This is a genomic window from Streptomyces sp. NBC_00078 (genome assembly GCF_026343335.1).
In the GTDB taxonomy this organism is placed as follows: Bacteria; Actinomycetota; Actinomycetes; order Streptomycetales; family Streptomycetaceae; genus Streptomyces.
On the sequence record NZ_JAPELX010000001.1, the window covers coordinates 8,551,648 to 8,607,851 of the forward strand.

The following is a 56,204-nucleotide window of genomic DNA, read 5'->3' on the forward strand; positions in this document are numbered from 1 at the left end:
GCCTCCGTCTTGGACAGCAGGAGTCGGCGCAGGTAGCTGGGCAGCGGTGAGTCATCGGGGAGATGCCGCGCGAACATTTCGCTCAGTGAGCTCGCCCCGGCCCCGGGGTCGAGCAGCTCGGCGCGGCCCTCACCGGTCAGCTCGCCGAGCATGGCCTCGAAGACGTCCAGGACGTACTGGTCGACCTCCTGGCGCAGGCCCTCCTTCGACCCGAAGTGGTGCACGACCAGCCCCGGCGAGACGCCGGCGGCAGCGGCGATCTGCCGCATTGTGACCGCCTCCGGCCCGCTTGCGGCGAACAGGCGCAGGGTCTCGTCACGGATGACCGCGCGGGTGGTCCGGTCGTCGCGGATTGAACGCATGTACAGAATACTAAACGAGCGTTCAAGCGCTGTCCAGAGGTGGACGCCGGGCACCTTCCGCCTTCGGCACACATCACCCGGTTCGGGCCCTCGGCGGGAGCGTGCCGGAGGAGGTCGGCGCGGACGGTGATTCGCTCTCCGTGGGCACGCCGTCCGGTAGTACCTCTTCGGACTGCTGTGAGGTGGCACCTGTGGGCGTGCCGCCGGGGGCACCCGAACGGCTGGACGCATAGGACAGGGCCCCGACGGCCACGAGCAGCACGGCGACCGTTGCGAGGATGCGGCCCGCCCGTCGCAACCGGGCCGGGCCGGCCATGTCCCGCCATGCCGGGCCGGGCAGCGGATCGTCCGGCTGCCACGCCTCGCCCACCGCATCGAATGATGCCGGTGGGGGTTCGACGGACGCGTTTCCTCGCTGCTCCTGCCGCATGCTGTGTGATTCCGCCGGATCGGGACGGCTCCCCACTGCTCGTTCCCGTGCGGAGAGTTCCCTGGGCGCGGAGGCCCGGATGGCCTGTTCGGTGTCGCCGAGAAACCTCCGCCATACGGCGTCCGGGATGGACGGAACACCGCCCCCCTCGTCCGGTGATCCGCCCTGGCCTGGGTCTTCAGCGGCCACGGTCCCTGTCCTCCTCGGCATTCGCCGACCGCGTCCATTCTGCGGACCGCGGCGGACTGCACGGATCGGCGGAGACGAAGTGGAACGCGCGCGTCTCCGAGAACCGAGCGGTGGGAGACCTGTCGGCGGCCGGCGCGTCGCCCCCACTCCCGATAGCGTGCCGATCACTCCTGGGCGCTGGGCGACACCGACCGCCGACTCGGCCCCACGAGTGCAAGTTTTGCACAGTGCAAAATCTGATCGCCAGGGCTTTGGGGCGGTCTTGGTCTGGAGTTGAACCCGCGCAGTGCCGGAGCTTCACTGCAGCCGGTTTCCCGAGCCGGCGTCCAGGCGCACGAAGGGAAGGGCCCTGCCGGCCTCCCGGAACCCGCCGACGGTGCCGTCCGGCAGAAGCCCCATGAACCTGCACAGGCGGCGAGCGGTGCGCGGGTGCCGTCGGGCGTAGCGGGCCATGATCTCGGCGCCGTCGTCCTGGGTGAGGAAGTGGGCCGTGACGGCGTGGCGGCGGTTGCCCACCTCGATGAGAGTCTTCGGCTCGGCGCGCAGATTGCGGTACCAGGCAGCCTTCGGACCGAAGCCGGACGCGATGATCCAGCTGCCGTCGGCCGGCTCGTGCTCCACCACCTCAAGAACCACGCGGCGGTCGAGTCCGGTGACGCGGCCGGTGTGATGCAGCAGGAGCAGCCGGCCGCCGAAGATCCATCCCAGCCCGCTGCGGAAGAGGAGTACCGGCAGGCGTGCGGCGAAACGCCGCCAGCCGACGGGGAGTCGGGGCCGGTCCGGTGCGGTCTGTCTGTGGGGCATCTTCGCCTTCCGACGTCGGACATGTCGGCTCTCGGCCTCTATTGGGTAAAGGGCTGGACCGAGAGTCCCTTCCTCACGGGAACCTTTGCATAGTCTAAATGCGGTGAGGGGTGCGGCCGCCGTGGTGCTCGGGGCCTTTCCGGGAGGCGGCGCACGATGAGCCCGACCTGGTGGGGCTGGGGGAGCGGCTGGAGCGCAGCGTGGCCCGGGAGCTGGAGGGGGAGAAGTTCGTCACCGCCGTGCTTGCCGAGATCGGTTCGGATCACGCGGTCGTGTTCCTCAACTACGGTCATCCTGCCCCCATGGTCGTACGCCGGCACGGCGGCGTCGACTTCCCGCAACCGGCCGCGTTCGCTCTTCCCCTGGGGCTGGGGGCCCACGGCGCCGATGGCCCGAAGCCCTATCGGGTGGACTTCGACCCCGGCGAGTGCTGCTGTACACCGACGGAGTCACCGAGGCGAGGGACGCGGACGGCTCCTTCTACCCTCTCGGCGACCGGGCGGACCTGCTCAAGGAGCCCGACGCCGGTCGCGCTTTGGAGGCGCTGCGCGAGGATCTGGTTTGCCACGTCGCAGGGCCGCTCCATGACGATGCCGCGATGCTGCTGCGGTACCACGGTCATGGGGAAGGAAAATCTGTCTGACCGCCCGGGGCTTCGAGGCGCCGTTGACCTGCAAAAACGCGTGGAGAACCAGCTATGTTCTGGAACTGGATCGGACGGTCCCAGGAAGAGATCGAGCAGGCGCGCCAGGACTGGATGGAGGGCTCCCGGTTCGGGAGGTGAAGGGGTATGGCGGTGCTCCTCTGCGGGCCCCGAGCTGCGGGGGGCGGCTCTGAATCCGCGAGGAAGGGTTCGTTGACCTGCAGGGATGCCCACTTTTCGGTGTTTGCTCGGCGGGCGGTGGGCGGTGGGCGGCGGGCGGGGCAGCGTGCCGCTTTTGATCGTTCGCTGTAAATCGGCTGGGACGGTTGCCGGCCGGGGTCGGGATAACTGGCGATTCCGCGGATTCTGACCTGGCGTGTGGTCGAGTCGGCTCGCCGGTGCGCAACGGCGGTTCTTCGTATGCTGCGGACAAGGCGGCTGCTCCGTCTCGGACATCCGCACCGGGCGCTGCTCAGGAGTTGAGGATCCTGCGCTTCTGCTCCTCGAATTCGGCCTCGGAGAGGACATTCTGGTTCTTCAGCTCGCCGAGTTGCTTCAGCTGATCGATCTTGCTGGTCATGTCTTCGACCGGTGTGGTCGGCGGTGGCGCGGCGGAGGGCGCCGGCTCCGGCGGCGCCTGTTGATACTCCTGCTGGGCCCATCGCCCCTGCTGGCGGCGCGACACGCGGTTCGACACGGCGGTCGCCGTTCCGGCCACTACGGCTGTGCGGGCAACCCCGCGGAGGAGACCTGGCACGGCGATTTCCTTTCGTGTACTGAGATATGAGAAACAAACAAACGCTTTCCCGGCCGGGGCGCAATTCTCGGCGCACCGGACCCTTCTATTGGAACACCATGTGAATTCCGTCGCACATCGACCTCGGCGCAGGCAGCGCACCTGTCGATGTTCTGCCGATCGATGATTCTCGTGGCAAGCTGAAAAATGGGCCACTGGCCGGTTGCAGGTCGGTGGCGCGGCCTACGCTGGAGGACCCGAAAATGACTACAGCGGGAATGCACCAACACCGATCCGGCGGCACGGGGGTGTGGGCGTCCGGTTGGACTGCCTTCGCCGGAGTCATGATGATCTTCGGCGGGGCGATGGCGATATTCGAAGGAATCGCCGCGATCGCCGACGACGACGTCTTCGTCACGACTCGCAACTACACCTACAACTTCGATCTGACGAGTTGGGGCTGGATCCATCTCGTCCTCGGCGTCCTCGTCCTGGCCGCGGGCTTCGCCCTGTTCGGTGGAGCGGTCTGGGCGCGCGTGATCGGAATCGCACTCGCGGGCCTGTCGATGATCGCCAATTTCATGTGGCTGCCGTACTACCCCGTGTGGGCCATCGTGCTGATCGCCGTGGACGCCTTCGTCATCTGGGCGCTCTGCTTCGGAATGAGCCGGGAGGCCCGCACCGACTAGTACTACAGCCGGTGGTTTCACGGTGAGTGTGCGCGTGCGGCTCGGGTGCGGTAGTGGCTGGTTCGGGCTCGGGTCTGGTGGCGGGTGCGCCAGCGGTGCCAGTGCATGGCGAGCCAGGTCCGGGCGGTGCGTGCGGGGGCGAGGACGATCCGGTCGTACAGGCGGCGGATCTCGTTCACGGTCGGGGGTCGGGTGTCGTCGGTGGGGCGGGTATGAGCCGGCTCCGGACGGTGACCAGGAAAGCCATGGCGAGCATGCACACGGTGGTGTGCCGGTACCACGAGCACCATTTGCGGACCTCGTGTTCGTCCAGGCCCACCTGTCCCTTCGCGACCTGGAACGACTCCTCCACCATCCAGCGTTGTCCGGCGGCGACCACCAGCTCGGCCACGGTGGCGCCGGGGTGGGTGTGGCACAGGAAGTAGGCGATCTCCCGGACGAGTGCGCCGGTCTTCCTGTCCTTCTTGTTGGGCACGGTCGAGCGGCGGATCAGCAGGTGACGCTCCAGCCCGGTGGAAACGGAGGCGAGTTGGACGGCGGCCCAGTCGTACTCGCGAGGGCCCTTGGCGCCGTCCGCGCACGAGCGGCGCTCGAAGGCATCCTCGGGTACCAGCGCCCACAGCTCGCGGGCCTGCCGGGTGCGGCCGTCGGGCAGGGGCAGCACCTCGTCCTTCGGGATGGCGAGCACGTAGCGGACCTGGTGTTCCTCCAGCCAGGCGCGCAGTGCACGGCACTGCCCGTAGGCCTCGTCGGCCAGGAAGTAGGTGAACGGCACCGAGGCGGCCAGTGCCCGCTCCAGCATCCGCCGGGCCAGCTCCGGCTTGGTGGCCACCGCGCTCGCGCGTTCGGGCGGGACGCCCTGCTCGGCGCAGCGGCGTTCGTGCTCCGCGGTGGCGCCGGCCCAGTGCTTGCCGAGGTAGAGCTCGGCGTCGATCAGAGTGCGACCCCGGCGAGATCCGTAGGACAGGTGCACGCTGACCTGGGCGTTCTCGATTCTGCCCGCAGTTCCGGTGTATTGACGCTGGACACCGGCGGTCTTGGTGCCCTTCTTGATGTCGCCGGTCTCGTCCGCGATCAGCACCGCGTCGTCGGCGGCCAGGGCGGCGACCGCGTGGGCGCGGACCCGGTCGCGCAGTTCGTCCGCATCCCATGCGGCCTTGGCCAGGAAGCCCTGCAACCGGTCCGGGCTGGGGTGGCCGGCAGCCTCCGCGAGCTGCCACAGGTTCTTGCGCGGCACCTCGCTCAGCAGCCCGCGCACCATCGCCCGCAGATTCTCCCGGGAAGCCGGACGCGCAAACACATCGTCCACCGAAGCGCACAATGCCTCCAACTCCCCCTCAAGCTCCCGCACTTGGCCCTCGGTCAGCTCGTCCGTCCGCACCACGCCCAGCGGCAGTCTCAATCCCACGAACGGAGCAACGAGCCAACCACCGTCACGTCACGTGAACCACCGGCTGTAGTACTAGGACTGGTCCCAGCGAGTGGGACTGGTCCCAGCGAGTGGGACAGGTTCCAGCGAGTGGGACAGGCCCCACCTGTCACGCCGTCCCCGGCGACCCGGGGTACGGGCATTGGGCCGTTCGAGCCGGGCCGCCACCCCAGCGGGCTGACAAAAGGCGAGCTGCCGGGCAGCACTGATCCAACAGTGTTTTCGTTGGAATGCGGCTGGATCACGACCGAGGTGGGCCGGCAGCCCTGGATCGTGTACCAGAACATGCGGGTCTCGGAGGCGGTCACGGACACCCGTGCCGCGTCCCTCTGGGCGATGTTCGGCGTCGTCGTGCTGGTGCATGTACTCGTCCTCGGCGCGTTCCTCGGCGTCCTCGTGAAGATGAGCCGCCGGTGGCGGCTGGCCGACGAGGGCGCGCTCGCGGGAGCCGAAGCCGAGGATCTGGAGGGCGACACCCCCTACGGACCACGCCCGTTGGCCACGACCGGCGGCCGGGAAAGGGACCCGGGCAGCGACAGGGGAGACGAATGATCGAGGACGTCGTCGCCTGGGTGCTGCTGGCCGCGGTGGCCGCGTAGGCCTGTGCCGGCGGCACCGACTACGGTGCCGGGTTCTGGGACCTCGTGGCGGGCGGCGCCGCACGCGGCAGACGTCCCAGGTGGCTCATCGACCACGCCATGGAACCCGTCTGGGAGACCAACAACGTCTGGCTCATCTTCGTCCTGGTCATCATGTGGACCGGCTTTCCGATCCTGTTCCAGACCGTCTTCTCGGCCATGTGGCTCCCACTGGCGCTCGCGGCCGTCGGACTCGTCCTGCGCGGCGCCGGGTTCGCCCTGCGCAAGCCCACCCGGAGTCTCGCCCGGCGCAGGGTCTACGGCGCCGTCTTCGCCGTCGCCTCACTCCTGACGCCGTTCTTCCTCGGAGCGGCCGTCGGGGGTCTTGCCACGGGCCGGGTGGCTCCCGGCACGAAGGCGTCCGCCGACGCGTGGTCCAACGGGACGTCCATCCTCGCAGGGCTGCTGACCATCGCCGCGACCGCGTTCCTGGGAGCGGTGTTCCTCACCGCCGACCGGGACACCGCATGGGAGCGGGTGTCCCGGCGCCCCGGTCACATCATGCCCGCCGGGCTGGTCGACTCGCAGTTCGCGACGCTGGAGCCGCTGGAGCCGGACGAGCCGGGCATGACCCTGGACGCCACCGCCGATCTTCCGGCGCGTCTCACCCGGGTACGCGCCGCCGTCGCGCGCTTCGGCGGGCCTACGGGCGGCTGAGGGTTCAGGTGCTCAGGAGCACGGCGACGCCTCCCGGCCCGGGCGTCGGGCCCCCGCCAGGGGGGACGGGAACGAGCCGGCCGTCATCCCGTACCAGGAACAGCATGCGGTGTCCGGTCGGCAGGGGGCCGTCGACGCGATGCGCCACGAGGACACGTCACCGAGCGCTGCCCGGTGACCCGCAGTGGCGGAGTTTCTACGTCGTGGGCGGCCGGCCGGGTTCCGTGGCGTCCAGCGCAGCCACCACGGCCGGCACCGGGATCCGCCCTGAGGCGACCAGCTGTGCACCGCCGCGTCGCAGCGCGGTGGCGAAGGGCGCTGCCCAGAGGTTCTCGTAGATCAGGATTCCGGCGGAGCTGCCGGGCTCGAGGGCGCGGGCCGCCTCCTCGATGTCGTCCTGGCCCAGCAGGCCGGAGGACGCGCCCTCGAAGACGGCCAGGTCCAGAGCCCCGTCGCCGGTGAGGTCGGCGATCTCGAGGCCGACGACCGACCCGTCCTCCTCTTTCCCCACAAACATCAGATCGAGGATCCGGATGAGGCCGCGGTCCACCAGATCGACCAGCAGGGGAAAGCCCTCACCGGTCATTCGATTACCGGGAAACTCGACGACCACGTAGTCGATCGGGCCCATCTCGACGAATTCATCGCTCACGGCTTCACCCCAGGGTGGTCATGGCATCGGGTTGTCCCCCTGGCCCCGGCTTCCATTGCAACATTCGACAGGAGCCGTCGCACTTCGGTGCGGCATTCACCCGCAGGGCAGCTCCCGGTCGCCGGATCCGATCCGAATGGTTCTCCTGGTTCCATGACTGATAGCGCGCCCGACCCGGACTCCGCAGGCCCGTACGGCGACGAGCAGCTCTCGGCGCGCGAACGCCACGAGTTGGACGAGCTTCGGCATCGCGTGAGCGCACTTGAGGGCGGCGGGCCCGCCGGGGCCCCGCGGCACCACTGGCTCCGGTCGACGGGATCGTTCCTGCTGATCCTCCTCGCCTCGCTGCTGTCCCTGCTCGCCGTCGTCTCGGTCTGGGCGAACAGCATCGTGCGGGACACCGACCGCTACGTCGCCACCGTGGGACCTCTGGCGAGCAACCCGGACGTGCAGAAGGCGATCACCAAGCGCGTGACCAACGCGGTCCTGGCACAGGTCGATGTGGACGGACTGGTCAAGGAGCTGCAACAGGCGGCGCAGCAGAAAGGTGTCCCGCCGAAGGCGGCCAAGCTGATCGACAACCTGGACGGCCCGATCGAGAGCGGACTGAAGAGCCTGGTCAGCGGCGCCGTGGAGCGGGTGGTCTCCAGCGATGCCTTCGACAAGGTCTGGGTGAACGCGAACCGCAGGGCCCACAACGCCGTGAACAAGGCCCTCACGGGCGAGTCGGATGGTGCGGTGTCCGTCAAGAACGGTCAGGTCGCCATCGACGTGGGACCGATCGTGGCCCAGGTCAAGGACCAACTGGTCAGCGCCGGATTCCAGCCGGCCGCTCGGATCCCGACCGTTCACACGCAGTTCGTGGTCTTCGAGTCCAAGGACATCGGCAAGATCAAGTGGTATCTGAGGGTGCTGGAGATCATCGGCAGCTGGCTCCCCGTCATCGCCGTACTGATCGCTGCCGCGGGTGTCTATCTGGCTGTCCACCGGCGCAGGGCCCTGATCGGGGCGGCGCTGGGGGTGTTCGCCGCCATGCTGCTGCTCGGCATCACTCTCAGCCTCCTCCGGACGGTCTATCTCAACCATCTGGCCGCCGGGGCGTCCGAGGCCGCTGCCGGCGCGGTGTACGACTCGCTGGTCAAGTTCCTGCGCGCCGGCGTACGGGCGGTCGGCGCGCTCGCTCTCGTGACGGCCATCGGCGCCTTCCTCACCGGTCCGTCCCGGATCGCCGTCTTCACCCGGACGGGCTGTGGCAAGGGCATCGGCGCACTGCGTGACGTCGCCGTGTCGGCGGGCCTCCGGCTGGGCGCGGTAGGCCGGTTCGTGCACCGCTACAAGCAGTGGATCGGCGGGGTGATCCTCGCGATCGCCGCGATCGTGCTGTTCACCTGGAACTACCCGACCATCGCAGTCGTGGTGTGGACGGTGGTGATCGTGCTGGGCGGCTTCGCGATCCGCGAGTTCCTCGACACCGGCGACGACGGTGCCGCTCCTCTTCCGGACTGAGGGATCGCCCTTGGCTGTACTTCGCGCAGGGCCCGGGCGGCTTCGAGGGTTCGCCCGCCGTTGCCGGTGACGGGCTGCAACGTCTTCTACCGAGGCGCCCATCCACCAACGCGGCGGTCCCCCGGGCCCGGCAGCCCGGTGTGCCGGAATCCGGCGCCTGCCGGAGGGTGGAGGTATGCGAACGCCCGACGAGCTGAGCGAGGCCGACTTCCGGTCGCTCTACCGGCACCTGCGCGGCACGGCCCCCGGCGCCGCCACTCGCCGTGGTGCCCTGGACACGATCACCGGCGAACAGGTGCTGGCGGCCGTTCGCGAGGTGCGGTCGGGACGTACGGTGTCGCTCGCGGCTCCGGTGAACACCCGTCCCGGACCTGACGACGCCGATCCGGCCGAGCACCGGCTCACCGCTCCGGCCGGCGCCGAACCGGCAGCGGAGGGCCTGGAGTTCGCGCGGGACCGGTTCGCCATGAACGTCCACGGTGACGTGGACAGTCACCTCGACGCGCTGTGTCACGTCATCTACGACGGCACCCTGCACGGCGGTGTGCCGGCGGCGGGCGTCCTGTCGCCGGACGGAGTGAGCACGCTCTCGGTCGAGCTGGTCCGCGACGGCATCGTCGGACGCGGGGTCCTCCTCGACGTTCCCCGTTTGCACGGCGTCTGCTGGCTGGAGCCCGGATCGAACGTCGGGGCCGAGGACCTCGCCGCAGCCGAGGCACGGCAGGGAGTCCGGGTCGGCCGGGGCGACATCCTCCTCGTCCGGGTCGGACACCGCCGACGCCGTGAGGAGCTCGGCCCCTGGCACGTGGCTGACGCCCGTGCCGGACTCCATCCGACCGCCATGGAGTTCCTGGCCGAGCGGGAGGTGGCCGTACTCGGCAGTGACGGCAACAGCGACACGGCCCCCAGCCTGGTGGCGGGGGTCTCGTTCCCGGTGCATGTGCTCGCCATCCACGCGATGGGACTGCATCTGCTCGACTACCTGCGGTTCGAGGACCTCGCGCAGATCTGCGCCAGGGAGGCCCGATGGTCGTTCCTCTGTGTCGTCGCGCCCCTCCGGCTGCCGTCGGCCACCGGTTCGCCGGTCAACCCCCTCGCGATCCTGTGACGGTCGAAGCAGCCGAGTGATCGTCCACCTCGCCCCGGCGGTCTCCTCACCCGTACGGCACAACGGTTCTCGCGCCCCGGGCACGGTCGGCCGCCGCGGACGGCACTCTGGTGAGGCGGTCACGCTCGCGGGCGTGGCGCCCGGATGCGACCTCGGGAGCAGCATGCGCGCAGGCAGAGAATCCGGCTCGCCCACGGACGGCGCGAGGAGCCGCCGGCGCGGGCGGGCGGCTGATCTGCGGGCCTGGCTGCTGCGGCTGCGCGGCACCGCGGAGGAGCGGTTCCCGGTGATCACCCGCCTCACCTCCCACCTGATCGCGGTGAACCTGCTGGACTCCGCTACGCGGCTGGCGGCCCAGGCGTTCCTGACGGCCGTACCGCTGCTCTTCCTGGTCGCCGCCTTCGCCCCGCAAGGGGTGCGCAACCAGATCATCACGTCGGTGCACGAAGTCCTCGGCATCAGCGGCTCCGCCGACCAGCAGCTGAAGCAGGTCTACGAGGCCGACCCCGGCACTCTGCAGCAGAGCACCGGGTTGGTGAGCGCGCTGATGGTGCTGCTCTCGGCCACCGCATGCAGCCGCGCGATGCAGCGGCTGTGCCAACGGGCCTGGCGGATGCCCAGTGCGGGCGCCCGGGTCGCCGCCTGGAGGTGGCCTGTGTGGATCGCGGTCTGGCTTGTCGTCGTCGTTCTGCAGGGACCGCTGAGGGACGGTTTCGGGGTGGGGATGTGGCTGGGACTGCCGCTGCTGCTGACGGTCGAGGTGGGCGTGTGGTGGTGGACCCAGCACCTGCTGCTGGCCGCGCGCGTCCCCTGGATGCCCCTGCTGCCAGGAGCGGTCCTGACCGGGGTCGCGTTGACCTCACTGACCGTGATCGCGAAGCTGTACGTGCCCGCCGCCCTCAACCGCAGCCTGGACCGGTACGGGTCGCTGGGTGCGGTCTTCACCGTGTTGTCGTGGCTGATCGGACTCTGCGTCGTGGTGGCCCTCTGCATCACCGCCGGTGCCGTCATCGCCCGGGAACCAGCCGTGTCCCACCGTCTCGGATCACCCGATTAGCCGAACTCGCCGGGAATGCCGCCCAGGGATACGTTGGTACTCGGATCTGGAGTTTCTCTTCACCCGGCGGGATCGGAGCATTCTCCGAGGACGGTGGCCGGCATGACCGACGAGCGGCACTACGACGTCATCATCATCGGCACCGGTGCGGGCGGTGGCACCATCGCCCACCGACTGGCCCCCACCGGAAAACGGATCCTCCTTCTCGAACGCGGCGACTATCTGCCCCGCGAACGCGACAACTGGGAATCGGCCGCCGTCTTCGTCAGGGGGAAATACCGCGCTCCCGAGTTCTGGTACGACAAACACGGAAACCAGTTCCCACCCGAGGTCAACTACTACGTGGGCGGCAACACCAAGTTCTACGGCGCCGCACTCTTCCGGATGCGCCCCGAGGACTTCGGTGAACTCCGTCACCACGACGGCATCTCCCCGGCCTGGCCGCTGACTTACGAGGAACTCGAGCCGTACTACACGCAGGCCGAACACCTCTACCTCGTCCACGGCCTGCACGGCGAAGACCCGACCGAGGGCCCCACCAGCGCCCAGTACGCCCACCCACCGGTCCAGCACGAGCCGCGTATCGAGCAGCTCAGCCACGATCTGGAGAAACAGGGGCTGCACCCCTTCCATCTCCCGATCGGGGTGAACCTCACCCAGGACGACCGGGGCCGGGCCACCCATGCCAGCGCCTGCATCCGCTGCGACCGCGTCGACGGCTTCCCGTGTCTGCTCGGCGCCAAGTCCGACGCACAGGTCATCTGCGTCGAACCCGCTCTCGAACACGCCAACGTCGAGATGGTCACCCATGCGGACGTGCGGCGCCTCGACACGGACGCGGCCGGCCGCAGTGTCACCTCGATCGTGGCGACCGTGGGGGACGGAGACACCACCACCGTGGAGTTCACGGCCGACATCGTGGTCGTCGCCTGTGGCGCGGTCAACTCGGCCGTCCTGCTGCTGCGTTCGGCCAACGACCGGCATCCGCAGGGCCTGGCCAACAGCTCGGACGTGGTGGGCCGGCACTACATGCGCCACAACAACCTGGCCCTGATGGCCGTGTCCAGGGAACCCAACGACACCAGGTTCCAGAAGACCCTGGCGCTGCACGACTGGTATCTGGGATCCGACGACTGGGACTTCCCCCTCGGCGGCATCCAGATGCTGGGCAAGTCCGACTCCGAGCAGATCCACGGCGAGGCGCCCCGTTGGGCCGGTGCCGTCGCCCCCGACATGCCCTTCGAGGTGCTCGCCCACCACGCGGTCGACTTCTGGCTGTGCGCAGAGGATCTGCCCGACGCCGACAACCGCATCACCCTGGACCGGGACGGCGGCATCCACCTGGCCCTCGACGAGAAGAACAACATCGCCGGGCTGAAGCGCCTGCGGCACAAACTGCAAAGCATGCTCGGCCACTTGGGCATGCACGAACACCATCTGCTGTCGCACAGCATCTACCTGCACAAGGGCATGCCCATCGGCGCCACCGCGCATCAGGCGGGCACGGTCCGCTTCGGGCGCGACCCCGAAAGCTCCGCGCTCGACGTCAACTGCAAGGCCCACGACCTCGACAACCTCTACGTCGTCGACACGAGCTTCTTCCCCAGCATTGGTGCGGTCAACCCCTCGTTGACCGCCATCGCCAACGCACTGCGCGTCGGCGACCACATCTCGGAGCGACTGCAATGACCTCGAACCACACCGACAACAGCGACATCCGCCACCGCACACCTCAGGAGCGAGCCGAACGCGGCAAGGCCGCCCGGTCGTCCGTGCCCCGGTCCAGCCACGCCGAGTTCGCTCCCACCGTGAAGCGGCCCGACCCGGTGGACATCATCGAGGCGCAGTCGGCGACGCGGGTCCCCGAACTCGTCCCGATCCGCTACGGCCGGATGACCGAGTCGCCGTTCCGCTTCTACCGGGGGGCCGCCGCCATCATGGCCGGCGATCTCGACGACACCCCCCGCTCCGGGATCAGGGCGCAGTTGTGCGGGGACGCGCACCTGCTGAACTTCCGGCTGCTGGCCTCGCCCGAGCGACGCATGATGTTCGACATCAACGACTTCGACGAGACGCTGCCCGGCCCCTGGGAGTGGGACCTCAAGCGGCTGTCCGCGAGCTTCGTCATCGCGGGCCGGGCGAACGGCTTCACCGGCAAGGAACGGGCCGGCATCGTCCGGGCGACGGTGCGCTCCTACCGCGAGTGGATGCGGCGCTTCGCCAAGATGGGCAACCTCGCCGTGTGGTACGCCCAGTTCGACGAAGCGTGGGTGCGGGAACACTTCGGCGGGGAGCTGAGCGCACGGGGCCGCGACCGGTGGGCGCAGGCGGTGACCAAGGCACGCAGCCGGGACAGTCTCCAGGCCTTCGGCAAGCTCACCCACATCGTCGACGGGCAGGCCCGCATCGCCGCGGTTCCGCCGCTGATAACGCCGCTGCAGGACCTGCTCAAGGGCGTCGAACGCAACGCGCTGGAGAAGGAGATCCACCGGCTGATCGAACGGTACGGCCGCTCCGTGCAATCGGATCGACGGTCCCTGCTGGAGCAGTACCGGGTGACCGACGTGGCCCGCAAGGTGGTCGGGGTCGGCAGTGTGGGCACCCGCTGCTGGATCGTGCTCCTGCTCGGCCGGGACGACAGGGATCCCCTTCTCCTGCAAGCCAAGGAGGCCGACCAGTCGGTGCTGGCGCCCTTCGCCGGCGCCAGCGCCTATGCGACACAGGGCGAGCGCGTGGTGTCCGGCCAGCGGCTCATGCAGGCCACCAGCGACATCTTCCTCGGCTGGGAGCGGGTCGACGGGATCGACGGTCGCCGACGCGACTTCTACGTACGGCAGTTGAGGGACTGGAAGGGCATCGCCGAACCCGAGGCGATGGTGCCGGCCGGAATGCGAACCTTCGGTGAGCTGTGCGGCGCCACGCTGGCCCGCGCACACGCGCGGTCCGGCGACCGGATCGCCATCGCCGCGTATCTCGGCGGGGGCGACTCCTTCGACCGGGCGCTGGCGACCTTCGCCGAGCGCTACGCCGACCAGAACGAGAAGGACCACCAGGCACTCGTCGACGCCGTCCGTACGGGCCGGTTGACGGCTGAAGCAGCCTGACGAAGGGACCGACCGGCAAGGGGGAGCAGCAAGGACCCTGATGGATCGCTATCCGCCCATAGCCGGCCATGGCCTCGTCGGGGGATCTGCAGACCGCTGCCCTGGTGTCGTCCCAGGGTGTGATCGACTGGTTCGCGGCACCGCGCTTCGACTCGCCCAGCGTCTTCGCCGCCCTGCTCGACCACGACGGCGGCGGCTACTTCCTCCGCGCGCCCGAGCATCCCGAGGGCACCTGGAAGCAGCTCTACTACCCGGACACCGCCGTCGTGGTGACCCGCTTCATGTCACCCGACGGAGTCGGTGAGATCGTCGATCACATGCCGGTGCTGCCAGGCCCGACGGCAACCGACAGGCACCAACTGGTGCGCGTCGTACGCGCGGTGCGCGGCACCGTACGCTTCAGCCTCGAATGCCGGCCGCGATTCGACTACGCGCGGGCCACCCACGAACTCGAACTGACTGCCGACGCGGCGACGTTCCGGGCTCCGGGTACGACCGCCTACCTCCAGGGCAGCATTCCGTTCGAACGGGACGGGCAGGACGTCCGGGGCAGCATCACCCTCAGCGACGGAGACTCGGCGGCCGTGGTGTTCACGGTGTGCGCGCAGGGCGGCGCGGCGCCACCGCCACCCACCACCGAACAGATCACCGACGAACTCTGGAAGAACGTCGACTTCTGGCAGAAGTGGGTGCGCACCTCGAACTACCACGGCCGCTGGATGGAGATGGTCCACCGCTCGGCGATCACCCTCAAGCTCCTCACCTACGCCCCCAGCGGCGCGCCGGTAGCCGCCGCCACCATGGGGCTGCCCGAGCAGGTCGGCGGCGAGCGCAACTGGGACTACCGCTACACCTGGGTCCGGGACGGCTCCCTCTCGGTGCGGGCTTTGCTCGACCTCGGCTTCGTGGAGGAGGCGAGCCGCTTCACCCACTGGCTCGGCGACCGCCTGGCCGCACGCGAAGGACCGGACGACGAACCGCTCCAGATCATGTACCGGGTCGACGGCGACCCCCGTCTGACCGAGGAGATACTGGACCACTTCGAGGGCTACCGCGGCTCCTACCCGGTCCGGGCCGGCAACGCCGCCTCCGACCAACTGCAGCTCGACATCTACGGCGAGGCCCTCTACGCCCTGGCCGAGGGCCGCGAGGTCGGCGAACAGGCGGGCTACCACGGGTGGAAGGGCCTGACCCGCACCCTCGACTGGCTCGCTCCGGTCCAGTGACCGAAGCCGGTGAAGACGATGGCGCCGACTCCGCTGGAGAGCAGCGCGGGAAGCATCACCGCGAACAACTGCGGGCCGCCCACTCCGGCCACTTCCATCAGCAGCACGGCTGCCACCAGCGGACTGCCGAAGATCGTGGCGATGGCCGCCGCGGCGCCGGCCGCACCGAGCAGCGCCGTGCTCGCCTCGGTCGCGGGAGCGCGTACGAGATCGCGGAACACCAGCGCCAGACCACCGCCGAGCGCGATCAGTGGCGCCTCGGTGGCCTCGGTTCGGTGAGAGCCATCTTTCCTGGCCCCGCGATCTGCAGACGTACGTGCCTGACCACGCGGCTGGTCTCTGAGCAGCCGGTCACCGCGGTCGCACCGGTTCGGGCACGAGGGCGACCGGGCAGTCGGGGTGGTCAGCACCCCATGGGCCACCCGGCGGGAGAGCCGCCGAGGCCGACCATGACGATGACGGCGCGGGGCATGGTCTCAACCTCCTGGATCGGGACCCCTTGGCTGGCGAGCCGCCGTCGGCCCACGGCCCGGAAGAACCCCTTGGCCGGCGAGCCTCCGGCGATCCGGCCCCCGCCGGACGGTGTGGCGTATCCGAAGCGGGTCCGGTCGAGTGAGGCGCACAGGAACAGTTCGCGCGGAAGGCAGGCCGGGCTGAACGGCCCTGTGTCCCAAGGACCCTTGGGGTGCCCACTCGGCCTCGGTCACCCGGAACCCCGCCCCCCTGTCGCAGCCGTGTGCCCGCCAGTGGATCCTGAGATCACAAGGAGAAGGGTGGCTCATGTCCCAGGGCGAAGGCAGACGTGTCCCGTGGTGGCGCAAGTCGTTGCCCGGTGCCGTCGCCCTGCTCGGCTACCGACGCGCATGGCTGAGAGGCGACCTGCTGGCCGGTCTCACCGTGGCCGCGTACCTGGTGCCACAGGTCATGGCCTACGCGGGCGTGGCCGGGCTCCCGCCGGTAGCCGGACTGTGGGCGATCCTGCCCGCGCTCGCCGTGTACGCACTGTTCGGGTCCTCACGCCTGCTCTCGGTGGGGCCCGAATCCACCACCGCGCTCATGACGGCCACGGTCGTCGGCCCGCTCGCGGGCGGTGACCCGGGGCACTACGCGTCGCTTGCGGCAGCCCTCGCGGTTACGGTCGGACTGCTGTGTCTGGTGGCACGGGCGGTGCGGCTGGGCTTCCTCGCGGACCTGCTCTCCCGCCCGGTGCTGATCGGCTACCTTGCGGGCGTGGCGCTGATCATGATGGTGGACCAGCTGCCCAAGCTCACCGGCGTACGGACGACGGGCTCGGAGTTCTTCCCCCAACTGTGGTCCTTCATCACGCACTTGCCCGACATCCACGCGGCCACCGTCATCGTGTCCGCGGCGATCCTGACATTCGTCCTCACGGCGTGGAGGTACGTTCCTGCCGTCCCCGGGCCCCTGCTCGCCGTCATCCTCGGCACGCTCGCCGTGGTGTCCTTCGACCTCGACGGCCGGTACGGCATCAAGGTGATCGGCGAGGTGCCGGCGGGGCTGCCGGGCCTCGCGTTGCCGGACCTCGGTGAGCTGCCACATCTCGTGCTCCCGGCCCTCGGCGTGCTCATCGTCGCGTACACCGACTTCATTCTCACCGCACGGGCGTTCACCGGCCACGACGGCGAAGGCCCCGGCCTGGACGCCAACCAGGAGTTCCTGGCGCTGGGCGCGGCCAACCTCGGCGCGGGCGTCCTGCACGGGTTCCCGGTCAGCAGCAGCGCCAGCCGCACCGCGCTGGCCGCCTCGTCGGGCGCCCGCAGCCAGGCGTACTCCCTGATCGCGGGTGCGGTGGTGCTGGCCGTGCTGCTGTTCCTCAGCCCCCTGCTCGCCCGAACGCCCTCCGCCGTCCTCGGCGCACTGGTCGTGTACGCGGCCGTGCGGATGATCGACCTGGCGGGCTTTCGCCGCCTGGCCTCCTTCCGACGCCGCGAACTCCTGCTCGCCCTCGGCTGCCTGGCCGGCGTACTCGCCCTGGACATCCTGTACGGCGTGATCGTCGCCGTCGGCCTGTCGGTGGCCGAACTGCTGACGCGGGTGGCCCGCCCCCACGACGCCGTCGAGGGCCTGGTCCCCGGCCTGGCCGGCATGCACGACGTGGACGACTACCCGCAGGCCGACACGATCCCCGGCCTGCTGGTGTACCGCTACGACTCCCCGCTCTTCTTCGCCAACGCGGAGAACTTCCGCCTCCGCGCCCTGGCCGCAGTCGACGAACAGACCGACCCCGTGCGCTGGTTCGTCCTCAACACCGAGGCCAACGTGGAGGTCGACATCACCGCCCTCGACGCCGTCGACGAACTGCGCCGCGAACTCACCCACCGCGGCATCGTGTTCGCCCTTGCCCGCGTCAAACAGGACCTTCTGCACGACCTCGGGGCGTACGGCCTCGCGGAGTCCGTCGGACCGAACCTGATCTTCCCGACCCTGCCGACCGCCGTCGCCGCCTATCGGACATGGCGCGGCGACCACTAGACCGAGGTTGAGGTTGGCGTGGAGGAGGCGTCGAAGGCGCGGGCCGGGTAAGCCGGAGGCGTCGAGCGCGGGCCGGAGCCGCGGCTCGCCGGCCGTGACGGTCACTTCGCGGCCGGCGAGGGTGATGCCCGATGGCCATGCCCCGCGGGCGGTCCCTTGCGGTGATCGGATCGGGCAGCGGGTCTGCTCGGCCAGGCTGGCGCTGGAGGTGGTCAAGTGGCAGGAGCAGCAGGGGTGTTGGGGCAGTCTCCGGAGTTCGCGACCGTCGTGGTGATCGGTGCCGGCCCGGCGGGTCTGACCGTCGCCAACCTGCTGCGGCGCAGCGGTGTCGACTGTGTCGTCCTGGAACGCCGAAGCCGCGAGTACGTGGCGCAGCGCCAGCGTGCCGGCATCGTGGAAACCCGCGCCGTCCGTATGTTCGACCGCTGGGGGCTGGCCGAGCGCGTCCTCGGAGGCCCCCCGCACGACGGCATCCTGGAGTTTCGGGTGGACGGCGAGAGCCACCTGGTGTCCGACAGCGACGGCTCCGAAGGTCCCGCGGCCCGCCTGTGCCCCCAGCAGATCCTGGTCCAGAAGCTCACGGCCACCTACCTCGCCGACGGCGGAGACCTCCGCTTCGAGGCCGCCGATGTCTCCGTGCACGACCTGAACGGCGATCGCCCCACCGTTCGATACCGCACCGCCGACGGCACCCCGCACACCCTCACCTGCGCCTTCGTAGCGGGCTGCGACGGCGACCGGGGCTACAGCCGCACCGTCGTCCCCGAAGGCGTCCTGACCGCGCACGCCTTCGACCACGGCATCGGCTGGCTCACGGTCCTCGCCGACGCCCCGCCCCCGGCCCATCCTCTCCTCGCCGTCAGCTCGCAGGGCTTCGCCGCCCACTTCCCGCGCGGCCCGCACAGCAGCCGTTACTACCTCCAGTGCCCACCCGACGACCACCCCGAGGCCTGGCCGGACACCCGGGTCTGGGACGCTCTGCGCGGCCGGCTCGGCGATTCCGCCCTCGCCGCCGGCCCCATCACCGAGCGCGAGATCTTCCAGCTGCGCAGCCTCGTCCACGACCCCATGCAGTACGGACGGCTGTTCCTCGTCGGCGACGCCGCCCACATCGTCTCCCCGATGGGCGGCAAGGGCATGAACCTCGCCCTGTACGACGCCGATCTCTTCGCCGGGGCCGTCCGGGACTTCCTGCGCGACGGTGACGAGTCAGGGCTGCGCAGCTACTCGCAGCGCTGCCTCCGCCGCGTCTGGAACGACCAGGAATTCTCCCACTGGCTGACCCGGACCGTCCACGACGCCGGCGACGACAGCCGCTGCGGTCCCTTCCACCGCAGCCTGGCCCGAGCGCGCCTCGACCGGCTTTTCACCTCACCGCCCGCAGCCCGCGCCTTCGCGGAACTCGTGACGGGGCTGGACCCGGTCGGCTGAGGCCGTTTCCCGATCGTCTTCCGAACGGGCTCAGTAGGCCGGTGGTCGCATTCCGGCGGGCGTTGCCGATCACCGCCCGAGTGGATTGTCAGTGGTGCGTCCTACTCTCGCCACATGACCTACTGCGTCTGGCACAGGGGCCTCGGCATCACGCTCGATCTGACCGAGGCGGATCTCGGACACCCCGAATACCCGCGGCTGCTCGACGAGATCTACGGCAATTACCAGCCGGATCTTCTGTACTGCCTGGAAGCCCATGAGGACGAAGGGCTCATCTGCCCCGGCTTCATGGCGATCCGCAAGGTCAGCGGCCGACCGCACGCCATGCATGTGGCAAAGGGCGAACGCCCCGAGACAAAGGCCGAGAGCGATCTCCACAAAGCGCTCGGGGAGTACACCGCCGACATCGCCTCCGGGGAGGGTTTCCATGTGACGCGAGCGGAGGGGGCCAAGCACGGAAAGCGCGGTACGGATGTGACGGTGGAGGGCGCCGGCAGGCAGCGACTGGCGTACGAGATACAGCTCGCGGCGATAGCCGGCGGTTCCGTGGACGAGCGCACCCGCAGCGCCCACCGGGAGGGCCTCACCCCCCTGTGGCTCGTCAACAACGAAAACGCGATACCCATCGACCGCGCTCCCTGGGCCCGACTGAACGTACAGAGCTGGCGGGACGTGACCGACCGCGCGGCCCTGTCGGTGCGTGGCGGCGTCAAACAACTGCACATGTCGCGCTGCGACTGGAGCAATCCGGTGCCCTGTCCCCGGCAGGGCGCCGGCCGGTGCGGCGGACGGCACGGGCTGTGGGAACCGGTGCGCGGGCTCTACTACGACGACGTCATCCGGCGCACCGGCGCGGGCGAACTCGTCTCGCTCTACATGCCGCGTCCGGCCGGCCGCCGCGGATGGCACATGTGGGTCACCCCGACGGACAAGGAGGAGTTCCTCGAAGGCCGCCCCGAGCCTGTTCCGGCTCCGCGCACCGCGCCCCGGGCGGGACAGCCCCTTCCGCTTCCGGGACCGGCCGATCCACGGGACGGTGACGGCATGGCGACGGGAGTTCGGAGCGAACTCACCCGGGCGCTCGACGACGGGCAGCCCATCGACGCCTCCCTGTGGCACACGGAGCCGGGGCCGTCCGAATTCTCCCGTCCCTTCACGGTGGGCGAGTTCGTCATACCCGGCGATCTGGTCGCCGCGCGGCGCACCTTTACCCGGGCGCTCGAACACTGCGCGGACATCGCCTCGCACCTGCCGAGCGGCGCTGACATCGCGGCGGGACGCGCGGAGATCTCCGGCAACCAGCGTGACCGTCTGGGGGACGCACGGGAGCGGTGCAGGCGACTGGCCGAGGAGATGCACACCCACCCGTGGTGGGAGACGGTCGGTGACCGGCACGCGGCTCGGGAGGCGCTGACACACGCGGCCACCCACGACGGGTGAGGTCCGGCGGACCGTCGTGCATCACTGCCGACGGGCCAGACCGACGGGCACGCCTTGCACACACCCGGCGAGCTGTCGCGCTTCGAGCTTCCGTGGACCGACGTCGAGGCGGTGTGCCGGCCGCGTCGACATGTTGCTCTTCGGATGTGCTGCTCGCCGGGCGGGCGGTGTCCTGCCGTGCCGAGCGGAGTCATCGACTCCGGCGGCATCGCGGATGCGGACCTGTTCGCCCGGCTGCGCGGCCGGGCGACGGCGTCATGACCAGAACTCGTTGCCCGCGTCGAGGTTTTCCACGCACTCGTCGAGGTCGGTGATCTTGTCTCCGACGATCCGGAAGACGATGCCTCCGTCCTCGTCCATGCTCTTGTCGCCACGGCGGGCGGTGGCGTGGTGGAGCGAGACCGCATGGCCGCGGCCGTCCACCAGGATGGTGCGCAGTTCGACCTTGAACGTGCCGCCCGTCTCCTCGAAGAGCCGGCGGTAGTAGTCGAGGATCGCGTCGATCCCCTTGCAGTCTCCGGACAGCGGGTGGCTCCCGGGCACGTGGTGCGTGGCGTCGCTCGTCATCATCGAGCGCAGGGTGTCCATGTCACCGCTTGAGAAGGCTTCGTAGCCCTGGCGGATGAGCAGTGCGTGGGGGTGTTCAGCCACGATGATCGCCACCTTTCTGGTGGATCGGCGATGGCGGCCTCCGCACACCATTCTCCGCCTGTTCGGCCCACTTGTCCGCTTGTTCGCGAAGGTCGCGTCCCCCGGATGGCGCCCCCGGGTGGACGGGTCGACGATGGTGTGGTGGGCGGGGCTCGCAATGGAGGGAGCCGACATGATCGAGATCAAGGCCGTGGACAAGCCCGACGAGCGGCGCGACTTTCCGCGCGGACACCTCGAAGCAGTCCATATGACGGGGCTCGACTTCGCCGTGGCCACCTTCGAACCCGGCTGGCGCTGGTCCGAGTCCGTAGGGCCCATCGCCGGCACGGACACCTGCCAGGTCCATCACAACGGCTACTGCGTCAAAGGGCGCATGCGCATACGCATGGACGAGGGCGGCGAGAGCGAGGTCGCAGAGGGCGACGCCTTTGTGATCCCGCCCGGCCACGACGCCTGGGTGGTCGGGGACGAACCGTGCATGGTCTACGACTTCGCAGGCGGCATGGCAACGGACTACGCGAAGGCGAAGGACTAGGAAGAAGGACTAGAAAGAAGGGCCACGAAGGGCACGGTGCCTGTCTGCGCCGGCCGACGCGGTCAGACCGGCAGCAGCCGTGCGATCAGTGCGCTGAGCTGGCGGGCGGTGCGGCACTCGTGCATGTCGACCAGCTCGGCGTACGCGGGCGCGGCGGAATCGCCCGTTCCCCACAGGGCCTGCGGCTCGGGGTTCAACCAGTAGACGCGCCGAGCCCGTTCGGCGACGCGCCCCACCGCCGCCAGGTTCGGGTCGCTCATGTTCGTACGGGCGTCACCGAGGACGAACACCGTGGTGCGCGGGCCGACCGCGTCGCCGTAGCGCTCCGCGAACTCGCCCAGCGCGACGCCGTAGTCGCTGCTGCCGTGCCAGCCCGTGAGCGTCGCCTCCGCCCGGATGCGGGCGCCCAGCCCCTCCGGGTCGGCCGCGCCGTGCACGAGGAGCGGTGTCACCTCGTCGAGCCGGTTGACGAAGGCGAACACCCGCACCTTGCTGAACTGGTCGTGCAGCGCCTGCACCAGAAGCATCGTGAAGTCCGAGAACCCGGACACCGACCCCGACACGTCGCACAGCAGCACCAGTTCGGGCCGTACCGGACGGCGTCTGCGCAGCACCGGCTTCATCGGCACCCCGCCCGTCGACAGCGATCCGCGCAGGGTGCGGCGCAGGTCGATGCTGCCGCGGGAGGTGCGGCGCCGGCGTGCCGCGAGCCGGGTGGCGAGCTTGCGGGCGAGCGGCTGAACTGTCCTGCGCAGTTCGGCGAGCTGGAGCTTGCCGGCGTACAGGAAGTCGAGCCGGTCGGGCGTCGTGGCCACCGCGCGCCGGGCGAGTTCGTCCCGGTCGCGCCGCTCGGCGATCCGGCGCCGGGCCTCCGCGGCCACCTGCCGCCGGAAGGTCTCGATGCGTCGCCGGATCTCGTCCTCCAGCAGCCGGTCGGTGAACCCGGACGCGCCGCTCTGCGCCCGGACACTGTCGCGGACACGGGCGAACAGCGTCTGCGGGCGGACCCGGTCGAGGGTCTGATGCGACGACCAGCCGTCAGAAGCGGGGGAGGAGCCGTATCCGCCGAAGCCGTCCACCGCCTCGGCGGCCAGTCGCGCCATCAGCATCTCGTCGCCCGCGGCCAGTGCTGCCGCGAGTCGGTCCCGCAGATCGTCCCGGTCCGCCGACTCACCCTCGGGCGCGCCGATGCCGCGCGGGAAGTACAGGTCGAAGACCGGGTCGAACACCTGCCGCTGGGCCGGCCCGTGCAGCAGCGTCGCGGCCAGCCCTTCCCGCAGCAGCTCGCGGTCGGCGAGGCCGAGCGCCGCCACAGCCTGCGCCGCGTCCACGGTCTCGCCGGTGCCGATCCGCATGCCGTGCGCCCGCAGCGCCCCGACCAGGGACGTGAGGCGATCCGCCACGCCGGGGGCGGTCACACGGCGTCCAGGTCGAGCTTGGCGGCCGCCTTGAGGACGTCGTCCTGGTGCTTGAGCAGAACGCCCAGACTGTCGTGTACGACGGTCTCGTCGAGGGTGTCGGCGCCCAGCGCCAGGAGCGTGCGCGCCCAGTCGATCGTCTCGGCGACCGAGGGCACCTTGCGCAGGTCCATCGCGCGCAGGGCACCGACCACCCGGACCACCGAAGTCGCCAGTGCCTGATCAAGACCGGGCACCTTCAACCGTACGATGCGACGCTCCAACTCCTCGTCGGGGAAGCCGATGTGGAGGAAGAGACAACGGCGCCGCAGCGCCTCGGACAGCTCGCGGCTGGCGTTGGAGGTGAGGACGACGAAGGGACGCCGGGTCGCGGTGATCGTGCCCAGTTCGGGGACGGTGACCTGGAAGTCGCTCAGCACCTCCAGGAGCAGGCCCTCCACCTCGACGTCCGCCTTGTCGGTCTCGTCGATCAGCAGCACCTTGGGGTCGTCACCGCGGATGGCGGTGAGCAGAGGCCGTGTGAGCAGGAACTCCTCGCTGAAGATGTCCGTGCGCGCCTCGTCCCACGTCTCGTCGCGGCCCGCGCTGATGCGCAGCAGCTGCTTGGCGTGGTTCCACTCGTACAGCGCCCGGGACTCGTCGACGCCCTCGTAGCACTGCAGCCGGACCAGCCGGGCCTGCGCCACCTCGGCGACGGCCTTGGCCAGCTCGGTCTTGCCGACCCCGGCGGGGCCCTCCACCAGCAGCGGCTTGCCCAGCCGGTCGGCGAGGAAGACGGTCGTGGCGACCGCGGGCGAGGCGAGATATCCGGTGGCGGCGAGACGCGCGGAGACGTCGTCGACGGATGTGAACAGCAACGGGGCCTCCAGCTCGACACAGCTCGGAGCGGATCGGAACGCGGATCGGATCCACTATCCAAGCGCTTGTTCACCCACTCTGTCACGCGAACCAAGGCTCCTCGGAAAGCGAGACCGGAGTGAGACCCGTGAACGGCCCGAGGCGATGTCAGAGGGCCGCTGTACGTTTCGGCCATGGGGATCTATCTGGTCAGTGTCGGTGCGCAGGAGTGGTTCGACGACGACGAGGACGAGGGCGGCCGAGGAGCCCTCGCCTCCGCGCTCGGCGAGGAGTTGAGCCGGCGCGGCCTGCCGCCGTACGAGTCGGTGCCCGAGGCGGCGGACCTGGTACGCGGTTCCGGAATGTCGTTCGAGGAGAAGCTGGTGCCTCCCATGGACGGCTTCAGCGCGCTGTGCCGGACGCATCTGTCACGGGAGGAGGAAGAGGTGCTCTGCGGCTGGTCGGTGCTGGTGCCGCTCTCGCTCGACGAGGAGATCCGGCTGCCCCTCGGCTCCGCGTACACGGACGCCACGATGGTCGCCGGCGCTCCTCAGGTGCTCGGTCTCGTCGAGCGGCTGGCGGCGGCCGTCGAACTGCCGGTGGACGTGATACCGGCGGCCTGTGACAACCTCGATCTGACCATGTGGTTCCTGGAGGGACCGGCGAAGGAGGTGGCGGCCGCCCGGCCCGGACCGTGGAGCGAGGACCTGGACGCCGCGTTCTACGTGGCGCTGTATCTGCGGGCCGCACAGCACTCGCTGCGGCGGGGCTGTCCGATGGTCTACTCCTGATTGTTCCGATCGCGTCCGATCAGGCCGCCGATGGTGCCTGCGATGACGCGTCCGCCACCGAGCCGAACTCCACCTGCCCCGGGACACGCCGAGTGCGCCCACGACCGTCGTCGCAGCGCCTCGTGCAGCTCCGCCGGAGTCAGGAGGCCCGGGGGCGCGCCCCGGCCAGCGCCGCGCCCCACCCGCCGTCGGACCGGTCCCCGCTCGCCCGCTACGAAGTGGCCTCGGCGCCCGGTCGGCCACTCACCAGCACCACCTCCAGGGAGCGCGGACCGTGTACCCCCTCGACCCGGTCCAGCTCGATGTCGCTGGTCGCGGACGGGCCGGAGATCCATGTCAACGGGCGGGCCGGGTCGAGGCGTTCCAGTGCCTGGGGCACGGCGGACACCACCTGCTCCGGCACCCGTACGACACAGATGTGGTGGTCGGGGACGAGCGTGATCCGGCGGCGGCCCTGGTCCGGGCCGCCGTCCAGCACGATCGTCCCGGTCTCGGCGACGGCCACCGCACACGCGGTGACCACGCTGTCGACCCGGTCCAGCTCGTGCGGGGTGCTCTCACCGCGATCCGGGACCCGCTCGGCATCCGTCGCCGCGAACCACTCCTCGTCCAGCCCCGCCGGCACCAGCACCGTCTTCGAGCCCCGCTCGGCGAGCAACCGGCCGATCACCGCCGCCAGTTCGTCCTCCGCGCAGCGGTGCACGATCGCCCGGTATTCCGCCAGGTTCTCGGCCAGCAGATCCACCGTCCGCTCGACACTCCGCTCGCCGTGCTCGCGCAGATAGTCCCGAGGAACCGCCTGCTCGTACGGCGTGTCGTCCTGTCCCACGTCCGCCAGAGCGCGCCGCACCCGGCCCAGGATCCGTTCCCTGCTGCTCACTTCGAGGTCCCCTTCTCGGTCTTCCCGCCGTTCGTGCGCTGCCACCAGTCGCGGAACGGCTCCGCCGGCACCGCCGGAAGGTCCCGGCTGCCGCTCCACGCCTGGCCCGGTCCGGGCAGCGTCCGCGGATGCAGGCGACGCGTTCGCGAAGCGAGCCGCTGGCCCGAGCGCAGGACCCCCGGGTGAGTGAACGCCCAGCGCGCCGCGCGCATGGCCGCCCGCTCGGCGGCATGCCCCTTCGCGGGCTGCAGCACCACCTTGTTGCCCTCGCGGGTCACCGGACCGCCCTCCACGACCCGTTCCCGCAGATGGACGAGGACCTCGGGGATGTCGATGGCGACCGGGCACACCTCGTAGCAGGCGCCGCACAAGGACGAGGCGTACGGCAGGGAGGCGTCGATGTCGCTTGCCGTGCCCCGGAGCTGAGGGCTGAGGATGGCACCGATCGGGCCCGGGTAGACCGAGCCGTAGGCGTGGCCGCCCGCCCGCTCGTACACCGGGCAGACGTTGAGACAGGCCGAGCAGCGGATGCAGCGCAGGGCCTGGCGGCCGACCTCGTCGGCGAGGGTGTCGGTGCGGCCGTTGTCCAGCAGGACGAGATGGAAGTGCCGCGGGCCGTCCCCTGCCTCGGCGCCACCGTCGCTCGTGCCGGTCCACATCGAGGTGTACGGGTTCATGCGCTCGGCCGTGGAGGAGCGGGGGAGGGTCTGCAGGAACACCTCCAGGTCCCGCCAGGTCGGCAGGATCTTCTCGATGCCGACGACCGAGATCAGTGTCTCGGGCAGGGTCAGGCACATCCGCCCGTTGCCCTCGGACTCGACGACCACCAGCGTGCCGGTCTCCGCGATCATGAAGTTGGCGCCCGAGATGCCCACCTTGGCGCGCAGGAACTTCTCGCGCAGGTGCAGACGGGCCGCCTCGGCGAGTTCGGCGGGCGTGTCGGTGAGGCCTTCCGGGGCCGGGCGGCCCCACTCGCTCATCTCCTTGCGGAAGATGTCGCGGATCTCGCCGCGGTTGCGGTGGATGGCGGGGACCAGGATGTGGGAGGGCCGGTCCTTGCCCAACTGCACGATCAGCTCGGCGAGATCGGTCTCGTAGGCGCGGATGCCCTCGGCTTCGAGGGCCTCGTTGAGGCCGATCTCCTGCGTGGCCATCGACTTGACCTTGACGACCTCGGACTCGCCGGTCGCCTTCACCAGGTCGGCCACGATCCGGTTGGCCTCGTCGGCGTCCGCGGCCCAGTGCACGGTGCCGCCCGCGGCCGTGACCGCTTCCTCCAGCTGGACCAGATAGCGGTCGAGGTGACGCAGCGTATGGTCCTTGATCCGCTTGCCCGCCTCCCGCAGCTCCGCCCAGTCGGACAGCTCCGCCACCGCGTTCGCCCGTTTGGCGCGGATGGTGTGGGTGGCGTGCCGGAGATTGCCGCGCAGCGTCTCGTTGTGCACGGCGTCGTGCGCGGCCTTCGGGAAGGCCGGCATCCCCACGAACGTCCCGCTCATGCCGCCGGCTCCTTCTCCGTGCTCGCCAGGATCTCCGCGAGGTGCACCGGCCGCATGTCGCTGCCGGCCCGCGTCATCGTGCCGCCGATGTGCATGAGGCACGAGTTGTCGGCCGCGCACAGCACCTCGGCGCCGGTCGACTCTGCGTTGCGCACCTTGTCCACGCCCATCGCCGTCGAGACGTCCGCGTTCTTCAGCGCGAAGGTGCCGCCGAAGCCGCAGCACTCCTCGGCGCCCGGCAGCTCCACCAGTTCCAGGCCCTTCACGGCCTGGAGCAGACGCCGCGGCCGGTCGCCGAGGCCCAGTCCGCGCAGGCCGTGGCAGGTCGGGTGGTAGGTCACCTGGTGCGGGTAGTACGCGCCGACGTCCGTCACCCCCAGCACGTCCACCAGGAACTCCGTCAGCTCGTACGTCCTTTGGACGACCGGTGCCAGCGTCGCGGCGAGCGTGTCCCCGCGCCCCTCCGCCCGCGCCCGCTCACCCATCCGCGGATACAGCTCGCGCACCATCGCCCCGCACGACCCGGACGGTGTGACGATCGCCTCGTAATCCCCGAAGACATCGGAGAAATGTCTGGCCAGTGGTTCCGCCTCGTGCCGATACCCGGTGTTGTAGTGCGCCTGCCCACAGCAGGTCTGGGCCATCGGGAAATCGACCTCGACGCCCAGCCTGGTCAGCAGTTTCACCACGGCGCGCCCGGTGTCCGGGTAGAGCGTGTCGTTGACACAGGTCAGGAACAGGGCGACACGCATCGCGGCTCCTAGTGGATCGATCATCGGATGAGTGCAGAGTAGTCCGAGTACGAGGGTCTGTGGGAGACCGCTCTCATTCCGAGACGATCCGGGCCTGCGCCGCACGCCATGGCGCGGTCTCGCCGCGCGGCTCGTACCGCGTGAGCGGCTGGGTACGGACGAGCAGGTGCCGCATCCCCGCGAGGTCGCCGACGAGCCCGTGGGCCCGGGCCTGGACCAGCACATTGCCCAGCGCCGCCGCCTCCGCCGGGCCCGCCACCACGGGCAGCCCGCAGGCGTCGGCGGTCAGCTGGCACAGCAGCGCGTTGCGGGTACCGCCACCGACGACGTGCACGACATCCACCGGGTGGCCGGCCAGCCGCTGCGCGTCCTCGACGGCCCTGCGGTGGGCCAGGGCCAGCGAGTCGAGAATGCAGCGCGTCATCTCGGCGGGCGAGACGGGCACCTGCTGCCCCGAGGCGCGGCAGGCCTCGGAGATCCGCTCCGGCATCCGACCCGGCGCCAGGAACGCGGCGTCCCCCGCGTCCACCACCGACCGCAGCGCCGGCACCTCGGCCGCCTCCAGCAGCAGCCCGCCCAACTCCGGCTCGCCCCAGGCCCGTAGGCACTCCTGGAGCAGCCACAACCCCATGATGTTCCGCAGATACCGGACCGTGCCGTCCAGCCCCAGCTCATTGGTGAAGTTGGCAGCCCGGCTCTCCTCGGTCAGTACGGGCGCGCCCAGCTCCAGTCCGGCCAGCGACCAGGTCCCGGTGCAGATGTACGCGAACCGTTCGCCGTCGGCCGGAACGGCGGCCACCGCGGACGCCGTGTCGTGCGAACCGACCGTCGTCACCGGCACCCGGCCCGACAGCCCGGTCACCTCCAGCACCTCGGGCCGCAGCACACCCGCAGGATCGCCGGGCCGGCGCAACGGCGCGAACAGGCCGAGGTCGATGCCCAGCCTGGAGGCGACCTCGTACGACCAGTCCCGCGTCCGGGGATCGATCAGCTGGGTGGTCGAGGCGTTGGTGAGCTCGGTGCCCTGCTCGCCCGTGAGCCAATGCGACAGCAGGTCCGGAATGAGCAACAGTCTTTCCGCGGAACGCAGTTGACGGGACTCCCGGGCTGCGACCAGCTGGTACAGCGTGTTGAAGGGCGCGTACTGCAGTCCGGTCGCCGCGTACAGCTCGTCGGCGGGCAGGGTCGCCCACACCTTCTCCGCGACGCCTTCGGTGCGCGCGTCGCGGTAGTGCACCGGATTGCCGAGCAGTGCCCCGTCCGCGTCCAGCAGCCCGTAGTCCACGGCCCAGCTGTCGATGCCGACCGAGTCGAGCCGTCCACCGCAGTCGCCGCCCGCCGCCCGCAGGCCGTCCAGGACACCCCCGTACAGCGCGAGGATGTCCCATCGCATCCCCTCGGGGACCCGCACGGGCCGGTTGGGGAAGCGGTGCGCCTCCGTCAGCTCCAGGCTGTCGGGGCCGACGCGGCCGACCATGACACGCCCGCTGGACGCGCCGAGGTCGACCGCGGCGTACGACTTCACGTCCGCGCTCATCGCAGGAAGGCGGCCGCGACGCCGGCGTCGACCGGGACGTGCAGCCCGGTGGTGTGCGTCAGCTCCCCGCCGGTCAGCGCGAAGACGGCATTGGCGACGTGCTCCGGCAGCACCTCCCGCTTGAGGATGGTCCGCTGGGCGTAGAACTCGCCCAGCTTCTCCTCCGGCACCCCGTACACGGCCGCCCGCTGTGAGCCCCAGCCGCCCGCGAAGATCCCGGAACCGCGTACGACACCGTCCGGGTTGACCCCGTTGACGCGGATGCCGTGCTCGCCCAACTCGGCGGCCAGCAGCCGTACTTGATGGGCCTGGTCGGCCTTGGTGGCCGAGTAGGCGATGTTGTTGGGCCCGGCGAAAACGGCGTTCTTGGAGGCGATGTAGACGATGTCGCCGCCCAGCTTCTGCGCGATCATCACCCGGGCCGCCTCCCTCGACACGAGGAAGGAGCCACGGGCCATGATGTCGTGCTGCAGGTCCCAGTCCTTGGCCGAAGTCTCCAGCAGGGGCTTGGAGATGGAGATCCCGGCGTTGTTGACCACGAGGTCGACGCCGCCGAAGGCGAGCACGGCCGCCCTGAAGGCCGCGGAGATCTGCTCCTCGTCCGTCACGTCCACGGCCACGGCGACGGCCTTGTCCGGACCGCCCAGCTCTTCGGCGACGGCGGCAGCGTTCTCCGCATTGAGATCGGCGACGACGACACACGCCCCCTCACCGACCAGCCGCTCGGCGATCGCCTTCCCGATCCCGCTGCCCGCGCCGGTGACAAGGGCGACGCGCGTCGCCAGCGGCTTGGGCTTCGGCATCCGCTGGAGCTTGGCCTCCTCCAGCGCCCAGTACTCGATCCGGAACTTCTCCGACTCCTCGATCGGCGCGTACGTCGACACGGCCTCGGCCCCGCGCATCACGTTGATCGCGTTGACGTAGAACTCGCCGGCCACCCGCGCGGTCTGCTTGTCCTTGCCGAAGCTGAACATGCCGACCCCCGGTACCAGCACGATCGCCGGGTCGGCCCCGCGCATCGCGGGGGAGCCGGGCAGGGCGTGCCGCCGGTAGTAGGCGGCGTACTCCTCGCGGTACTCGGCGTGCAACTCCTTCAGCCGCGCGATCGCCTCCTCCAGGGGAGCGGTCGGCGGCAGGTCGAGAACGAGCGGCCGTACCTTCGTACGAAGGAAGTGGTCCGGGCAGGATGTCCCCAGCGCGGCGAGCCGAGGATGCTCGGCACGGGCCAGGAACTCGAGCACGACGTCGGAGTCGTCGAAGTGCCCGACCTGCGGCCTGTCCTGAGAGGCGATGGCCCGCACATACGGCGCCAACGCCGCGGCCCGCTCCCGCCGCTCGCCCTCGGCGGATCCTTCGTACCCCTCGATCACCGGCCCGAAGGGCTCTTCCCTGCCCCGCTCGGCGAGGAACACCTCCGCGGTCCGGATGATGTGCAGCGAGTTCCGCTCGCACTCCTCGGACGTCGCACCCCAGGCAGTGATCCCGTGCCCGCCCAGCACACACCCGATGGCCTGCGGATTGGCCTCCTTGACCGCCGCGATGTCGAGCCCCAGCTGGAACCCGGGCCGTCGCCACGGCACCCACACCACGGTGTCGCCGAAGCACTCGGCGGTCAGCTTCTCCCCGTCGGCGGCACAGGCGAGCGCGATCCCCGAGTCGGGGTGGAGGTGGTCGACGTGCGCGGCCTCCACCAGCCCGTGCATGGCCGTGTCGATGGAGGGAGCCGCACCGCCCTTTCCGTGCAGGCAGTAGTCGAACGCGGCGACCATCTCGTCCTCGCGTTCCACCCCCGGATACACAGCCTTCATGGCCCGCAGCCGGTCCAGCCGCAGGACGGCGAGCCCGGCCTCGGTCAAGGTGCCCAGATCACCCCCCGATCCCTTGACCCACATCAGCTCCACGTCACCACCGGTCACGGGATCGGTGTCGGTGCCCTTCGCGGAGGTGTTCCCCCCGGCGTAGTTCGTGTTGCGGGGATCGGAGCCGAGCCGGTGGGAACGGGCCAGGAGGGCGGCGGCTTCGGGGTGGGGTGCCATGAGCGGGTCTCTTCCTTGCGTCGTCGGAACGGCGTTCGCCGCGAGCACATCACTGTCTGCATATCGTTTGAATCGTTTCAGGAAACGTAGCTTCAGCGTGGTGGCGCCGTCAAGATGCCGGGCATCCGCGTCCGGGACGGTTCGAAAGAAGTGACTTCTTCCACGCCGGAAGCCTTGACGATGCGCCAGGCCCGCCTTCACGATGCCGTGAAACGTTTCACGCCCCTCTCCCGGTCAGTTACACGTGTCGAAATCAAGGAAGCGATCTGATGCGCGTCACCGCTCCCGTTCTGGAACACCACCGCGAGCCCCTCGGCATCGGCGAGTCCCGCCCGCGTCTGAGCTGGCGCACCGAGACGGACACGCCGGACTGGACGCAGAGGGCGTACCGGCTTGAGATCACCGGCCCCGATGGCGCCCTCCTCGTCGATACCGGACGCGTCGAGAGCGCCGACTCCGTGCTGGTTGAGTGGCCGGGCGAGGCGCTCGGCTCCCGGAGCCGGGTCGGGGTGCGCGTCCGGGTATGGGGAGAGGGCCCCGAGCCGTCCGCGTGGTCGCCGCTCACCCGAGCGGAGACGGGACTTCTCAGCCGTAGCGACTGGACCGCCCGGCCCGTCACCCCGGACCGAGAACGCGCCGATGCCCCGCTCCCCGTGGCGTTGCTGCACCGCACCTTCGCTCTCGACAGGGCGGTCGCCTCGGCCCGGCTCTACATCACCGCATACGGCGTGTACGAGGCCGAGATCAACGGCACCCGGGTGGGCGATCACGTCCTCGCGCCCGGCTGGACTTCGTATGACCACCGGCTGCGGTACCAGACCTTCGACGTGACGGGTCTGCTCCGCGCCGGCGACAACGCGATCGGCGCGTTCCTGGGGGAGGGCTGGTACACCGGCCGGCTCGGATTCGACGGCGGCCGGCGCAACCTCTACGGCGAGCGCCGTGCGCTGCTCGCCCAGCTGGAGGTAACCCACCCCGACGGCACCGTCACGACCATCGCCACCGACGGGGCGTGGCGCGCCACCACCGGACCGGTCCTGCGCTCCGAGCTCTACGACGGCGAGGCCTACGACGCCCGGTCGGCCCGCCCCGGCTGGTCCGAACCGGGCCACGACCTCTCCGACTGGTCGACGGTCACGGAACTGGCGCCTCCCGAAGCCGAGTTGGTGGCACCGACGGGCCCGCCCGTGCGCCGCACCCAGACCCTGGCCCCGGCCGACGTCATCACCACACCGTCCGGGAAGACCGTTGTCGACTTCGGCCAGAACCTGGTCGGACGCCTGCGCATCCGTCTCTCGGGCCCGGCCGGCCACACGGTCACCCTGCGGCACGCCGAGGTGCTGGAGCACGGCGAACTCGGCGTGAGGCCCCTGCGCCAGGCCGCCGCCACCGACACGTACACGCTCGCCGGCGCGGGCGTGGAGACGTACGAACCCGGCTTCACCTTCCATGGGTTCCGCTATGCCGAAATCGAGAACTGGCCGGGTGAGTTGGACCCGGCCGCGGTCGAAGCCGTCGTCCTGCACACCGACATGACGCGCACGGGTTGGTTCGAGTCCTCGCACGAGCTCGTGAACCGCCTGCACGAGAACGTCGTGTGGGGCATGCGCGGCAACTTCCTCGACATCCCGACCGACTGCCCCCAGCGCGACGAACGCCTCGGCTGGACCGGCGACATCCAGGTCTTCGCCCCCACCGCCTCCTTCCTCTACGACTGCTCGGGCATGCTCGGCGGCTGGCTGCGCGACCTCGCAGCCGAGCAGTTCGCCCGGCCCGACCGCGTGCCGCCGCTGGTCGTGCCCGACGTCCTGCCGTCCGACGTCTTCGGGAGCACTCCGCACGCGGTGTGGGCCGATGTCGCCGTACTGCTGCCGTGGACGCTGTACCGGCGCTTCGGCGACCTGGAGGTGCTGCGCACCCAGTACCCGGGCATGCGCGCCTGGGTGGAGACCGCCGCCCGCCTCACCGAAGAAGGCGGCGGACTGTGGCGCCAAGACGTCCAGCTCGGTGACTGGCTTGACCCCGCCGCCCCGCCTGAGGACCCGGGAGCCGCCCGCACCGACGGCGACCTCGTCGCCAACGCGTACGTCGCCCGCTCGGCCGACGTGCTCGCCCGGACGGCGCGACTGCTGGGAGAGAAGGACGACGCCGTACGGTACGAGGAGTTCGCGCGGGCGGTACGGGCGGCGTTCGCCGACGAGTTCGTCACCCCGGGCGGGCGCATGTCGAGCGACGCGCAGACCGCGTACGCACTGGCCCTCTGCTTCGCGCTGCTCCCGACGGAGCGTCAACGTCGGGGCGCCGCCGAGCGGTTGGTTCACATCGTGCGCACGTCGGGCTACCGGATCGCCACCGGATTCGCCGGTACGCCGCTCATCTGCGACGCCCTGTGCGCGGGCGGCGAGCCGCAGTCGGCGTACCGGATGCTCCTGGAGACGGGCTGCCCGTCCTGGCTCTACCCGGTGACCATGGGCGCCACGACCGTGTGGGAGCGCTGGGACTCGATGCTGCCCGACGGGAGCATCAACACGGGTGAGATGACCTCGTTCAACCACTACGCGCTCGGTGCCGTCGCCGACTGGCTGCACCGCACGGTCGCCGGTCTGGAGGCAGCCGAACCGGGATGGCGCCGACTGCGCATCGCACCGGTTCCCGGCGGCGATCTCACCTTCGCGAAGGCGGCGCACGACACGCCGTACGGTCGTGCCGAGGCGGGCTGGCGGATCGAGGGCGACACGCTCATGGTCGAGGTCCTCGTACCGCCGGGCACCCGGGCCGAGGTCCAACTCCCGGGGGACGGCGAGCCGTTCGAGGTCGGCTCGGGCCGCCGCACCTTCCGGCGGCCGTACACTGCCCCCGCCTGGCCGCCGGCCGCGATCCGGCATCCGTTCGCCGGCCCGCAGTAGCGGCGCGGAAGAGGTGCGCTGCGCAGGTGCTCAAGCCGGGAAGGCCGGCCTGAGCACCTCCTCGCACCACTGGCGGAAGCCAGTCGGGCCCGGAGACGCGGTGCGGTGCTCTTCCTCGTAGGCGCCCTCGTTCTGAGCCACGGCCATGTCGGCGAGCCCCTGCGCCCACGCCTCGCTCGCCCCGTGCCGCACCATCGTCGCCCGGTACGCGTCGACGGGGATTTCCTGGTAGCGGACCGGCCGCCGCAGGACGTCCGACACTATCTGGGCCATGCCGTCGGGGGAGAGGGCGTCGGGGCTGACCACGGGCACCGCGTCCTGGCCGGTCCACGCATCGTCGAGCAGCAGTTCGACGGCCTTCGCGGCGATGTCGCGGGTGGCGACGATCGCGAAGGTGCGATCCCCGGCGTGCGGCCAGAAGAAGGCGCCCTGGTTCCGGATCGCGTCGAGCTGCCAGAGCAGGTTCTCCATGAAGCCCGGCGGCCGCAGCGCACGGCACCGCACGCCGGTGCCCGCCATCAGCTCTTCAGCGGCCCGAGCCGCCGACAGATGCCCGGCGTTCTTCCCGATCCCACGGCCCATGGTCGACACACTGACGACCCGCTGGACGCGGTGGCCGGTGATCGCCTCGCACGCCGACCGAGTGGGGTCGAGGACGTGGGCGTCGACGCTCTCCGCGCGCGGATCCGGCGGCACCAGCCAGAACACGGCATCCGCACCCGCGAACGCCTCCCCGACCACATCGGGGTCACGATGCGAACCCTGGACGACCTCGACCCGGTCCCGCACCGTGGGCGAGAGCCGGGAGGGATCGCGCACGATCACCCGGATCGGCTCCTGGCGGCCGAGCAGTCCGTCGACGACCTGCCGGCCGATCTGACCGGTCGGAGTGGTGATGACAAGCATGGAAGCTCCAAGAAGGCTCGCGGGAAAGGCGGTTGACACCCTTGGGCCGTCGGCGGACGGACCCGGTAGCCGCCTGCTCCGATCCTGCGATGCGATCTCACGACACGGAAGGATCGAAGCGATCCCGCTTGTTACCCTCTGGGACATACCGAACGGGAGGTGCCAGGCCGTGGAGTCCCGACCCCTGCGCTACTTCGTCGCCGTCGCCGAGGAACTCAACTTCGCCCGAGCCGCCGAACGGCTGGGCATCTCCGCCCCACCCCTCTCTCGCGCCATCCGCAAGCTGGAGACGGACCTGGGCGTCGCCCTCTTGGAGCGCACCACCCACAGTGTCAGCCTGACCCCTGCCGGGACGGTTCTGCTGAGGGAGGCCCGGATCGCCCTCGACGCCCTGCGGGCGGCCGGCGTACGAACCCGGCGCGCGGCAGACCCGGACCCCAAGCTGGTGCTCGCCGTCAAGGCCGACGGCGCCGCGGGACTGCTCGAAGCCATCCTGGGCCGCTACGCCACCGAGCCCGCTGCCCGGCCCGTCGCGGTCCGCCTCTCCGGCTGGGGTGAACAGGCCCGTCTGCTGCGTGCGGGCGAAGCGGACGCAGCCCTGATCTACGAGCCGTTCGACCGCACCGGCCTGGACTCCGAGACGGTGGCCGTCGAGCCCCACGTCGCCGCCCTCCCGGCCACCCACCCTCTGGCGGCCCGGGACGACCTCACCCTCGCCGACCTCACCCTCCCGGACGTCCGACCGGGCGAGCTGCACGGCCTGGCCCGCTACCGCGACCTGATCGTGGACCGGTACGGGGTCGCGGACCTGCCCCAACTGCTCACCCTCGTCGAACTGGGTCAGGTGGTCACGCTGCTCCCCGAATCGGTCACGGTCCGCTACCCGCGCCCGGGCGTCGCCTACCGCAGGATCCCGGACGCCCCGCAGGCGGTCCTGTCCATCGCCTGGCCCCAGCAGTCCTGCTCCAGGGCCACGGCGGCACTCGTCCGCGCGGCGACCTCGGTAGCCGCCTTCCCCGAGGCGGCGGCATGAAGTACATGGTGCTGATGTACGCCGACCCCGCGGCGACCGAGGCGATGACGGCCGCCGAACGCGCGGACGTCTTTTGCCGGCACGAAGCCCTCCACCAGGACCTGGAGGGCACCGGCGAGATGCTCAACGGAGCCGGCCTGGCCCACCCGCGGGACACCACGACCATCCACCACCACGCGGACGGACCGAGGCCGGCGGACGGACCGCTCACGGACACCACCGACCAGCTGACGGCCTACTACGTGATCGACTGCGCGACCCCCGAGCGGGCGAGGGAGATCGCCGAACGCGTCCTCGACTTCCACGTCGTGGCCGTGGAGATACGCCCCGTCCACGATTTCTTCGGCATGACCGAAAGCTGACCCGCAGCCTGCGCATGACCGAACCCGGCAGACGAGCAGGAGCCCTCACGCCCCCCAGCCGGCCTGCTCCCCTCCGACCCGCTCCTCGACGATCTTCTGCGCCCATCCGGAACGGCGGTAGGCGGCGATGGGGTCGGGATCGAGTCCCGTCTCCTCACGCAGGTCGGCCAGCAGCGGTCGTACGTCGGTGTTGTACGCGTCCATGAGCACGGCGTTCGCCGCGAGCACATCACCCTCGCGCTGAGCCACGGCCAGCGCGTCCCGGTCCACGAGCAGGGCCTTCGCCGTCGCCTCCTGGACGTTCATGACGGACCGGATGATCGCCGGGATCTTGGCCTCGATGTTGTGGCACTGGTCCAGCATGAAGGCGACGTCGGAGGTGAGTCCGCCGCCCCTGATCACCTCGTACATGATCCGGAAGAGCTGGAAGGGGTCGGCGGCACCCACCATCAGGTCGTCGTCGGCGTAGAAGCGGGAGTTGAAGTCGAAGCCGCCGAGTTTTCCTTCGCGCAGGAGGGTGGCGACGATGAATTCGATGTTGGTGCCGGGTGCGTGGTGTCCGGTGTCCACGACGACCTGGGCCTTCTCGCCCAGCTTCAGGCAGTGGGCGTACGCGGTGCCCCAGTCGGGGACGTCGGTGGCGTAGAAGGCGGGCTCGAAGAACTTGTACTCCAGGAGCATGCGCTGCCCCTCGCCCAGCCGCTCGTAGACGGCAGCGAGTGCTTCCGCGAGCCGGTCCTGGCGTGCGCGGAGGTCGTCCTGCCCGGGGTAGTTCGTGCCGTCGGCGAACCACAGCTTCAGATCCCGTGAGCCGGTCGCGTCCATGATGTCGACGCATTCCAGCAGGTGGTCGAGGGCCTTGCGGCGGACGGCGGCGTCGGGGTGGCAGATGCTGCCGAGTTTGTAGTCGTCGTCCTGGAAGGTGTTGGAGTTGATCGCTCCCAGTTTCAGACCGTGGTCGTCGGCGTACTTCGCCAGGGCGCCGTAGTCGTCGACCTTGTCCCACGGAATGTGCAGGGCCACGGTCGGGGCGACGCCCGTGAACGCGTGCACCTGCGCGGCGTCGGCCAGTTTCTCCTGCGGCGTGCGGGGGACGCCCTGCTGTGCGAACACCTTGAAACGGGTCCCCGAGTTCCCGTACGCCCACGACGGCGTCTCGACTGCCTGGGTCTTCAGTGCGGCCTTCACCGCGGCGAGCTCGGTCACTTCAGGGCTCCTGTGACGTCGGGCCGGAAACGGCTTGTGGATGAATCGATTCAGAAGGCGAAGCTTAGAGCTCCCCGTGGGGGTGTCAAGCTTTCTGGCAGAGGCTGTTGCCCGTGGCCTGACCGTGACCTTTGGCTCTCGAAGGAATCTCGAAATTTTTTCGAGGTGGACCCATTGACGTGACATGGCCAGCGCGCCTAACGTCCCGGCAACCAAGTTGAAACCTTTCACGACGCCGAGAGCCCCTCGTCGGCGTCGTCGAGGAGCCCCTCATGACCCACCCGTCCGACACGTGTCCGGCCCCGGTGCTGGCGCTCGAGGACATCTCGAAGTCCTTCGGCGCCGTGCGCGCCCTGCGGGACGTCTCTCTGGAGCTGTTCCCCGGCGAGGTGCACGCGCTCGCCGGAGAGAACGGCGCGGGCAAGTCCACCCTGATCAAGACCCTTGCAGGTGTGCACCGACCCGACACCGGCCGGGTACTGCTCGACGGTGAGCCCGTCGTCTTCCACGGGCCCGGCGACGCACGCGACGCCGGCATCGCCGTCATCTACCAGGAGCCCACGCTCTTCCCCGACCTGTCGATCGCCGAGAACATCTTCATGGGCCGCCAGCCCCGGCGCGCCCTCGGCCGTATCGACCACAAGGCCACCCACACGGCGACCCTGGCGCTGATGCAGCGCCTCGGCGTCGAACTCGACCCCGACCGTCCGGCCCGCGGCCTGTCGATCGCCGACCAGCAGATCGTCGAGATCGCCAAGGCCCTCTCCTTCGAGGCTCGCGTCCTGATCATGGACGAGCCGACGGCCGCGCTCACCGGAAGCGAGGTGGCCCGCCTCTTCGGCGTCGTACGCACCCTGCGCGAACAGGGAGCCGCGGTGCTGTTCATCTCGCACCGGCTGGAGGAGATTTTCGAGATCTGCCGGCGGGTCACCACGCTGCGCGACGGCGCCTGGATCTCCAGCGAGCCGATCGACGGCATGACCGAGGACGACCTCGTGCGCCGCATGGTCGGCCGCGACCTCGACGAGCTGTACCCCAAGCAGGACGTCCAGCCCGGTGAAGTCGCCCTGAGAGTGCGGCGGTTGACCCGCGAGGGCGTCTTCACCGACGTCTCCTTCGACGTGCGGCACGGCGAGATCGTCGGTCTCGCTGGACTCGTCGGCGCGGGCCGTACGGAGGTCGCGCGGGCCGTCTTCGGCATCGACCGCTGGGACGGCGGAGAGGTCGAGGTCCAGGGTCGCAGGCTGACCAACGGCGCCCCCTCCGTCGCCATGGCCGCCGGACTCGCCCTCGTCCCCGAGGACCGGCGCGCCCAGGGCCTGGTTATGGACATGTCCATCGAGCGCAACATCGGCCTCACCGGTCTGCGTACGACCGTCCGGGCGGGATTGGTCGACCGCGGCGCCGAACGCAGCCGCTCTCTCGACTGGGCCGCGAAGCTCCAGGTCAAGTACGCCCGGCTCGCCGACACCGTCAACACGCTGTCCGGCGGCAACCAGCAGAAGGTCGTTCTCGCCAAGTGGCTGGCCACCGGCCCCAGGGTGCTGATCGTCGACGAGCCCACGCGCGGCATCGACGTCGGCACCAAGGCCGAAGTGCACCGGCTGCTCAGCGAGCTGGCTGCCGACGGCGTGGCCGTCCTGATGATCTCCTCCGACCTGCCCGAGATCCTCGGCATGGCCGACCGCGTGCTCGTCATGCACGAAGGACGCCTGACCGCCGAGATCCCACGCGCCGACGCCACCGAGGAAACCGTGATGGCCGCAGCCACCGGGAGGGCCGCCGCATGACGGTGACCACTCCCAACGAAACCCCCGTCGCCGAGGTGCCCAAGTCCAGCGGCACCCGGCTCGTCGACCGCGTCTTCAAGATGCGCGAACTCGCCATCCTGGTCGTCTTCCTGGTGATGATCGGCATCACCCAGGCGGGCAACAGCGAGTTCCTGTCGGAGCAGGGCATCAAGGACCTGCTTCTGAACGCGACCATCCTGGTCCTGGTCGCCACCGGGCAGTCCCTGGTGGTGATCACGAGGAACGTCGACCTGTCGGTCGGCTCGACCCTCGGCATCACCGCCTTCGCCGCGGGCGACTATCTGCACGGCGGTGGCAACGCGGTCGTGGCCATCGTCCTGGCCGTGCTGATGGGCATCGGCTTCGGTCTGCTCAACGGCCTGCTCGTCAGCCTCGGCCAGGTGCCCGCGCTCGTCGTCACCCTCGGCACGCTCTACATCATCCGCGGCGTCGACTCCATCTGGGTCGGCTCTCGCCAGATCACGGCGGCCGACCTTCCCGGCGGCTTCGTGGACTTCGGCTCCGGCGGCCTCTCCGCGGTGCCGTGGCTGGCGCTGATCGCACTGGCGGTGCTGGTGGCGACGGCGTACTACCTCAAGCACTTCGGCAGCGGGCGCGAGTTGTACGCGCTCGGCTCCAACCCGGAGGCCGCCAGGCTCGCCGGCATTCCCGTGCGCAAGCGGATCCTTGCCGCGTACACCTTCTGCGGAGGCCTCGCCGGGCTCGCGGGTGCCATGTACCTGGCCCGCTTCGGCAACGTCGACTCCGGCACGGGCACCGGCTACGAACTCACCGTCGTCAGCGCGGTCGTGGTCGGCGGCGTCGTCTTCACCGGCGGCTCCGGAAGTGTCTACGGGGCCGCGCTGGGCGCCCTGCTGCTGACCTCCGTCAACAGCGTGCTGCCCGCCCTCGGCGTCAGCTCCGTCTGGGTGCTCGCCATCAACGGCATCCTGCTCATCCTCGCCATCGCGGTCGACCGGGTCGTCGCGCTGCGCGTCGCCTCGGCCTTGAAGAAGAGGAACGCCCGCCATGCCTGACTCCCTGACGCGCGCGGTCCGCTGGGACACGGTCGTCGGCGCCCTCCTGGTCGTCCTGTTGCTGCTGTCGTTCGGCACCGTCGACGGCTTCGGCAACGCCCTCAACCTGTCCTTCCTGATCGGCAACACCCTGCCCATCGCCCTGATCGCCCTGCCGATGACCCTGCTGGTCGTCGCCGGAGAGATCGACCTGTCCGTCGCCTCCACGGCCGGCCTGTCGGGCGCGGTGATGGGCAAGCTGTGGAACGACGGCATGGCGATCGAGACGATCATCCCGATCTGCCTGCTGCTCGGAGTGGCCTGCGGGCTGGTCAACGGGCTCCTCGTCACCCGGCTCGGACTGCCCTCCCTCGCCGTCACCATCGGCACCCTCGCCGCCTACCGGGGCATCGCACAGATCGTGCTCGGCTCCGACGCGGTGACCGACTTCCCCACGCAGTACCTGGACTTCGCGGCCGGACGGATCGGGAACACCTTCATCCCGCAGGCCTTCCTGCCCTTCCTCGTGCTGCTCGCGATCGCCGTCGTGGTCCTGCACGCCACCCCGTTCGGACGCTCGCTGTTCGCGATCGGCGCCAGTGAGGAGGCGGCGCGGTTCGCGGGCGTCCGCGTCAAGCGGCACAAACTCATCCTGTTCACGGTGACCGGCCTGATGGCCTCCCTCACCGGCATCTTCTGGGCCCTGCACTACGCCAGTGCCCGCTACGACAACGCCACCGGGCTCGAACTCTCCGTCGTCGCGGCCGTGTTGCTCGGCGGCATCGACTTCGACGGCGGCAAGGGCACGCTGGGCGGCGCCATCGCCGGGGTGTTTCTGCTCGGGGCGTTGCAGAACGTGATGAGTTTGCTCAATGTCTCGGCGCAGTCGCAGATCGTCGTCACCGGCGTGCTGCTCGTGATCTCCGTACTCGCCCCTCGGGTCGCGCGGCAGATCGGTGTCGCCAGGGCGGCGGCACGCTCCGCCGGCGCTGGATAGACCGTTCGTCGGCTGCGGGCCGGTTGTGGCTGGTCGCGCGCACGCGGCGGAGCCGCAAACCGAACCCGGCCCCGCGCCCCTGGAAGGGCGCGTCCTGCTCACCTTCGTATCAAAGGACCCCATGCCATGCGCTCATCCTTCCGCCGTACCTGTGCGGCCCTCGCCGCCGTCACCTCACTCGCCCTGGCCACGACCGCCTGCGGTGGTACCACCAAGAGCGACGTCAAGGACGACAGCGGCTCGGCCGCCTCCGCCGGCAAGGCCGACCCGAACGCCGCCCTCAAGAAGGGCCTGACCGTCGGCTTCCTGCCCAAGCAGGTCAACAACCCGTACTTCACCTCCGCCGACAAGGGCGGCGAGAAGGCGCTGACCGAGCTGGGCAACAAGTACAAGGAAGTCGGTCCGTCCAGCGCCACCGACACCGCCGGCCAGGTGAGCTACGTCAACACGCTCACGCAGCAGCAGGTCAACGCCATGGCCGTGTCCGCTCAGGACCCGGGCGCCCTGTGCACCGCGCTCAAGCAGGCCATGAAGAACAACATCAAGGTCGTCACCTACGACTCCGACACCAAGGCCGACTGCCGCAACGCCTTCGTCTCGCAGGCCGGCGCCGAGGACCTCGGCCGCACCGAGGTGCAGTTGCTCGCCAAGCAGATCGGCTACAAGGGCGAGATCGCGATCCTGTCCGCCGCCCAGACGGCCACGAACCAGAACACCTGGATCGGGTTCATGAAGGACGAGCTGAAGGACCCGAAGTACAAGAACATCAAGCTGGTGAAGATCGCGTACGGCAACGACGACGCCCAGGCGTCCTTCCAGCAGACCCAGGGCCTGCTGCAGCAGTACCCGAACCTGAAGGGGATCATCTCCCCGACCACCGTCGGCATCAAGGCGGCCGCCCAGTACCTGTCCGGCTCCAAGTACAAGGGCAAGGTCAAGCTGACCGGCCTCGGCACCCCCAACGACATGCGTAAGTACGTCAAGAACGGCACCGTCGACGCCTTCGAGCTGTGGGACCCGTCGAAGCTTGGCGACCTGGCCGCCCGAACCGCCGTGGCGCTGGCCTCCGGTCAGATCACCGGCAAGGAGGGCGAGACCTTCAAGGCCGGCTCCACGGAGTACACCATCGGCAAGGACGGCGTGATCAGCCTCGGCAAGCCGACCGTGTTCGACGCGAAGAACATCGACCAGTTCAACTTCTAGGCCCCTTCGCCCCCTTGGGAAGCTGGTACTTCATGCAGCGCGTCTGTTTCCTCCTCAAGGTCCGCGAGGACCGGCTCGCCGAGTACCGCGAACGCCATGCAGCCGTGTGGCCGGAGATGCTCGAGGCACTCTCCGCCACCGGCTGGCACAACTACTCGCTCTTCCTGCGCGACGACGGCCTGCTCGTCGGCTACCTGGAGACGGAGGACTTCGAGGCCGCCGTCGCCGGCATGGAGGCCACCGACGTCAACGCCCGCTGGCAGGCCGGGATGGCGCCGTTCTTCGAGTCGCTGGACGGCGCCCGGCCCGACGAGGCCATGAAACCGCTCACCGAGGTGTTCCACCTCGCCTGATCCCCCACAGTTGCCCCCTCCCGCTCTCGTAAGACAATGGAGTCCTCTGAGATGAGACGACGCACCCTGCTCGCCGGCGCCCTCCTCAGCGCCGTGGCGGCCCCCGTCCTCGGTGCCGGCACCGCCCGGGCCGCCGACCCCGGCCCCTCGGTCACCAAGAAGGGCACCACCCAACTCGACGCGACAGCCATCTTCTTCGTTTCCTACGACGGACTGGTCAACAACAACTCGTTCCAGAAGAACGGCCTGTTGACCTACAAGGGCTACCAGTACGCGACCTGGTACACCTCGACCGGCAACGCGGTGGTCGCCCGTCGCGTGCTCGGCGGCAGCAGCTGGTCGACCGTCACGCTGTCCCACGCCCTCAAGGCCAGCGACTCGCACGACGTCATCTCCATGGGTGTCTCCAAGACCGACGGCCGTCTGCACCTCAACATGGACTCGCACAGCAACGGCTACTTCTATGTGAAGTCCGTCGCCGGGCTGATGGACAACCCCGCCACCACGAGCTGGACCTCGTCGGTCTTCGGCGCCGTCCAGACGTCCATGGACGGCCTCGCCCTCACCTCCCAGTTCACCTACCCCCAGTTCGTCTCCACCCCCGAGGGCAAGCTGCAGCTCAGCTACCGGGTCGGGATCTCCGGCAACGGCCGCAACGCCCTTGCCGAGTACGACGGTTCGAGCTGGACGGCACTGGGGGAGTGGTCCAGCTCCACGGGCACGTACACCAGCTCGCACGGTTCCTCGACCGCCCGCAACATGTACCTGCACGGCATCGACTACGACGTCAACGGCCGACTTCACTCCTTCTTCACCTGGCGTGAGCAGAACGCCGCCGTGATGTGCAACGGCGGCGGCATCACCAACCACGACACCGGTTACGTCTACTCGACCGACCGCGGCCGCACCTGGCGCAACGACGCCGGCACCGTCGTAGCCACCACCGGAAGCTCCGACACGGTGGCCGTCACGGACAGCGGGCTCACCGTCGACTCGCTGAACCCGGACCACTCGCTGATGAACCAGGAGAGCCAGACCACCGACTCGTCCGGTCTCCCGCACGCGATCATCAGCTACGTCCCCGGCCGCTTCGGCCAGTGCACCACCAACTACGTCAGCGACCGCACCGCGAACGGCCGCGCCTTCCACCTCCGCAAGAACTCCTCGGGCACCTGGACCAAGACGGAGATCCCGATCGCACTCAACTCCAGCCAGCGCACCAAGCTGGTCCTGGACAAGTACGACAACGCCTACGCGATCTTCCCCTTCGGCCGGATCGCCGGAGCGTCCAAGTCGTCCGGCTACACCGACTGGACGGTGCTGTACGACGGCAGCGATCTGAACGCCTTCGGCGAGGTTGTGATCGACGAACTGCGGGTCAGGGCGGACAACGTGCTGTCGTTCATGTACCAGGAGAAGTCGAGCGGTACGACCCCCTCGGCGCTCCATGTCGTCGACTTCGCACTGCCCGCGTGACCGGGCCGGATGCACCTGATGTTGACGGTAATGTGAGGGCCTTCCGGCCGTTCCACGTCCCCTTGGAGGTCCCTGCCTGATGTCCCAGTCGGTGGGTATCAAGGACGTCGCCCGCGCCGCCGGAGTCTCCGTCGGCACGGTGTCGAACGTGATCAACCGTCCGGACACGGTCGCCACGGAGACCCGGGCGCGCGTGCAGTCCGCGATAGACCGGCTCGGCTACGTCCGCAGCGAGTCCGCGCGCCAGCTGCGCGCGGGCCGCAGCCGGATCATGGGGCTGCTCGTGCTGGACATGGGCAACCCCTTCTTCGTCGACGTGGCACGCGGCGCCGAGCGCGCCGCGCGCGACGCCGGCCTGGGTGTCATGGTCTGCAACAGCGCCCAGAGCGCGGGCGAGGAGGCCGACTATCTGTCGCTCTTCGCCGAACAGCGGGTGCGGGGCGTTCTGCTGACGCCCGCCGACGCGACCGGCCGGAACATCGAGACGTTCCGGCGGCACAACATCCCCTTCGTCCTCGTCGACCGGGTCGCCGAGGGCACCACGGAGTGCTCGGTCTCCGTCGACGACGTGGCGGGCGGCGCGCTGGCCGTGCGCCATCTGGTCGACGCCGGGCACCGCACCATCGCCTACGTCAGCGGACCGCCGGGCTTCAACCAGGTGCGCGACCGCCGCACCGGCGCCCTGAACGCGCTCGCCGAGGCGGGCCTCGGCCCCGGTGCCCTGCGTGAACTGCCCACCGAACGGCTCGACGTGGCCGCCGGCCGCGACGCCGGAGCCCGCCTCCTCGGCCTCGCCGACCGCCCCACAGCCGTCTTCTGCGCCAACGACCTCCTCGCCCTCGGCGTCCTGCAGGCCATGTACGCGGCAGGCATCGGAGTCCCCGACGACCTCGCCATCGTCGGCTACGACGACATCGAGTTCGCGGCCGCCGCGGCCGTACCGCTGACGTCGGTCCGGCAGCCGGCCGTCACCATGGGAGCCCTGGCCGCCGAGCTTCTGCTGGAGGAGACGGAGGCGGAGACCGGGACGAAGCGTCATGAACACCGGCGTGTCGTGCTCCAGCCGGAGCTGGTCGTACGGCGTTCGAGCCTCTCCGCCCGCTGATCGTCGGTTCAGTGGGTTTTCATGATCCCAGGGGTCGGCCACCGGACGAACCTGTGATGAAGTGGGACGCGGCCCGAAACCCGTCCGTCCCTGGAGACCTGTTGACCGCCACGTACCGTCAGCCTGGTGTCGTCCTCACCGACCGTCACTTCATCGTGCCCCTCGACCACGACGACCCGGCGGGGGAGGCGATCGAGCTCTTCGCCCGTGAGGTCGTCGCGAGCGACAGGGCAGACGGGACACAGCAAAATCTGCCGTGGCTGGTCTATCTCCAGGGCGGTCCCGGCTTCGGGGCCAATCGTTTCGTCGGCAGGTCGTCCTGGCTCGACCGCGCCCTCAAGGAGTACCGCGTCCTGCTCCTCGACCAGCGCGGCACCGGCCACTCAACCCCCGCCAACCGCCAGACCCTCCCGCTGCGCGGCGGCCCGACGCAACAGGCCGACTATCTTGCGCACTTCCGCGCCGACGCAATCGTCCGCGACTGCGAGGCGATCCGCCCACAGGTCACCGGCGGGGCCCCCTGGACCGCCCTCGGCCAGAGCTTCGGCGGCTTCTGCACCGTGAACTACCTCTCCAGCGCCCCCGAGGGCCTGACCGCAGCCGTGATCGCCGGCGGCCTGCCCTCCCTCGACGCCCACGCCGACGAGGTCTACCGCGCCGCCTACCCCCGCATCGAGCGCAAGGTCACCGCGCACTACGCCCGCTACCCGCAGGACGTCGAACGAGCCCGCCGTATCGCCGACCACCTCCTCACCCACGAGGTGACCCTGCAAAACGGCTACCGCCTCACCGTCGAGGCCTTCCAGTCCCTCGGCATCGTCCTCGGCGGCAGCGAGGGCAGCCACCGCCTGCACTACCTCCTGGAGGACGCGTTCGTCCGCGCCCCGCACGGCCCGGTCCTGTCCGACGCGTTCCAGGAGGAGGTCCAGGGCCTCCTGTCGTACGCGAGCCATCCGCTGTACGCCCTCGTCCACGAGGCGATCTACGGGCAGGACGAGCGCCCCACCGCCTGGGCGGCCGAACGCGTCCGCGCCGAGTTCCCTCAGTTCGACGCGGCCAAGACGCTCGCGGGTGACAGCCCGCTGCTGTTCACGGGCGAGTCGGTCCACCCCTGGATGTTCGACTGCGACCCGGCCCTGCGCCCCCTGCGCGAAACGGCCGAACTCCTCGCCGCCCGCACCGACTGGCCGCCCCTCTACGACCCCGCGCGCCTCGCCGCCAACGAGGTTCCCGTCGCGGCGGCCGTGTATCACGACGACATGTACGTCGACACGGCCCACGCTCTGGAGACGGCCCGCACCATCCGGGGCCTGCGCACCTGGGTGACCGACGAGTTCGAGCACGACGGGGTACGGGCCGGCGGGCCCCGGGTGCTGGACCGGCTGCTCGCCCTCGCCCGTGACGAGGCGTGACATCACCGTCACGAGTTAGTCTGCGGCCATGACCGAGCCGCGGACCAACCAGCTCCAGCCCATGCCCGCCGACTGGCAGCGCGCCCTCGCCGTCGTCGCGCACCCGGACGACCTGGAGTACGGCTGTTCGGCGGCCGTCGCCACCTGGACCGACGAGGGCCGCGAGGTCGCCTATGTGCTGGCGACGCGCGGCGAGGCGGGCATCGACACACTGGAGCCCGCCAAGTGCGCACCACTGCGCGAGCGGGAACAGCGGGCGAGCGCGGCCGTGGTCGGGGTGTCGGAGGTGGAGTTCCTCGACCACAGGGACGGAGTCGTCGAGTACGGCCCCGCCCTGCGCCGCGACATCGCCGCCGCGATCCGCCGGCACCGGCCCGAGCTGGTCATCACCCTCAACCACCGGGACACCTGGGGCGGCGTCGCATGGAACACGCCGGACCACGTGGCCGTCGGGCGTGCCACGCTCGACGCGGCGGGCGACGCCGGTAACCGGTGGATCTTCCCCGAGCTCGTCGAGCAGGGCCTGGATCCCTGGGACGGTGTGCGCTGGGTCGCCATCGCCGGCTCCTCCTCACCCACACACGCGGCGGACGCGTCGGCCGGCCTTGAGCGCGCGGTGCGCTCGCTGCTCCAACACCGTTCCTACATCGAGGCGTTGACCGACGAGGACCCGGAGACGTACGTCCGCCGATTCCTGACCGCGAACGCCGGGCGGATGGCCGAGCGGTTCGGGGGCAGGCCGGCCGTCGCCTTCGAGGTGTTCAGCCGCTAGTGCCCCGGCAGGCACGACATGCCCCGCGGATTATTCCGGCATAAGGTTCATTTCATTGCCCGGATGCCGCGAAAGGACATGACCCGATGAACACGAGGCCTTCCTGCCGCCCGGGCCGAGCGGTGCGGCCTCGGCCGGCCGTCGCCTCGCTGGCCCTCGTGGCGGCCATGGCGAGCACCCTCACACTTGTGTCGTGCAGCTCGAACGACGGCAGCGGCAGTTCCAGCACACCCTCCACCGAACGGCCCACCGCTCCGGACACGGCGTCCTTCTCGGGTACGGCGCCCTCCGCGCTGGCGTCGGCGGCCGCATCGGCGCGTGCCAGGGCCTCCGCGGCAGCGGCGTCGGCCTCCGCCGCCGCTTCCTCCTTCGAGGCCTCCGTGTCGGCCGAGGTTGAGCGCGCCAACAGGGCCGCCGAGAGCCAACTGAAGAACGTCAAGGGGCAGGGCAACGCGACGTCCGAGGTCTCGATGACCGGCAAGCCGCGCTCCCAGACCGGCGGACTGCTCGCCGTCCTGGTCACCATCACCAACAAGACCGACAAGAAGGCGTCCTACGCCGTCCAGGTCGACTTCAAGGACTCTTCCGGCAAGGTGGTGGAGACCCGGTACGTCGGCGCCGAGGACCTCGCCCCCGGCGAGAAGGCCCAGCCGCTCGCCATCAGCCGCAAGCCGCCCGAGCCCGCACTCACCCCGAACCTCGCCAAGGCGCAACGGTATTGACCCGGCGCGTCTTCCCTCGGGCCCGTGAGCGGGCGGGGGTCAGGCGGCGACGGCCAGCGGGCCCAGGACGCGGTGCGGGTTCACGACGCGACCGTCCGGCAGCAGTTCACCGGAGTCGTCGAACACGATCGTCCCGTTGCAGAGCAGGCTCCAGCCCTGTTCGGGGTGGGCCGACACGATCACTGCCAGATGGTGTTCCGGGCTGTCTGCGGTGGGGCACGAAGGCCGGTGGCTGCACATGATCTCTCTCCTCGATCCGTCCGGGCTCCCGCCTGAGGAGGGGCTTGTCTCTGTGGTACCCGAGCTTGTTTTCCGTTGTATGAGCAGGCCCCCACACGGCCGGAAACTCATCGGTGAGGTCTGGTTCCGTCGCCGTCGATGTCAGACCCGCGTGGGAGCGTGAGGACGGGGACGAACAAAGGGGGGCGGCGGCCTGGGCTACTTCGACGCGCAGTTCCTGCGCGGCCTGTTCGACGAGGAGGGCAGCCTGTACACCCGAGGCCGCACGGCGCTGTACCGGCTGCACGGTCTGGAGGGGCTCCTCTGCGTCGGGATCTCGGTCTCGCCCCTCACACGCGTGCGGGCACTGCGGGAGCAGCCGTGGGGGCCCAGCGTCATCGCGATACGGATCGACTATCCCGATGACCCCGAGGCCGCCGAACGGGAGGCCGTCTTCGCCGAGCGACCCAAGTACAACGTGGTCTTCACCGGCCGCAATCCACCCCCGCCCCCGGACCCCGCCTCCCGGCTCAGGACCGAACTCGCCGTGGAGCGGCGGCGGTTGGAGCAGTTCGAGGCCGCGGTCCCCGTGTCGCCGACCCATCTGCGGCTCATCGAGCGCGGGATCAGGGCGAAGCGGGCCAAGATCGCGAAGCTGACCGAGGAGGTCAGGGCGGTCGAGGCGCCGCCCGCGCGGACGGCTGAGCCGGACCCGGGCCCGCCGCGCCCAGTTCCGCGCCGCTCTCCGTGAGCACCGCTGCCGCGACTCCGCGACCCACCCGCGCAAGGCCGACCACTTCGGCGATGAGGTCGTCCGGATCGGGCAGCGTCATGAGGCAAGGCAAAACCGCCTTGACATGGCAGATTTGCCAACGTGCACTTGCCTCATGAGAGTTGAGGAGAATCCGGCACATGAGGAGGAGCAGCCGCTGTCGGGTGGCAACGTCAGCGCCGGCGTCGTCCGCGTCGGCGACACGGTCCGGCGGCCCGCGGGTCCCTGGACCCCGGCGGTGCACGCGCTGCTCACCCACCTGCACGAGGCCGGCTTCCGTGCGGCGCCCCGCCCCCTGGGGATCGACGAGCAGGGCCGCGAGGTGCTGACGTTCATGCCGGGCGAGGTGATCTGGCCGGACCGGTTCGCCCTGGTGGCACCCCGAAAGCAGCTGGCCCGGGTGGCCCGTCTCGTCCGGGACCTCCACGATGCCGTACAGGACTTCACTCCGCCGTCCGACGCCTGCTGGCAGGTACTCGTTCCCGCGGAGGGAGCCGACATCATCGCCCATCAGGACCTGGCGCCGTGGAACCTCGTGGTCGCGGAGGGGGACGAGTTGTCGCTGATCGACTGGGACACCGCTGCCCCCGGCTCCCGCCTGTGGGACGTCGCCTACGCCATCCGCGGCTTCGTGCCGCTGTCCGCACACCCCCACTGGCAGAGCCCCGACGCCGCCGACCGGCTGCGCGTCTTCGCGGACGCATACGGGCTGGACGAGACCGAGCGCCGTGCACTCGCGCCGATGCTGGGCCGCCGCACCCGCGCCATGCACGACTTCCTGCGTGCCCGGTCCGCCGAGGGCGTTCAGCCCTGGACGACCCTGTGGGACCAGGGCCACGGCGACGCCTGGCGAGGTGACGCCGAGTACATCGAGCAGCGGGAAGACCAGTGGGAGCGGGCCCTGCTCTCCGCCTGAGCAAGCGCCGGGCACCGGCGATCCCCACCAGGCGGGCGGTCTGCCGTACCTCGATAGGCTGGGCCACATGCCAGATCACATAGGCGACCGTGCCGACCTGCGCGGCGACTGCGAGAGCTGCTTCGGGCTGTGCTGTGTCGCTCTGCCCTTCGCCGCCTCCGCCGACTTCGCGATCGACAAGCAGGCCGGCAAGCCCTGCCCGAACCTGCGGGAGGACCACCGCTGCGGCATCCACGCCCGGCTGCGGCACAAGGGCTTCACCGGCTGCACGGTCTACGACTGCTTCGGCGCGGGACAGAAGGTCTCGCAGGTCACCTTCGGCGGGCAGGACTGGCGCACGGGCCCGGCGCAGGACGCCCGGCGCATGTTCGACGTCTTCCCGGTCGTACGGCAGCTGCACGAACTGCTCTGGTATCTGACCGAGGCACTCACCCTGCCCCCGGCCCGTCCGGTCCACGCCGGTCTGCGCCGCGCCCTGGACAAGACCGAGGATCTCACCCGTGGAACTCCTGAGCAGCTGGCCGCGTTGGACGTGCCCGCGCACCGGCAGGAGGTCAACGTGCTGCTGCTGAAGACCAGCGAGCTGGTGCGGGCGGGCACCCGCGGCCGCGGGAAGGACCGCCGTGGCGCCGATCTGATGGGCGCCCGCCTCAAGGGAGCCGACCTGCGTGGTGCGAACCTTCGCGGCGCCTACCTCATAGCCGCCGACCTGACCGGCGCCGATCTGCGCGGCGCGGACATGATCGGTGCGGACCTGCGCGACGCCGATCTCACCGATGCCGACCTGACCGGAGCCTTCTTCCTCACCCAGCCGCAGCTCAACGCAGCCCGCGGCAGTACGGGCACCCGGCTGCCGGACTCAGTCACCCGCCCCGTGCACTGGACAGCTCGGCCCTGAGGGGGCCTCCCGAACGGCCGCCGGGGAGGCGGTCACTGCGTTGGCGCCGGCCGGGACCGGGCGCCGCTCCAGGTGCAGCCGCAGTCCCTCGGGCATCAGCGTGAGCCGCTCGGTGACCCGCAGGCGGTAGTCCGGATCGGGCCGCAGATCGTAGCGGCGCAACAGCAGTCCCAGCACCAGCGTTGCCTCGTGCAGGGCGAACTGCCGCCCGATGCACGCCCGCGCCCCCGTCCCGAACGGCTTGAAGGTGTGCGGAGCGCGGGACCGTACGGCCTTGGGATCGAAGCGGTCCGGGTCGAACTGCTCCGCGTCGCTGCCCCACACCTCGGGGTCGCGGTGCAGCATCATCGTCAGGACCAGCGCCCACGCACCACGCTTCATCGGATGGTCCCCGGCCAGCACGGTGTCCTCGCGGGCCTCCCGCGCGAAGGCCGGCGCCGTCGGCCACAGCCGCAGCGACTCGTCCAGCACCCGGCGCACGAACCGCAGCTTGGCCACCTGGTCGTAGCCGGGCACCGCGGTGTCGCCCCAGACGGCGTCCACCTCGGCCCTGGCGCGGGCGGCCATCCCGGGATGCCGGGAGAGGTAGTGCAGGGCAAAGGAGAGCGCGCCCGAGGTCGTCTCGTGGCCGGCCACCAGGAAGGTGATGACCTGGCGGCGCACGTTCTCGGCCGACAGCCGCTCCCCGGTCCGCGGGTGGGTGGTCTCCAGCATCCTCTCCAGCAGGTCCCCGCTCCCGGCCTCACCCGATGCCCGGCGGACCCGCACCAGGTCGTCGACCGTGCGGTTGAGATGGGCGATGTCGGCCTCGTTGCGGCGGGACGCGCTGCGCAGCAGGTACGGGGCCAGCGGTGACGGCACCGTGTTCAGGCGCTGTGCGTACGACAGGGTGCCCACCATCGCGGACACGAACGGATGCGGCCGGGAGCGCTCGAAGGAGCCGAAGTCGTGCCCGAAACCGGTGCGCGCGATCGTCTCCAGCGTCAGCTTGGTCATGTCGCCGGGCACGTCCACCGCCCGGCCCGCGGTCAGCTCGCGGTCCCAGCGGTCGGTGAGCCGCTCGGCCACCGCCAGCATCATCGGGTGGTAGCCCTCCATGGCCTCCCGGCTGAAACCCGGCGCCAGGATGTCGTGCGCCATCTGCCAGTTGGGCTCGTCGTTGTACGCCGTGAACAGCGCGTCCCCGACGACCGGCCGCAGATTGGCGACCCCGAGTCCGACGTGCTTGGCGAAGCGCGACTCGTCCGCCAGGTCGGCCGCCGGCCCGGCGCCCCACACGAACACGAACTCGTTGCCGAACGCCTTGCGCCGGAAGACCGGCCCCAGCTGCCGGGCGTGGCGCATCGAGTCCTGGACGGGGGTGCGCCGGTCGACGCCGATCACATCGCCGAGCAGGGGGAGCCGGTGCGGCGGATGCGGGATGCGGTGCAGTTCGGGCCAGCCCGGCCCGGCGCCCCTGAAGCCGCTGGGAAGCGCCGCCTCCGTCGCCGTTCCGGCCCCTGACGTCGTCTGCGCCATGACGCGATCTCCCTTGTATCAGCGGCAGATTGAGCTGTCGTCCAGTTGTTGTACGTGGGTTCAATAGCGTTCTCCAGTCTGGTCCCGTCGTTGAACCGACGTCAAGTAAAGTGCTGGGATGGCTGCGAACCAGGGCGGGCGCACGCGGCGTCGGCTCAGCACCGAGGAGCGCAGGGAGCAGTTGCTGTCGGTGGGGGCGCGGCTGTTCTCGGAGAGTCCTTACGACGAGGTGTGGATCGAGCAGGTCGCCGAGATCGCCGGTGTCTCGCGCGGGCTGCTGTACCACTACTTCCCGACCAAGCGGGACTTCTTCGCGGCGGTCGTCGAGCGCGAGAGCGAGCGGATGCTGCGGATGACGGCGGCCGTGCCCGGGGTTGCGGCGCGTGAGCAACTGGCCGCCGGCCTCGACACCTTCCTGGAGTACGTCCACGCCCACGCGCACGGCTTCCGCGCCTTCCACCGCGCGGACGCGGCGGGGGACCAGGCCGTCCGCCGGGTCTACCAGCTGGCGGTGGCCGCGCAGGAGCGGCAGATCCTGGCTACCCTCGCCGCCGATCCCGAGCTGGGCCTTCTCGCACAGCAGCGCCCCGACCTCCGGCTGGCCGTCCGCGGCTGGCTGGCCTTCACCACGGCCGTCTGTCTGGAGTGGCTGCGGGGTTCGGACCTGACCCGGGAACAGGTGCGGGATCTGTGCGCCCGGACGCTGCTGGGTGCCATCGCGCCCTGAAGCGCGCTTGTTTCCGCGACCCCGTGGTTGGCGTACACCCCGATCTTCGATAGGTTAGGCAAGGCTTACCTAAGGAGGTTTGGGATGGGTGACAGTCCCAGCTGGACGGTCGCGCCTGCCGCGGCCGAACGGGCCCGCTCGGTGCTCGCCGCCGCCTGGTCCTGCGCGGTGACCGGGGACGGCGGTCGCGAGGAGTTCGTCGGTGCGCACAGTGTGGACGAGGAGGGCCGGGTCGTGCTGCGCGTGCCCGAGGACAGTGCCCTGCTCGCGGCCGCGATCTGCGCGCCCCGCGGAGAGCCGCACGCCGTGCTGGAGTTCGCCGACGTGGCACCCGTCCCGGTTCGGGGCCGCATCCGGGCCCGGTTGTGGCTGGCGGGGTACTTCATCCCGGAGGAGGACCATCTGGCGTTGCGGGCCACCAGGATCGTGCTGCGGCAGCCGTCCGGCGCGGTGGTCGTCGACCCTGACGAGTTCGCCGCGGCCGGGCCCGACCCGCTGGCCCTCGCCGAGGCCCACCTGCTGACGCACCTCGCCGACTGCCACGCCGAAGCCGTCGAACGGCTCACCCGGCTCGTCGACCGTGCCGGCCTGCACGGTGCGGTCCGCGTCCAGCCCCTCGCCGTCGACCGGCACGGACTGACGCTGCGTATCGAGCGCAACCGCGCCCACGGAGACGTACGACTGCCGTTCCACGCTCCCGTCGACGACATCGGACAGCTCACCGAGCGCATGCACGTCCTGCTCGCGGAGGCCGGCGCAGCCTCCTGCCCGCGCGCCCTACAGCGGCAGCGCGCAGACGGCGACGGGTGAGGCGAACGGATCGCCCGCGAGCCGCAGTTCACCACTCCCGCCGTCCACGTGGAAGACGCTGACGGTGCCGGACTTCTGGTTCGCCGCGAACAGCAGCGTGCCGTCCGGTGAGAAGGCGATCTGGCGCGGGAAGTCGCCGGACACCGGCACCGTGTCGAGCAGCCGCAGTTTCGCGCCGTCCGCCTCGACGGCGTAGCGGGCGAGGCTGTTGTGGCCGCGGTTGGCGAGATAGGCGTAGGAGCCGTTCGCCGTCACGAGGATCTGCGCCGGGTAGTTGGGGCCCGAGCCGGAGCCCGTCGACTGCGGCTCGCCGATCGTCAGACGGCCGGTGGAGGCCTCGTACGCGCAGACCGCGACCGTGTCGTCCACCTCGTTGGCCAGATAGGCGTGCCGGCCGCCGGGGTGGAACGTGAGGTGGCGCGGGCCGGCGCCCGGCCGGGTGTGCGCCTGCGCCACCTCGGTGAGGGTGCCACGGTGCTCGTCGAGCCGGTACGTGTAGACGGTGTCCGTGCCCAGGTCCACGGCGAGTACATGGCCGCCGTCCGGGCTGGTGATGAACTGGTGGGCGTGCGGGCCCTGTTGGCCCGGGCCGGGCGGCGGAGTCGAGTGGGTCACCACGTCCGTGCGCTCGCCCGGCGCGCCCGAGTCGTCGATCGGGTGCACGGCCACACTGCCCGACGTGTAGTTGGCGCTCAGCAGCCAGCGGCCACTCGGATGCACGGAGAGATGGCAGGGACCCGCCCCTCCGGTGCTGCGGGCGCCCAGAATCCTGCGGTCGGCGAGACGTACGGCGGTCACGGCGCCGTCGTCCTGCTCGTTCACCGCGTACACCGTGCGGCCGTTCGGATGGATGGCGAGGTATGACGGATTGGCTATGCCGGTGAGGGTGCCCGTGCCGGTGACACGTCCGGCCGCCGAGTCGTATGTGGCGAGGCCGATGCCCCTGCCGCCGCCCTCGACAGTGGTGTAGGTGCCGAGATAGAGCGGGCGGGGCCCGGAGGAGGGCTTCGCCGACGGGTGAGGTGCGGACCGCTCGGCGGGCGGTTGGCCGGAAACGGCCGCCGCGAGCTCGGGGGCCGTGGGGGTGGACGCGGACTTGGGTGGCGCGGGTGCCGGCAGTGCCGTCACCGCGGCCGCTCCGGCGAGCGTGCCGACGAAGTGGCGTCTGCTCAGGCCGCCGCCCGTCGCTCCTGCCCCACTGCCCATGTCCGCACCTCCGGTAGTCGCTCGCCGCGTTCGTGACAAGCCACCATGACGTGCGCCGCCGTTCCACGCAAGACCGGCAACAGGCGTTGCGCAGGGTGCAATGGGAGCCCGCCCCGCCCACTTGCCGTCGTCGGCCGGTTTCCGGTCGCCCTCCTCGACCGGTTCGCAGGCGTCGTCCTCGCCGGTTACCAGTCGCCGTCCTCGACCGGCTTGCCCGGCGCGTCCTTCAGCGGCTTCACCTGGTGGGGCGCGGGATCCTGCCACGGTTCGTGGTCGTCACCGAGCCAGTCGCCGACCGGCTGTACGCCCTCCAGCGCCTCCGTGGGCGCGAGGTCCCCGGCCTCCTGGT

Annotated in this window: 51 protein-coding genes and 5 pseudogenes (2 of these 56 only partly in view); 34 read left to right on the plus strand and 22 right to left on the minus strand. The window is 70.3% G+C overall.

Annotation, left to right across the window (positions count from 1 at the left end):
- From OOK07_RS39765 to OOK07_RS39775, 3 genes are all read right to left on the minus strand, one after another.
- Nucleotides 1-362 carry the 5' portion of a TetR/AcrR family transcriptional regulator gene (locus tag OOK07_RS39765; RefSeq protein ID WP_266801459.1) on the minus strand. The gene continues 283 nt to the left of window position 1, outside the view, so the window shows 362 of its 645 coding nt (coding positions 1-362); it begins with the start codon at nt 360-362; its stop codon lies beyond the left edge, outside the window.
- Nucleotides 363-435: 73 nt separating this feature from the next.
- Nucleotides 436-981 carry a hypothetical protein gene (locus tag OOK07_RS39770; protein WP_266801460.1) on the minus strand — a complete coding sequence of 182 codons (546 nt, stop codon included), beginning with the start codon at nt 979-981 and terminating at the stop codon, nt 436-438.
- 297 nt (nt 982-1,278) lie between these two features.
- Entirely contained in the window at nt 1,279-1,785 is a 507-nt protein-coding gene (locus OOK07_RS39775) for a nitroreductase family deazaflavin-dependent oxidoreductase (RefSeq protein ID WP_266801461.1), read from the minus strand.
- A 115-nt stretch (nt 1,786-1,900) separates the two neighbouring features.
- On the opposite strand from OOK07_RS39775, the pseudogene OOK07_RS39780 reads away from it, so the two are divergent.
- Both OOK07_RS39780 and OOK07_RS39785 read left to right on the plus strand, forming a co-directional pair.
- Nucleotides 1,901-2,428 (plus strand): annotated as a pseudogene (locus OOK07_RS39780) (PP2C family protein-serine/threonine phosphatase); the annotation flags it as partial.
- Nucleotides 2,429-2,473: 45 nt separating this feature from the next.
- A pseudogene (locus OOK07_RS39785) lies at nt 2,474-2,645 on the plus strand (pirin family protein); the annotation flags it as partial.
- A 255-nt stretch (nt 2,646-2,900) separates the two neighbouring features.
- On the opposite strand, the gene OOK07_RS39790 reads toward OOK07_RS39785, so the two are convergent.
- On the minus strand, nt 2,901-3,185 hold the full coding sequence (locus OOK07_RS39790) for an SHOCT domain-containing protein (protein ID WP_266801462.1): 285 nt from the start codon (nt 3,183-3,185) through the stop codon (nt 2,901-2,903).
- 242 nt (nt 3,186-3,427) lie between these two features.
- On the opposite strand from OOK07_RS39790, the gene OOK07_RS39795 reads away from it, so the two are divergent.
- On the plus strand, nt 3,428-3,853 hold the full coding sequence (locus OOK07_RS39795; RefSeq protein ID WP_266801463.1) for a DUF7144 family membrane protein: 426 nt from the start codon (nt 3,428-3,430) through the stop codon (nt 3,851-3,853).
- Between the two features lie 17 nt (nt 3,854-3,870).
- Here the strand turns inward: OOK07_RS39795 and OOK07_RS39800 are convergent, their stop codons facing one another.
- Both OOK07_RS39800 and OOK07_RS39805 read right to left on the minus strand, forming a co-directional pair.
- On the minus strand, nt 3,871-4,032 hold the full coding sequence (locus tag OOK07_RS39800; RefSeq protein ID WP_266796903.1) for a hypothetical protein: 162 nt from the start codon (nt 4,030-4,032) through the stop codon (nt 3,871-3,873).
- Nucleotides 4,029-5,261 carry an IS701 family transposase gene (locus OOK07_RS39805; RefSeq protein ID WP_266796902.1) on the minus strand — a complete coding sequence of 411 codons (1,233 nt, stop codon included), beginning with the start codon at nt 5,259-5,261 and terminating at the stop codon, nt 4,029-4,031. Before OOK07_RS39805 ends, OOK07_RS39800 begins: the two co-directional genes overlap by 4 nt.
- A 246-nt stretch (nt 5,262-5,507) precedes the next feature.
- On the opposite strand from OOK07_RS39805, the gene OOK07_RS39810 reads away from it, so the two are divergent.
- Both OOK07_RS39810 and OOK07_RS39815 read left to right on the plus strand, forming a co-directional pair.
- Nucleotides 5,508-5,834 (plus strand): cytochrome ubiquinol oxidase subunit I, encoded by a 327-nt coding sequence (locus OOK07_RS39810; protein WP_266801464.1) that lies wholly within the window; start codon nt 5,508-5,510, stop codon nt 5,832-5,834.
- A pseudogene (locus tag OOK07_RS39815) lies at nt 5,831-6,577 on the plus strand (cytochrome d ubiquinol oxidase subunit II). Before OOK07_RS39810 ends, OOK07_RS39815 begins: the two are co-directional and overlap by 4 nt.
- A gap of 196 nt (nt 6,578-6,773) precedes the next feature.
- On the opposite strand, the gene OOK07_RS39820 reads toward OOK07_RS39815, so the two are convergent.
- The gene (locus OOK07_RS39820; RefSeq protein ID WP_266801465.1) at nt 6,774-7,229 is read right to left on the minus strand and encodes a DUF6325 family protein; all 456 of its coding nucleotides are present in this window, start codon (nt 7,227-7,229) and stop codon (nt 6,774-6,776) included.
- 153 nt (nt 7,230-7,382) lie between these two features.
- Between OOK07_RS39820 and OOK07_RS39825 the strand changes: the two genes are divergently transcribed.
- From OOK07_RS39825 to OOK07_RS39850, 6 genes and pseudogenes are all read left to right on the plus strand, one after another.
- Nucleotides 7,383-8,735, plus strand: a complete 1,353-nt coding sequence (locus OOK07_RS39825) for a hypothetical protein (protein ID WP_266801466.1) — start codon at nt 7,383-7,385, stop codon at nt 8,733-8,735.
- Between the two features lie 175 nt (nt 8,736-8,910).
- Complete coding sequence (locus tag OOK07_RS39830) at nt 8,911-9,843, plus strand: cyclase family protein (RefSeq protein ID WP_266801467.1); 933 nt, start codon at nt 8,911-8,913, stop codon at nt 9,841-9,843.
- Nucleotides 9,844-10,006: 163 nt separating this feature from the next.
- Nucleotides 10,007-10,900, plus strand: a complete 894-nt coding sequence (locus tag OOK07_RS39835) for a YhjD/YihY/BrkB family envelope integrity protein (RefSeq protein WP_266801468.1) — start codon at nt 10,007-10,009, stop codon at nt 10,898-10,900.
- A gap of 102 nt (nt 10,901-11,002) precedes the next feature.
- Nucleotides 11,003-12,589, plus strand: a complete 1,587-nt coding sequence (locus OOK07_RS39840) for a GMC oxidoreductase (RefSeq protein WP_266801469.1) — start codon at nt 11,003-11,005, stop codon at nt 12,587-12,589.
- Entirely contained in the window at nt 12,586-14,004 is a 1,419-nt protein-coding gene (locus OOK07_RS39845; protein ID WP_266801470.1) for a DUF2252 domain-containing protein, read from the plus strand. Before OOK07_RS39840 ends, OOK07_RS39845 begins: the two co-directional genes overlap by 4 nt.
- A 40-nt stretch (nt 14,005-14,044) precedes the next feature.
- Nucleotides 14,045-15,218: pseudogene (locus tag OOK07_RS39850) on the plus strand (glycoside hydrolase family 15 protein); the annotation flags it as partial.
- Here the strand turns inward: OOK07_RS39850 and OOK07_RS39855 are convergent.
- Nucleotides 15,194-15,490, minus strand: a pseudogene (locus OOK07_RS39855) (chloride channel protein); the annotation flags it as partial. The pseudogenes OOK07_RS39850 and OOK07_RS39855 overlap by 25 nt on opposite strands.
- Before the next feature lie 520 nt (nt 15,491-16,010).
- Here OOK07_RS39855 and sulP point away from each other — a divergent pair.
- The 3 genes from sulP to OOK07_RS39870 all read left to right on the plus strand — a co-directional run bounded on the left by sulP (nt 16,011) and on the right by OOK07_RS39870 (nt 20,594).
- Complete coding sequence (sulP, locus tag OOK07_RS39860; RefSeq protein WP_266801471.1) at nt 16,011-17,723, plus strand: SulP family inorganic anion transporter; 1,713 nt, start codon at nt 16,011-16,013, stop codon at nt 17,721-17,723.
- A 216-nt stretch (nt 17,724-17,939) separates the two neighbouring features.
- On the plus strand, nt 17,940-19,154 hold the full coding sequence (locus tag OOK07_RS39865; RefSeq protein ID WP_266801472.1) for a 4-hydroxybenzoate 3-monooxygenase: 1,215 nt from the start codon (nt 17,940-17,942) through the stop codon (nt 19,152-19,154).
- A gap of 114 nt (nt 19,155-19,268) precedes the next feature.
- Nucleotides 19,269-20,594 carry a DUF8825 domain-containing protein gene (locus OOK07_RS39870; protein ID WP_266801473.1) on the plus strand — a complete coding sequence of 442 codons (1,326 nt, stop codon included), beginning with the start codon at nt 19,269-19,271 and terminating at the stop codon, nt 20,592-20,594.
- Nucleotides 20,595-20,849: 255 nt separating this feature from the next.
- Here the strand turns inward: OOK07_RS39870 and OOK07_RS39875 are convergent, their stop codons facing one another.
- Nucleotides 20,850-21,245: a nuclear transport factor 2 family protein gene (locus OOK07_RS39875; RefSeq protein WP_266801474.1), complete on the minus strand. Its 396-nt coding sequence runs from the start codon at nt 21,243-21,245 to the stop codon at nt 20,850-20,852.
- Nucleotides 21,246-21,417: 172 nt separating this feature from the next.
- On the opposite strand from OOK07_RS39875, the gene OOK07_RS39880 reads away from it, so the two are divergent.
- Complete coding sequence (locus tag OOK07_RS39880; protein WP_266801475.1) at nt 21,418-21,780, plus strand: cupin domain-containing protein; 363 nt, start codon at nt 21,418-21,420, stop codon at nt 21,778-21,780.
- 62 nt (nt 21,781-21,842) lie between these two features.
- Here OOK07_RS39880 and OOK07_RS39885 read toward each other — a convergent pair whose 3' ends face one another.
- Entirely contained in the window at nt 21,843-23,198 is a 1,356-nt protein-coding gene (locus OOK07_RS39885; protein WP_524540331.1) for a vWA domain-containing protein, read from the minus strand.
- Entirely contained in the window at nt 23,195-24,052 is an 858-nt protein-coding gene (locus OOK07_RS39890) for an AAA family ATPase (RefSeq protein WP_266802265.1), read from the minus strand. Before OOK07_RS39890 ends, OOK07_RS39885 begins: the two co-directional genes overlap by 4 nt.
- Nucleotides 24,053-24,229: 177 nt before the next feature.
- Here OOK07_RS39890 and OOK07_RS39895 point away from each other — a divergent pair, with 177 nt between their 5' ends.
- Complete coding sequence (locus OOK07_RS39895) at nt 24,230-24,826, plus strand: hypothetical protein (protein ID WP_266801476.1); 597 nt, start codon at nt 24,230-24,232, stop codon at nt 24,824-24,826.
- A 211-nt stretch (nt 24,827-25,037) separates the two neighbouring features.
- Here OOK07_RS39895 and OOK07_RS39900 read toward each other — a convergent pair whose 3' ends face one another.
- The 5 genes from OOK07_RS39900 to OOK07_RS39920 all read right to left on the minus strand — a co-directional run bounded on the left by OOK07_RS39900 (nt 25,038) and on the right by OOK07_RS39920 (nt 31,530).
- Nucleotides 25,038-25,706, minus strand: a complete 669-nt coding sequence (locus OOK07_RS39900; RefSeq protein ID WP_266801477.1) for a LutC/YkgG family protein — start codon at nt 25,704-25,706, stop codon at nt 25,038-25,040.
- On the minus strand, nt 25,703-27,205 hold the full coding sequence (locus tag OOK07_RS39905) for a LutB/LldF family L-lactate oxidation iron-sulfur protein (RefSeq protein WP_266801478.1): 1,503 nt from the start codon (nt 27,203-27,205) through the stop codon (nt 25,703-25,705). Before OOK07_RS39905 ends, OOK07_RS39900 begins: the two co-directional genes overlap by 4 nt.
- Nucleotides 27,202-27,957, minus strand: coding sequence for a (Fe-S)-binding protein (locus tag OOK07_RS39910; protein WP_266802267.1), 756 nt, complete (start codon nt 27,955-27,957; stop codon nt 27,202-27,204). Before OOK07_RS39910 ends, OOK07_RS39905 begins: the two co-directional genes overlap by 4 nt.
- 73 nt (nt 27,958-28,030) lie before the next feature.
- Nucleotides 28,031-29,494: a rhamnulokinase gene (locus tag OOK07_RS39915; protein WP_266801479.1), complete on the minus strand. Its 1,464-nt coding sequence runs from the start codon at nt 29,492-29,494 to the stop codon at nt 28,031-28,033.
- The gene (locus OOK07_RS39920; protein WP_266801480.1) at nt 29,491-31,530 is read right to left on the minus strand and encodes a bifunctional aldolase/short-chain dehydrogenase; all 2,040 of its coding nucleotides are present in this window, start codon (nt 31,528-31,530) and stop codon (nt 29,491-29,493) included. The genes OOK07_RS39915 and OOK07_RS39920 overlap by 4 nt, the downstream gene beginning before the upstream one ends.
- 269 nt (nt 31,531-31,799) lie before the next feature.
- Here OOK07_RS39920 and OOK07_RS39925 point away from each other — a divergent pair, with 269 nt between their 5' ends.
- Nucleotides 31,800-34,436: a family 78 glycoside hydrolase catalytic domain gene (locus OOK07_RS39925; protein WP_266801481.1), complete on the plus strand. Its 2,637-nt coding sequence runs from the start codon at nt 31,800-31,802 to the stop codon at nt 34,434-34,436.
- Between the two features lie 30 nt (nt 34,437-34,466).
- Here the strand turns inward: OOK07_RS39925 and OOK07_RS39930 are convergent, their stop codons facing one another.
- Nucleotides 34,467-35,342 carry an NAD(P)H-binding protein gene (locus tag OOK07_RS39930; RefSeq protein WP_266801482.1) on the minus strand — a complete coding sequence of 292 codons (876 nt, stop codon included), beginning with the start codon at nt 35,340-35,342 and terminating at the stop codon, nt 34,467-34,469.
- A 169-nt stretch (nt 35,343-35,511) separates the two neighbouring features.
- Between OOK07_RS39930 and OOK07_RS39935 the strand changes: the two genes are divergently transcribed.
- A complete protein-coding gene (locus OOK07_RS39935) occupies nt 35,512-36,375 on the plus strand; it encodes a LysR family transcriptional regulator (RefSeq protein ID WP_266801483.1) in 864 nt (287 codons plus the stop codon).
- Nucleotides 36,372-36,737 (plus strand): YciI family protein, encoded by a 366-nt coding sequence (locus OOK07_RS39940; RefSeq protein WP_266801484.1) that lies wholly within the window; start codon nt 36,372-36,374, stop codon nt 36,735-36,737. Before OOK07_RS39935 ends, OOK07_RS39940 begins: the two co-directional genes overlap by 4 nt.
- 45 nt (nt 36,738-36,782) lie before the next feature.
- Here OOK07_RS39940 and rhaI read toward each other — a convergent pair whose 3' ends face one another.
- Nucleotides 36,783-37,943: an L-rhamnose isomerase gene (rhaI, locus tag OOK07_RS39945; protein ID WP_266801485.1), complete on the minus strand. Its 1,161-nt coding sequence runs from the start codon at nt 37,941-37,943 to the stop codon at nt 36,783-36,785.
- Nucleotides 37,944-38,215: 272 nt separating this feature from the next.
- On the opposite strand from rhaI, the gene OOK07_RS39950 reads away from it, so the two are divergent.
- The 10 genes from OOK07_RS39950 (at nt 38,216) to OOK07_RS39995 (ending at nt 48,789) form a co-directional block, all read left to right on the plus strand.
- Nucleotides 38,216-39,733: a sugar ABC transporter ATP-binding protein gene (locus OOK07_RS39950; protein WP_266801486.1), complete on the plus strand. Its 1,518-nt coding sequence runs from the start codon at nt 38,216-38,218 to the stop codon at nt 39,731-39,733.
- Entirely contained in the window at nt 39,730-40,770 is a 1,041-nt protein-coding gene (locus OOK07_RS39955) for an ABC transporter permease (protein ID WP_266801487.1), read from the plus strand. The genes OOK07_RS39950 and OOK07_RS39955 overlap by 4 nt, the downstream gene beginning before the upstream one ends.
- Nucleotides 40,763-41,746 (plus strand): ABC transporter permease, encoded by a 984-nt coding sequence (locus OOK07_RS39960; protein ID WP_266801488.1) that lies wholly within the window; start codon nt 40,763-40,765, stop codon nt 41,744-41,746. Before OOK07_RS39955 ends, OOK07_RS39960 begins: the two co-directional genes overlap by 8 nt.
- A gap of 126 nt (nt 41,747-41,872) precedes the next feature.
- Nucleotides 41,873-42,949: a rhamnose ABC transporter substrate-binding protein gene (gene rhaS / locus OOK07_RS39965; protein ID WP_266801489.1), complete on the plus strand. Its 1,077-nt coding sequence runs from the start codon at nt 41,873-41,875 to the stop codon at nt 42,947-42,949.
- A gap of 32 nt (nt 42,950-42,981) precedes the next feature.
- A complete protein-coding gene (locus tag OOK07_RS39970; RefSeq protein WP_266801490.1) occupies nt 42,982-43,302 on the plus strand; it encodes an L-rhamnose mutarotase in 321 nt (106 codons plus the stop codon).
- 51 nt (nt 43,303-43,353) lie between these two features.
- The gene (locus tag OOK07_RS39975; RefSeq protein ID WP_266801491.1) at nt 43,354-44,778 is read left to right on the plus strand and encodes a BNR repeat-containing protein; all 1,425 of its coding nucleotides are present in this window, start codon (nt 43,354-43,356) and stop codon (nt 44,776-44,778) included.
- Between the two features lie 79 nt (nt 44,779-44,857).
- The gene (locus tag OOK07_RS39980; protein WP_266801492.1) at nt 44,858-45,883 is read left to right on the plus strand and encodes a LacI family DNA-binding transcriptional regulator; all 1,026 of its coding nucleotides are present in this window, start codon (nt 44,858-44,860) and stop codon (nt 45,881-45,883) included.
- 101 nt (nt 45,884-45,984) lie between these two features.
- Complete coding sequence (locus tag OOK07_RS39985) at nt 45,985-47,295, plus strand: alpha/beta fold hydrolase (protein WP_266801493.1); 1,311 nt, start codon at nt 45,985-45,987, stop codon at nt 47,293-47,295.
- Between the two features lie 28 nt (nt 47,296-47,323).
- Nucleotides 47,324-48,067: a PIG-L deacetylase family protein gene (locus tag OOK07_RS39990; RefSeq protein WP_266801494.1), complete on the plus strand. Its 744-nt coding sequence runs from the start codon at nt 47,324-47,326 to the stop codon at nt 48,065-48,067.
- 86 nt (nt 48,068-48,153) lie between these two features.
- Nucleotides 48,154-48,789, plus strand: a complete 636-nt coding sequence (locus tag OOK07_RS39995) for an FxLYD domain-containing protein (RefSeq protein WP_266801495.1) — start codon at nt 48,154-48,156, stop codon at nt 48,787-48,789.
- 39 nt (nt 48,790-48,828) lie between these two features.
- On the opposite strand, the gene OOK07_RS40000 is transcribed toward OOK07_RS39995, so the two are convergent.
- Entirely contained in the window at nt 48,829-49,029 is a 201-nt protein-coding gene (locus OOK07_RS40000) for a DUF5999 family protein (protein WP_266801496.1), read from the minus strand.
- A gap of 337 nt (nt 49,030-49,366) precedes the next feature.
- Here OOK07_RS40000 and OOK07_RS40005 point away from each other — a divergent pair, with 337 nt between their 5' ends.
- From OOK07_RS40005 to OOK07_RS40015, 3 genes are all read left to right on the plus strand, one after another.
- A complete protein-coding gene (locus OOK07_RS40005) occupies nt 49,367-49,759 on the plus strand; it encodes a hypothetical protein (RefSeq protein ID WP_266801497.1) in 393 nt (130 codons plus the stop codon).
- Between the two features lie 136 nt (nt 49,760-49,895).
- Nucleotides 49,896-50,696 carry a phosphotransferase enzyme family protein gene (locus tag OOK07_RS40010; RefSeq protein WP_266801498.1) on the plus strand — a complete coding sequence of 267 codons (801 nt, stop codon included), beginning with the start codon at nt 49,896-49,898 and terminating at the stop codon, nt 50,694-50,696.
- A gap of 67 nt (nt 50,697-50,763) precedes the next feature.
- Nucleotides 50,764-51,594, plus strand: a complete 831-nt coding sequence (locus tag OOK07_RS40015) for a pentapeptide repeat-containing protein (protein WP_266801499.1) — start codon at nt 50,764-50,766, stop codon at nt 51,592-51,594.
- On the opposite strand, the gene OOK07_RS40020 is transcribed toward OOK07_RS40015, so the two are convergent.
- Nucleotides 51,556-53,112 carry a cytochrome P450 gene (locus tag OOK07_RS40020; protein ID WP_266801500.1) on the minus strand — a complete coding sequence of 519 codons (1,557 nt, stop codon included), beginning with the start codon at nt 53,110-53,112 and terminating at the stop codon, nt 51,556-51,558. The two genes, OOK07_RS40015 and OOK07_RS40020, sit on opposite strands and share 39 nt — an antisense overlap.
- 118 nt (nt 53,113-53,230) lie before the next feature.
- Between OOK07_RS40020 and OOK07_RS40025 the strand changes: the two genes are divergently transcribed.
- Both OOK07_RS40025 and OOK07_RS40030 read left to right on the plus strand, forming a co-directional pair.
- On the plus strand, nt 53,231-53,839 hold the full coding sequence (locus OOK07_RS40025; protein ID WP_266801501.1) for a TetR/AcrR family transcriptional regulator: 609 nt from the start codon (nt 53,231-53,233) through the stop codon (nt 53,837-53,839).
- Nucleotides 53,840-53,923: 84 nt separating this feature from the next.
- Nucleotides 53,924-54,649, plus strand: coding sequence for a DUF2470 domain-containing protein (locus OOK07_RS40030; protein ID WP_266801502.1), 726 nt, complete (start codon nt 53,924-53,926; stop codon nt 54,647-54,649).
- Here OOK07_RS40030 and OOK07_RS40035 read toward each other — a convergent pair.
- On the minus strand, nt 54,617-55,855 hold the full coding sequence (locus OOK07_RS40035; RefSeq protein ID WP_266801503.1) for a lactonase family protein: 1,239 nt from the start codon (nt 55,853-55,855) through the stop codon (nt 54,617-54,619). The genes OOK07_RS40030 and OOK07_RS40035 overlap by 33 nt on opposite strands.
- A 185-nt stretch (nt 55,856-56,040) precedes the next feature.
- Nucleotides 56,041-56,204, minus strand: partial view of a hypothetical protein gene (locus OOK07_RS40040; protein ID WP_266801504.1) — the 3' end only. Its footprint extends 865 nt past the window's final position; 164 of the gene's 1,029 nt are visible here — the last part of the coding sequence; its start codon lies off the right edge, out of view; it ends in the stop codon at nt 56,041-56,043.

What these genes read in the sequence shown, in the direction of transcription:
- OOK07_RS39775 (WP_266801461.1), bottom strand. Translation starts at nt 1,785, where the DNA reads ATGCCCCACAGACAGACCGCACCGGACCGGCCCCGACTCCCCGTCGGC.
- OOK07_RS39795 (WP_266801463.1), top strand. Translation starts at nt 3,428, where the DNA reads ATGACTACAGCGGGAATGCACCAACACCGATCCGGCGGCACGGGGGTG.
- OOK07_RS39825 (WP_266801466.1), top strand. Translation starts at nt 7,383, where the DNA reads ATGACTGATAGCGCGCCCGACCCGGACTCCGCAGGCCCGTACGGCGAC.
- OOK07_RS39830 (WP_266801467.1), top strand. Translation starts at nt 8,911, where the DNA reads ATGCGAACGCCCGACGAGCTGAGCGAGGCCGACTTCCGGTCGCTCTAC.
- OOK07_RS39835 (WP_266801468.1), top strand. Translation starts at nt 10,007, where the DNA reads ATGCGCGCAGGCAGAGAATCCGGCTCGCCCACGGACGGCGCGAGGAGC.
- OOK07_RS39840 (WP_266801469.1), top strand. Translation starts at nt 11,003, where the DNA reads ATGACCGACGAGCGGCACTACGACGTCATCATCATCGGCACCGGTGCG.
- OOK07_RS39845 (WP_266801470.1), top strand. Translation starts at nt 12,586, where the DNA reads ATGACCTCGAACCACACCGACAACAGCGACATCCGCCACCGCACACCT.
- sulP (WP_266801471.1), top strand. Translation starts at nt 16,011, where the DNA reads ATGTCCCAGGGCGAAGGCAGACGTGTCCCGTGGTGGCGCAAGTCGTTG.
- OOK07_RS39870 (WP_266801473.1), top strand. Translation starts at nt 19,269, where the DNA reads ATGACCTACTGCGTCTGGCACAGGGGCCTCGGCATCACGCTCGATCTG.
- OOK07_RS39880 (WP_266801475.1), top strand. Translation starts at nt 21,418, where the DNA reads ATGATCGAGATCAAGGCCGTGGACAAGCCCGACGAGCGGCGCGACTTT.
- OOK07_RS39895 (WP_266801476.1), top strand. Translation starts at nt 24,230, where the DNA reads ATGGGGATCTATCTGGTCAGTGTCGGTGCGCAGGAGTGGTTCGACGAC.
- OOK07_RS39905 (WP_266801478.1), bottom strand. Translation starts at nt 27,205, where the DNA reads ATGAGCGGGACGTTCGTGGGGATGCCGGCCTTCCCGAAGGCCGCGCAC.
- OOK07_RS39910 (WP_266802267.1), bottom strand. Translation starts at nt 27,957, where the DNA reads ATGCGTGTCGCCCTGTTCCTGACCTGTGTCAACGACACGCTCTACCCG.
- OOK07_RS39915 (WP_266801479.1), bottom strand. Translation starts at nt 29,494, where the DNA reads ATGAGCGCGGACGTGAAGTCGTACGCCGCGGTCGACCTCGGCGCGTCC.
- OOK07_RS39920 (WP_266801480.1), bottom strand. Translation starts at nt 31,530, where the DNA reads ATGGCACCCCACCCCGAAGCCGCCGCCCTCCTGGCCCGTTCCCACCGG.
- OOK07_RS39925 (WP_266801481.1), top strand. Translation starts at nt 31,800, where the DNA reads ATGCGCGTCACCGCTCCCGTTCTGGAACACCACCGCGAGCCCCTCGGC.
- OOK07_RS39930 (WP_266801482.1), bottom strand. Translation starts at nt 35,342, where the DNA reads ATGCTTGTCATCACCACTCCGACCGGTCAGATCGGCCGGCAGGTCGTC.
- OOK07_RS39940 (WP_266801484.1), top strand. Translation starts at nt 36,372, where the DNA reads ATGAAGTACATGGTGCTGATGTACGCCGACCCCGCGGCGACCGAGGCG.
- OOK07_RS39950 (WP_266801486.1), top strand. Translation starts at nt 38,216, where the DNA reads ATGACCCACCCGTCCGACACGTGTCCGGCCCCGGTGCTGGCGCTCGAG.
- OOK07_RS39955 (WP_266801487.1), top strand. Translation starts at nt 39,730, where the DNA reads ATGACGGTGACCACTCCCAACGAAACCCCCGTCGCCGAGGTGCCCAAG.
- OOK07_RS39960 (WP_266801488.1), top strand. Translation starts at nt 40,763, where the DNA reads ATGCCTGACTCCCTGACGCGCGCGGTCCGCTGGGACACGGTCGTCGGC.
- rhaS (WP_266801489.1), top strand. Translation starts at nt 41,873, where the DNA reads ATGCGCTCATCCTTCCGCCGTACCTGTGCGGCCCTCGCCGCCGTCACC.
- OOK07_RS39970 (WP_266801490.1), top strand. Translation starts at nt 42,982, where the DNA reads ATGCAGCGCGTCTGTTTCCTCCTCAAGGTCCGCGAGGACCGGCTCGCC.
- OOK07_RS39975 (WP_266801491.1), top strand. Translation starts at nt 43,354, where the DNA reads ATGAGACGACGCACCCTGCTCGCCGGCGCCCTCCTCAGCGCCGTGGCG.
- OOK07_RS39980 (WP_266801492.1), top strand. Translation starts at nt 44,858, where the DNA reads ATGTCCCAGTCGGTGGGTATCAAGGACGTCGCCCGCGCCGCCGGAGTC.
- OOK07_RS39990 (WP_266801494.1), top strand. Translation starts at nt 47,324, where the DNA reads ATGACCGAGCCGCGGACCAACCAGCTCCAGCCCATGCCCGCCGACTGG.
- OOK07_RS39995 (WP_266801495.1), top strand. Translation starts at nt 48,154, where the DNA reads ATGAACACGAGGCCTTCCTGCCGCCCGGGCCGAGCGGTGCGGCCTCGG.
- OOK07_RS40000 (WP_266801496.1), bottom strand. Translation starts at nt 49,029, where the DNA reads ATGTGCAGCCACCGGCCTTCGTGCCCCACCGCAGACAGCCCGGAACAC.
- OOK07_RS40010 (WP_266801498.1), top strand. Translation starts at nt 49,896, where the DNA reads ATGAGAGTTGAGGAGAATCCGGCACATGAGGAGGAGCAGCCGCTGTCG.
- OOK07_RS40015 (WP_266801499.1), top strand. Translation starts at nt 50,764, where the DNA reads ATGCCAGATCACATAGGCGACCGTGCCGACCTGCGCGGCGACTGCGAG.
- OOK07_RS40020 (WP_266801500.1), bottom strand. Translation starts at nt 53,112, where the DNA reads ATGGCGCAGACGACGTCAGGGGCCGGAACGGCGACGGAGGCGGCGCTT.
- OOK07_RS40025 (WP_266801501.1), top strand. Translation starts at nt 53,231, where the DNA reads ATGGCTGCGAACCAGGGCGGGCGCACGCGGCGTCGGCTCAGCACCGAG.
- OOK07_RS40030 (WP_266801502.1), top strand. Translation starts at nt 53,924, where the DNA reads ATGGGTGACAGTCCCAGCTGGACGGTCGCGCCTGCCGCGGCCGAACGG.
- OOK07_RS40035 (WP_266801503.1), bottom strand. Translation starts at nt 55,855, where the DNA reads ATGGGCAGTGGGGCAGGAGCGACGGGCGGCGGCCTGAGCAGACGCCAC.